Source organism: Sporolactobacillus kofuensis (assembly GCF_024125425.1).
Classification (GTDB): domain Bacteria; phylum Bacillota; class Bacilli; order Bacillales; family Sporolactobacillaceae; genus Sporolactobacillus; species Sporolactobacillus kofuensis.
In genome coordinates this window covers 1-57,671 of record NZ_JAMXWN010000007.1, presented here as the reverse complement: position 1 = coordinate 57,671, position 57,671 = coordinate 1, and the positions used below count along the sequence as shown (strand labels likewise).

General features: G+C 42.0%; 54 protein-coding genes, 1 riboswitch and 1 other annotated feature (1 of these 56 running past the window's edge). Of the genes, 21 read left to right on the top strand and 33 right to left on the bottom strand.

From position 1 onward, the window contains the following. From NIE32_RS07265 to NIE32_RS07240, 6 genes are all read right to left on the bottom strand, one after another. On the bottom strand, nt 1-351 hold the 5' portion of the coding sequence (locus tag NIE32_RS07265; RefSeq protein ID WP_253054352.1) for a DUF948 domain-containing protein. Its footprint begins 81 nt before the window's first position; 351 of the gene's 432 nt are visible here — the first part of the coding sequence; its start codon is at nt 349-351; its stop codon lies beyond the left edge, outside the window. Nucleotides 352-505: 154 nt separating this feature from the next. After that, nucleotides 506-1,828 (bottom strand): UDP-N-acetylmuramate--L-alanine ligase, encoded by a 1,323-nt coding sequence (murC, locus tag NIE32_RS07260; protein WP_253054350.1) that lies wholly within the window; start codon nt 1,826-1,828, stop codon nt 506-508. A gap of 283 nt (nt 1,829-2,111) precedes the next feature. Next, a complete protein-coding gene (locus tag NIE32_RS14235) occupies nt 2,112-4,427 on the bottom strand; it encodes a DNA translocase FtsK (protein WP_290443502.1) in 2,316 nt (771 codons plus the stop codon). Nucleotides 4,428-4,454: 27 nt separating this feature from the next. Then, nucleotides 4,455-5,084, bottom strand: coding sequence for a YtpR family tRNA-binding protein (gene ytpR, locus NIE32_RS07250; protein ID WP_253054348.1), 630 nt, complete (start codon nt 5,082-5,084; stop codon nt 4,455-4,457). A gap of 40 nt (nt 5,085-5,124) precedes the next feature. Then, complete coding sequence (locus NIE32_RS07245) at nt 5,125-5,937, bottom strand: DUF1444 family protein (protein WP_253054346.1); 813 nt, start codon at nt 5,935-5,937, stop codon at nt 5,125-5,127. A 112-nt stretch (nt 5,938-6,049) separates the two neighbouring features. Then, nucleotides 6,050-6,586, bottom strand: a complete 537-nt coding sequence (locus tag NIE32_RS07240; protein ID WP_253054344.1) for a DUF84 family protein — start codon at nt 6,584-6,586, stop codon at nt 6,050-6,052. A gap of 164 nt (nt 6,587-6,750) precedes the next feature. On the opposite strand from NIE32_RS07240, the gene NIE32_RS07235 reads away from it, so the two are divergent. Then, entirely contained in the window at nt 6,751-7,071 is a 321-nt protein-coding gene (locus NIE32_RS07235) for a hypothetical protein (RefSeq protein WP_253054342.1), read from the top strand. 75 nt (nt 7,072-7,146) lie between these two features. Here the strand turns inward: NIE32_RS07235 and trmB are convergent, their stop codons facing one another. The 4 genes from trmB to thpR all read right to left on the bottom strand — a co-directional run bounded on the left by trmB (nt 7,147) and on the right by thpR (nt 10,407). After that, nucleotides 7,147-7,788: a tRNA (guanosine(46)-N7)-methyltransferase TrmB gene (gene trmB / locus NIE32_RS07230; protein WP_253054340.1), complete on the bottom strand. Its 642-nt coding sequence runs from the start codon at nt 7,786-7,788 to the stop codon at nt 7,147-7,149. A gap of 243 nt (nt 7,789-8,031) precedes the next feature. Then, nucleotides 8,032-8,763, bottom strand: coding sequence for a phosphotransferase family protein (locus NIE32_RS07225; RefSeq protein WP_381450966.1), 732 nt, complete (start codon nt 8,761-8,763; stop codon nt 8,032-8,034). A gap of 195 nt (nt 8,764-8,958) precedes the next feature. After that, nucleotides 8,959-9,750, bottom strand: coding sequence for a hypothetical protein (locus NIE32_RS07220; protein WP_253054337.1), 792 nt, complete (start codon nt 9,748-9,750; stop codon nt 8,959-8,961). 99 nt (nt 9,751-9,849) lie between these two features. Next, nucleotides 9,850-10,407, bottom strand: a complete 558-nt coding sequence (gene thpR, locus NIE32_RS07215; protein ID WP_253054336.1) for an RNA 2',3'-cyclic phosphodiesterase — start codon at nt 10,405-10,407, stop codon at nt 9,850-9,852. A gap of 214 nt (nt 10,408-10,621) precedes the next feature. On the opposite strand from thpR, the gene cysK reads away from it, so the two are divergent. The 3 genes from cysK (at nt 10,622) to NIE32_RS07200 (ending at nt 13,354) form a co-directional block, all read left to right on the top strand. Continuing rightward, the gene (gene cysK, locus NIE32_RS07210) at nt 10,622-11,554 is read left to right on the top strand and encodes a cysteine synthase A (protein WP_253054334.1); all 933 of its coding nucleotides are present in this window, start codon (nt 10,622-10,624) and stop codon (nt 11,552-11,554) included. A 928-nt stretch (nt 11,555-12,482) separates the two neighbouring features. Then, nucleotides 12,483-12,701 (top strand): DeoR family transcriptional regulator, encoded by a 219-nt coding sequence (locus NIE32_RS07205; protein WP_253054508.1) that lies wholly within the window; start codon nt 12,483-12,485, stop codon nt 12,699-12,701. Nucleotides 12,702-12,835: 134 nt separating this feature from the next. Further along, nucleotides 12,836-13,354, top strand: a complete 519-nt coding sequence (locus NIE32_RS07200) for a hypothetical protein (protein ID WP_253054332.1) — start codon at nt 12,836-12,838, stop codon at nt 13,352-13,354. Nucleotides 13,355-13,418: 64 nt separating this feature from the next. On the opposite strand, the gene NIE32_RS07195 is transcribed toward NIE32_RS07200, so the two are convergent. Both NIE32_RS07195 and leuS read right to left on the bottom strand, forming a co-directional pair. Continuing rightward, nucleotides 13,419-15,014 (bottom strand): putative polysaccharide biosynthesis protein, encoded by a 1,596-nt coding sequence (locus tag NIE32_RS07195; RefSeq protein WP_253054330.1) that lies wholly within the window; start codon nt 15,012-15,014, stop codon nt 13,419-13,421. A 225-nt stretch (nt 15,015-15,239) separates the two neighbouring features. Further along, nucleotides 15,240-17,663, bottom strand: a complete 2,424-nt coding sequence (gene leuS, locus NIE32_RS07190; RefSeq protein WP_253054506.1) for a leucine--tRNA ligase — start codon at nt 17,661-17,663, stop codon at nt 15,240-15,242. 82 nt (nt 17,664-17,745) lie between these two features. Further along, nucleotides 17,746-17,972 (bottom strand) — a binding site (T-box leader). Between the two features lie 179 nt (nt 17,973-18,151). On the opposite strand from leuS, the gene mnmL reads away from it, so the two are divergent. Continuing rightward, nucleotides 18,152-19,120, top strand: coding sequence for a tRNA modification radical SAM protein MnmL/YtqA (gene mnmL, locus NIE32_RS07185; RefSeq protein ID WP_253054328.1), 969 nt, complete (start codon nt 18,152-18,154; stop codon nt 19,118-19,120). Here the strand turns inward: mnmL and NIE32_RS07180 are convergent. Continuing rightward, a complete protein-coding gene (locus NIE32_RS07180; RefSeq protein WP_253054327.1) occupies nt 19,117-20,184 on the bottom strand; it encodes a tetraprenyl-beta-curcumene synthase family protein in 1,068 nt (355 codons plus the stop codon). The genes mnmL and NIE32_RS07180 overlap by 4 nt on opposite strands. 240 nt (nt 20,185-20,424) lie before the next feature. Beyond that, nucleotides 20,425-21,648: a methionine adenosyltransferase gene (gene metK / locus NIE32_RS07175; protein WP_253054326.1), complete on the bottom strand. Its 1,224-nt coding sequence runs from the start codon at nt 21,646-21,648 to the stop codon at nt 20,425-20,427. Nucleotides 21,649-21,777: 129 nt separating this feature from the next. Next, a riboswitch (SAM riboswitch) is annotated at nt 21,778-21,893 on the bottom strand. Between the two features lie 216 nt (nt 21,894-22,109). Between metK and pckA the strand changes: the two genes are divergently transcribed. Further along, nucleotides 22,110-23,696: a phosphoenolpyruvate carboxykinase (ATP) gene (gene pckA, locus NIE32_RS07170; RefSeq protein WP_253054325.1), complete on the top strand. Its 1,587-nt coding sequence runs from the start codon at nt 22,110-22,112 to the stop codon at nt 23,694-23,696. A gap of 154 nt (nt 23,697-23,850) precedes the next feature. On the opposite strand, the gene ytkD is transcribed toward pckA, so the two are convergent. The 4 genes from ytkD to NIE32_RS07150 all read right to left on the bottom strand — a co-directional run bounded on the left by ytkD (nt 23,851) and on the right by NIE32_RS07150 (nt 26,840). Next, nucleotides 23,851-24,354 (bottom strand): RNA deprotection pyrophosphohydrolase, encoded by a 504-nt coding sequence (gene ytkD / locus NIE32_RS07165; RefSeq protein ID WP_290443500.1) that lies wholly within the window; start codon nt 24,352-24,354, stop codon nt 23,851-23,853. Between the two features lie 97 nt (nt 24,355-24,451). Beyond that, entirely contained in the window at nt 24,452-24,628 is a 177-nt protein-coding gene (fbpA, locus tag NIE32_RS07160) for a Fur-regulated basic protein FbpA (RefSeq protein WP_253054324.1), read from the bottom strand. Between the two features lie 567 nt (nt 24,629-25,195). Further along, entirely contained in the window at nt 25,196-25,990 is a 795-nt protein-coding gene (gene tagH / locus NIE32_RS07155; RefSeq protein ID WP_253054323.1) for a teichoic acids export ABC transporter ATP-binding subunit TagH, read from the bottom strand. A gap of 13 nt (nt 25,991-26,003) precedes the next feature. Beyond that, nucleotides 26,004-26,840 (bottom strand): ABC transporter permease, encoded by an 837-nt coding sequence (locus NIE32_RS07150; RefSeq protein ID WP_253054321.1) that lies wholly within the window; start codon nt 26,838-26,840, stop codon nt 26,004-26,006. Nucleotides 26,841-27,381: 541 nt separating this feature from the next. On the opposite strand from NIE32_RS07150, the gene NIE32_RS07145 reads away from it, so the two are divergent. The 7 genes from NIE32_RS07145 to NIE32_RS07115 all read left to right on the top strand — a co-directional run bounded on the left by NIE32_RS07145 (nt 27,382) and on the right by NIE32_RS07115 (nt 33,116). Beyond that, nucleotides 27,382-28,896, top strand: coding sequence for a spore germination protein (locus NIE32_RS07145; protein ID WP_253054320.1), 1,515 nt, complete (start codon nt 27,382-27,384; stop codon nt 28,894-28,896). 32 nt (nt 28,897-28,928) lie between these two features. Then, nucleotides 28,929-30,035 (top strand): GerAB/ArcD/ProY family transporter, encoded by a 1,107-nt coding sequence (locus tag NIE32_RS07140; protein WP_253054502.1) that lies wholly within the window; start codon nt 28,929-28,931, stop codon nt 30,033-30,035. Further along, complete coding sequence (locus NIE32_RS07135) at nt 30,032-31,147, top strand: Ger(x)C family spore germination protein (RefSeq protein ID WP_253054318.1); 1,116 nt, start codon at nt 30,032-30,034, stop codon at nt 31,145-31,147. Before NIE32_RS07140 ends, NIE32_RS07135 begins: the two co-directional genes overlap by 4 nt. Nucleotides 31,148-31,402: 255 nt before the next feature. Next, nucleotides 31,403-31,585 carry a cold-shock protein gene (locus NIE32_RS07130; RefSeq protein WP_253054316.1) on the top strand — a complete coding sequence of 61 codons (183 nt, stop codon included), beginning with the start codon at nt 31,403-31,405 and terminating at the stop codon, nt 31,583-31,585. A 301-nt stretch (nt 31,586-31,886) separates the two neighbouring features. Continuing rightward, complete coding sequence (locus NIE32_RS07125; protein ID WP_253054315.1) at nt 31,887-32,438, top strand: ribonuclease FAU-1 family protein; 552 nt, start codon at nt 31,887-31,889, stop codon at nt 32,436-32,438. Nucleotides 32,439-32,460: 22 nt separating this feature from the next. After that, nucleotides 32,461-32,925 (top strand): GNAT family N-acetyltransferase, encoded by a 465-nt coding sequence (locus NIE32_RS07120; protein ID WP_253054314.1) that lies wholly within the window; start codon nt 32,461-32,463, stop codon nt 32,923-32,925. A 53-nt stretch (nt 32,926-32,978) separates the two neighbouring features. Further along, a complete protein-coding gene (locus NIE32_RS07115) occupies nt 32,979-33,116 on the top strand; it encodes a hypothetical protein (RefSeq protein WP_253054313.1) in 138 nt (45 codons plus the stop codon). 86 nt (nt 33,117-33,202) lie between these two features. On the opposite strand, the gene NIE32_RS07110 is transcribed toward NIE32_RS07115, so the two are convergent. The 7 genes from NIE32_RS07110 to NIE32_RS07080 all read right to left on the bottom strand — a co-directional run bounded on the left by NIE32_RS07110 (nt 33,203) and on the right by NIE32_RS07080 (nt 42,566). Then, entirely contained in the window at nt 33,203-34,534 is a 1,332-nt protein-coding gene (locus NIE32_RS07110) for a (Fe-S)-binding protein (RefSeq protein ID WP_253054311.1), read from the bottom strand. Further along, complete coding sequence (locus NIE32_RS07105) at nt 34,531-35,964, bottom strand: FAD-linked oxidase C-terminal domain-containing protein (RefSeq protein ID WP_253054309.1); 1,434 nt, start codon at nt 35,962-35,964, stop codon at nt 34,531-34,533. The genes NIE32_RS07110 and NIE32_RS07105 overlap by 4 nt, the downstream gene beginning before the upstream one ends. Nucleotides 35,965-36,217: 253 nt before the next feature. Continuing rightward, a complete protein-coding gene (gene copZ, locus NIE32_RS07100) occupies nt 36,218-36,427 on the bottom strand; it encodes a copper chaperone CopZ (RefSeq protein WP_253054308.1) in 210 nt (69 codons plus the stop codon). A gap of 37 nt (nt 36,428-36,464) precedes the next feature. After that, a complete protein-coding gene (locus NIE32_RS07095; protein ID WP_253054307.1) occupies nt 36,465-38,852 on the bottom strand; it encodes a heavy metal translocating P-type ATPase in 2,388 nt (795 codons plus the stop codon). A gap of 24 nt (nt 38,853-38,876) precedes the next feature. After that, nucleotides 38,877-39,155, bottom strand: coding sequence for a metal-sensitive transcriptional regulator (locus NIE32_RS07090; protein ID WP_253054500.1), 279 nt, complete (start codon nt 39,153-39,155; stop codon nt 38,877-38,879). Between the two features lie 760 nt (nt 39,156-39,915). Then, on the bottom strand, nt 39,916-41,406 hold the full coding sequence (glpK, locus tag NIE32_RS07085) for a glycerol kinase GlpK (protein WP_253054305.1): 1,491 nt from the start codon (nt 41,404-41,406) through the stop codon (nt 39,916-39,918). A 581-nt stretch (nt 41,407-41,987) separates the two neighbouring features. Continuing rightward, nucleotides 41,988-42,566, bottom strand: a complete 579-nt coding sequence (locus tag NIE32_RS07080; protein WP_253054303.1) for a GDSL-type esterase/lipase family protein — start codon at nt 42,564-42,566, stop codon at nt 41,988-41,990. Nucleotides 42,567-42,802: 236 nt separating this feature from the next. Between NIE32_RS07080 and NIE32_RS07075 the strand changes: the two genes are divergently transcribed. The 4 genes from NIE32_RS07075 (at nt 42,803) to NIE32_RS07060 (ending at nt 46,696) form a co-directional block, all read left to right on the top strand. After that, nucleotides 42,803-43,303 carry a cation:proton antiporter regulatory subunit gene (locus NIE32_RS07075; RefSeq protein WP_253054301.1) on the top strand — a complete coding sequence of 167 codons (501 nt, stop codon included), beginning with the start codon at nt 42,803-42,805 and terminating at the stop codon, nt 43,301-43,303. After that, nucleotides 43,304-44,533: a cation:proton antiporter gene (locus NIE32_RS07070; protein WP_253054299.1), complete on the top strand. Its 1,230-nt coding sequence runs from the start codon at nt 43,304-43,306 to the stop codon at nt 44,531-44,533. It begins immediately after the preceding gene. A gap of 153 nt (nt 44,534-44,686) precedes the next feature. Then, complete coding sequence (locus NIE32_RS07065) at nt 44,687-45,682, top strand: aldo/keto reductase (RefSeq protein WP_381450972.1); 996 nt, start codon at nt 44,687-44,689, stop codon at nt 45,680-45,682. A gap of 117 nt (nt 45,683-45,799) precedes the next feature. Further along, the gene (locus tag NIE32_RS07060; protein ID WP_253054295.1) at nt 45,800-46,696 is read left to right on the top strand and encodes a YitT family protein; all 897 of its coding nucleotides are present in this window, start codon (nt 45,800-45,802) and stop codon (nt 46,694-46,696) included. Nucleotides 46,697-46,740: 44 nt separating this feature from the next. Here NIE32_RS07060 and NIE32_RS07055 read toward each other — a convergent pair whose 3' ends face one another. Beyond that, a complete protein-coding gene (locus NIE32_RS07055) occupies nt 46,741-47,970 on the bottom strand; it encodes a multidrug efflux MFS transporter (protein WP_253054293.1) in 1,230 nt (409 codons plus the stop codon). A 226-nt stretch (nt 47,971-48,196) separates the two neighbouring features. Between NIE32_RS07055 and NIE32_RS07050 the strand changes: the two genes are divergently transcribed. Continuing rightward, the gene (locus NIE32_RS07050; RefSeq protein ID WP_253054291.1) at nt 48,197-49,096 is read left to right on the top strand and encodes a LysR family transcriptional regulator; all 900 of its coding nucleotides are present in this window, start codon (nt 48,197-48,199) and stop codon (nt 49,094-49,096) included. A gap of 26 nt (nt 49,097-49,122) precedes the next feature. On the opposite strand, the gene NIE32_RS07045 is transcribed toward NIE32_RS07050, so the two are convergent. The 5 genes from NIE32_RS07045 to liaF all read right to left on the bottom strand — a co-directional run bounded on the left by NIE32_RS07045 (nt 49,123) and on the right by liaF (nt 53,429). Continuing rightward, on the bottom strand, nt 49,123-49,827 hold the full coding sequence (locus NIE32_RS07045) for a TerC family protein (RefSeq protein WP_253054289.1): 705 nt from the start codon (nt 49,825-49,827) through the stop codon (nt 49,123-49,125). 113 nt (nt 49,828-49,940) lie between these two features. Further along, entirely contained in the window at nt 49,941-50,633 is a 693-nt protein-coding gene (locus tag NIE32_RS07040; RefSeq protein WP_253054287.1) for a TerC family protein, read from the bottom strand. Nucleotides 50,634-50,920: 287 nt separating this feature from the next. After that, a complete protein-coding gene (locus NIE32_RS07035) occupies nt 50,921-51,559 on the bottom strand; it encodes a response regulator (RefSeq protein ID WP_354327197.1) in 639 nt (212 codons plus the stop codon). After that, nucleotides 51,552-52,592 (bottom strand): sensor histidine kinase, encoded by a 1,041-nt coding sequence (locus NIE32_RS07030; protein ID WP_253054286.1) that lies wholly within the window; start codon nt 52,590-52,592, stop codon nt 51,552-51,554. Before NIE32_RS07030 ends, NIE32_RS07035 begins: the two co-directional genes overlap by 8 nt. Before the next feature lie 3 nt (nt 52,593-52,595). Next, nucleotides 52,596-53,429 (bottom strand): cell wall-active antibiotics response protein LiaF, encoded by an 834-nt coding sequence (liaF, locus tag NIE32_RS07025; RefSeq protein WP_253054285.1) that lies wholly within the window; start codon nt 53,427-53,429, stop codon nt 52,596-52,598. Between the two features lie 376 nt (nt 53,430-53,805). Between liaF and NIE32_RS07020 the strand changes: the two genes are divergently transcribed. Continuing rightward, nucleotides 53,806-54,240 (top strand): ferritin-like domain-containing protein, encoded by a 435-nt coding sequence (locus NIE32_RS07020; protein WP_253054283.1) that lies wholly within the window; start codon nt 53,806-53,808, stop codon nt 54,238-54,240. An 85-nt stretch (nt 54,241-54,325) separates the two neighbouring features. On the opposite strand, the gene NIE32_RS07015 is transcribed toward NIE32_RS07020, so the two are convergent. After that, nucleotides 54,326-55,543, bottom strand: a complete 1,218-nt coding sequence (locus tag NIE32_RS07015) for an ABC transporter permease (RefSeq protein ID WP_253054281.1) — start codon at nt 55,541-55,543, stop codon at nt 54,326-54,328. Next, a complete protein-coding gene (locus NIE32_RS07010) occupies nt 55,531-56,283 on the bottom strand; it encodes an ABC transporter ATP-binding protein (protein ID WP_253054279.1) in 753 nt (250 codons plus the stop codon). Before NIE32_RS07010 ends, NIE32_RS07015 begins: the two co-directional genes overlap by 13 nt. A 236-nt stretch (nt 56,284-56,519) precedes the next feature. Between NIE32_RS07010 and NIE32_RS07005 the strand changes: the two genes are divergently transcribed. Both NIE32_RS07005 and NIE32_RS07000 read left to right on the top strand, forming a co-directional pair. After that, on the top strand, nt 56,520-56,960 hold the full coding sequence (locus NIE32_RS07005) for an HIT family protein (RefSeq protein WP_253054277.1): 441 nt from the start codon (nt 56,520-56,522) through the stop codon (nt 56,958-56,960). A 127-nt stretch (nt 56,961-57,087) separates the two neighbouring features. Beyond that, nucleotides 57,088-57,636, top strand: coding sequence for a tryptophan transporter (locus NIE32_RS07000; RefSeq protein ID WP_253054275.1), 549 nt, complete (start codon nt 57,088-57,090; stop codon nt 57,634-57,636). The last annotated feature ends 35 nt before the right edge of the window (nt 57,637-57,671 follow it).

Below are 57,671 nucleotides of genomic sequence, written 5' to 3'. Positions count from 1 at the left end.
TTGAGCAATCTTGCCCGATTGTTCTACACCTTTAGATTCAATGCTTGATGTGACTTTTTTCACTGAATCATTAACAGTATTCAGCGACTGACCGAATCCTTCAACCGCATCAAAAATACTGTTCAAACTCTTTGACTTTCTCTGTATATCTTCAGCAAGCGTGTTTGTCCGATGCAGCAGTTCTGTTGTTTCCTCACTCAAACCTTTCATCTGTTCCTGAACATCTTCTAAAGTTGAAGCAACGTCATCCATAGTCTTCTGCGCAGAACTCAAGGTCTGGGACAGATAATAGACAAGAACAGCAAAAGCAATGGCAATAACCGCAACAGCCAAATACAGGATAATGATCACCGTACTTCCTCCCTTTCAATCGATTCCGTATTAGTTTGATGATTCAGCGTAAAACTATACCTATTTCCAGAATCAAATAAAAAACCTTTGTCTACTCTATTATCTTAACATTTACAAAGAGTAAAACAAAGGCGTATGAAAATACATTAGAAAATTACATTGGTGATGAATTCAGTGCTTCTTTGTAAGCATTTTGATACTTCTGAATGTCACCTGCTCCCATGAAGAGCAGAACACTGTGTTTAAATGCTTTTAAATCGTCAATAGTGCTATTATGCAGAATATGTGAGCCATTTATTCGATCTTGAAGATCATGAATGGAGAGCTTACCGCTTTTCTCACGAGCAGATCCGAAGATATCACATAAGTATACAGAGTCAGCTGTTCCAAGTGCCTCCGCAAACTCATCCATGAACGTCATCGTTCTCGAGTAGGTGTGCGGTTGGAAGATCGCAACAATTTTGCGATCTGGATATTTTTCACGAGCAGCTTCAATGGTCACACGGATCTCCGTTGGATGATGGGCGTAGTCATCAATCATCACTTGATCATTCTGTTCAAGCCTTGTTTCAGAGAATCGCCGTTTCACACCGTGAAAGAGTGCTAACCGCTCTTGCACAAGTTCAATCGGAACATTCATATAGTTACAGAATGAGATCACACCAAGCGCATTCAATACATTATGATTGCCGTAACCGGTGATCTTAAAATGTCCATAGAAGTCATTACGCACGTAGACGTCAAATTCCGTTCCTGAATCATCATTAAGGAACTTTACATTTCTTGCTTGAAAGTCATTTTCTTCATTAAAACCGTAATAGATGATTGGTACATTCGATTTGATCATTTGTAACTGTTCATTATCTCCACATGCGAACACCGCTTTTTTCACTTTAAGCGCAAGTTCCTGAAACGCACTGAATACATCCTCAAGATCTTTATAATAATCTGAGTGATCAAACTCAATGTTCGTAATGAGACAATAATCAGGATCTGCATGCAAGAAATGACGTTTGTATTCGCAAGATTCCCAAATGAAGTATTTACTGTTATCATTTCCGGACCCTGTTCCGTCACCAATCAAATAAGAGGTTGGCGCAAAATCTTTAAAGACAAAAGATAGCAACCCTGTTGTCGATGTCTTTCCATGTGTACCTGTTACGGCAACACTGGTATATTTCTTTGCCAAGTCACCAAGAAAGTCATAGTACCTATAGACAGGAATACCCATTTCTTTAGCCTTTGCAATTTCTTCGTGCTGATCCGGAAAAGCATTCCCTGCGATGACCACTTCGTCAGATGTAATATTCTTCTCTGTAAAGGGTAAAATTTTAATTTTTTTGTCTTCTAGTGCCTTCTGAGTAAAAAAGCGTTTGTCATAATCAGATCCCTGCACGTCATGGTGCAAATCTTGAAGGATTTGAGCCAAAGCGCTCATTCCTGTTCCTTTTATGCCAACAAAATGGTATTTCGTCATACAATGACCTCCATAAATGCTTCGTACATGATCAGATCGCTGTAATTGACTAATAGTATACGTGAAAAAGGACTATTCCGTGTACTGCCGATCCGATCGTTGCCGATAACCTAACCTACAATGATCCATCTACTCGAAAATGATCTTAATCATCCATAAAGACGCGAGCAATAAATGACACTTCTCATCCATACTTTGATTCAATGCCTATAATGCCCGACACTTATTTTAACCTTAAATATCTAGGTTGTAAAAACAAAATTATCCTTTTTTCTCTTTGAAATTAGAATTCACTACGTTCCTGTTCGGTCAGCTGTTTTTCTAATTTATCTTTGGACATCAATACCTGTCGAGGCTTGCTTCCATTATTGGAAGAAATGACATTACGCTGCTCAAGTTCATCAACAAGACGCGCCGCACGATTGTAACCGACTCTGAAATGGCGTTGTATACTCGATACCGATGCCTGACCTTGTTCAACGACGAAAGACATGACTTCATCAAGTAGTTCATCGACTTGATCAGAGCGTTCATAATCGGTACGAACCATTTCCGGTGAAAATAGGTAATCCGGTTTCGGCCAGTCATGAAATGCATGAGTCACAAGATTAATTTCCTCATCCGACACATAGCATGCCTGCAGTCGGCGAAGACTACGTGATCCATTCTCCGCAAACAACAAATCGCCTCGTCCAAGCAATCTTTCGGCACCACCACAATCCAGTATTGTTCGGGAATCCGTTTGTGAAGACACACTGAAAGCAATCCGTGTCGGTATGTTTGATTTTATTAAGCCGGTAATCACATCTACTGATGGGCGCTGCGTGGCAACAAGTAAATGGATGCCTGCGGCCCGAGCTTTCTGAGCAATTCGGCATATAGACTCTTCAACATCCTGAGGAGAGACCATCATAAGATCAGCAAGTTCATCAATGATGATGACAATATTGGGGATCTTCTCGCTCTGAGTCTCACCTTCACGTACTTTATTATTGTAGCCTTTCATATCACGCACTGCGTTTTGTGCAAAGAGCCGATATCTTCGTTCCATTTCATCAACCGCCCATTTGAGTGCGGCAGCTGCTTCTTTAGGTTCTGTAATCACAGGTGCAGCTAAATGTGGTATTTCTTGGTACGGAGCCAGCTCAACGACTTTAGGGTCGATCAGCAGGAAACGAAGATCTTCCGGAGTCGTCCGGTAAATTAAGCTTAAGATTAACGAGTGAATACATACACTTTTTCCTGATCCGGTTGCACCTGCAATTAGGCCATGTGGCATTTTTGCCAAATCCGTAACCACTTGGTTGCCCGAGACATCCTGGCCGAGTGCCGCAGTCAATGGTGCTTTACTATTCTGATAGTCCGATGAGGTCAGTAATTCCTTAAGCAATACCGGCTTGCGAACCTTATTTGGAATTTCAATGCCGACAGCACTTGTTCCAGGTACAGGAGCGATTCGGATTTGCTTTGCTGCTAGACTGAGCTTAATATCCTCGTTCAAACTGAGCACTTTATTGATTTTCACACCTGGATGGAGATGTAGATCAAATCGTGTTACACTGGGGCCCTGCACAAAACCAATCACATCAGCATCTACATGAAAATTTTCAAGCGTCTCAATTAAGATCGCCTTCTTCTCTTGAATCCATGTATCACTGTCTTTCTCGGACTGCGGCGAATCCTTTAGTAGGTCAAGCGAGAGCTGTAATTGCGGACGCTCCGCTGTCGCTGATACTGTGTGAACTGGCGCCTCATGTATTGGTGCCGACTTTGATACATTTCTATCCGATTTAAACATCAATACATTAAAAGGTACTCTTGATTGAGTATCCTGACGATGTGGTGATCGGGGAAGACGACTGTTGATTTTCATCATTTGATGGTGTTGCCGAACCGGTGGTTGTTGTACCTCTGCTTGCGGGCCATCAGTATTCGGCATCTCATTAAGTGTTGGATTTACGGTTGACGTCGGTTGCTCTTGAGCATCAGTCATATTCGAGTGATCTCGTTGTTCACTTCGCTCATCGATGTGCTGCGGTGCTCGGTTGGTTTGCTCCGCATTTCTATACATTATTTTCTTGTTTTGGTCATGAAATACTTCCGCTTTTCTGCTTAGCGATGGCTGATCAATAATTTCTTTATCAACTACGTGAGCATCGGAATTCCTTTGCACTGGATTATGTAATTGTTCCTCTTTTTTCCGTTCTAAGATTTGCTGTTTTTCCTGTGCTTCCTTTTCCGCATCTAGATAATAGTCGGATTCTGGATTCCCCTGATAAAAATTTGCAGGTGGTTGACGATAGCCAAATACTGGAGAAGGGACCTTGGTTGGGCGGAATGGTGCCTTTTTTCTTTGGCGAGGTCCTCTATCCTGAATACCCTCTTCTGTTTCACGCTTTAATGGGACTTTTGGCTTCGTCAATTCATGAAGCTCTTCGCCAGGATATCGGGCAAGCATTTTCACGTCAACTTTTCGTTGTGTATCTGTAAAACGACCTACACGTGATTGAGGTTGCTGAGTTATACGATTCGCTTCTTGATCATTGTCAGCATCTTCATCATCTAAGCTGAAAAAGCGACGCCACCAGCTATCGGTCATTGCGATTCACCTCACCTTTTGTGACTCTTAATACGATTTCTGAACTTTTGATGCCACATCTAAATAAAAATCTAATCCTGTCTTCGTATCAGGAGCAAGAACAAGTATCCCGCGCTTTTGCGGTGCATTTGGCAGAGCAAGTTCACGTGCAGAGCAGATCATTCCGTCTGACGCCACGCCTCTTAAGACTGTCGGACGAATGATTAAGCCACTGGGCATTAAGGCGCCTAGTTTTGCTACAACGACTTTCTGACCTTGATCAATATTAGGTGCACCACAAACAATTTGCAATGTTTCCTGCCCGCATTCGACGCGACAAACATGCATATGGTCTGAGTCAGGGTGTTTCTCCATGGCTAGTACGTGACCGGTAACTATTAATGGTTGTAGATCATTTGGAAGCATTGTCTCTATGCCAGATTCAGTCAACTTTTGATTGAGTCGATCAATGAGTTGAAGATCCGGTTTCACTTGTCCGGAAGTAAGGCCATCAAGAAAGCTGGATACATGAAAGAAATTGATACCAAGTGTTTCCTTTGTCTCACGATCATAGATTCTTGTGACGTCACCATTACTTTGAAGTGCTTGATTTTCTCCCTCCTTCACGTACACGATTAATGTGTCTCCTATTCCCTCACGATTATAATAAAGAATCATCACTTTACTCCTTCCAGAATTGGCAATACCATGTTACATGTTACCGTTTTGATTTACCCGGCATTGGCCGTTTATTGGCCATAATGAATATAGGCTCGAGTTTCCCTTTTTCAATGATAAAGGGAAGCATGGTTATTCTAATAGTTCCTGATGTATAGAACTTCATCGTCATCTGCGCTAGAATATCATAACCTTCCGGATTCACAACATCACCGAAAATCAATACATCCTGATGTGGAATCGCAACGGTTAAATCTCCATGCGCTTTTGCCTGCATATCTGAGACCAGCTTCCGATTCAGTATTCGGCTGGCATCAAAACCATCATTCGTGTGTATAAAATAGAAAGTATTGTTCTTCACTACATCTTTTTTTATTTTTATTGGCAAGGCACTTAGGTTAAACGATGCTAATTCGATCAATGACTGCTCATCCAAACCTTCCTGATCCAGAAATTGGTCATCGATGAGCCGGCAGGCATCGCCGAGGTCTAGTGCATAAAAAATTTTCGTTTCAGCAGTATGCGCGCTTGTAATCAACCGTCGACCATCCGATGTATGGTCAGGAAAAGATGCCGAGCGAATTACCGGGAAAATTTTGCTTTCCTTTCCCTTCAAATGCGGCGCACTTGCCATGGCATGTAGTCCACGATCAATAGCAAGGATTGTCTGATTCAGTGCTTCTTCGCCATCTTCATGATAACGCCTCAGAAGTTCTGAGAGCGAAAGACTTACACCTTGTCCGCTTGTCCTCTGCTCAATACGCATGTGTTCTTTTGCTTTGTCCACATGGATCGTTCGTCCTTCGGTAGTCAATTGGCGATCAAGGATTTTTATCATTTCCGCTAAGTCCATTGTCATCAGCTCCTTTTCTTTCCAACTAGAACACCGTTCAGGCACAAGAAATTTCTTAAAACAGATATGGTATTAGTTTAGCATAGACTAGCTTGTAATTTAACAGAAACACTTAGCTTTCCAGATCTTGCAAGCTTTTCTGATGCGCATACATACCTTCAATAAGTTTCAGAATATGGAAGAACATCTCTGTTCGAGTCACTCTTCCTTCAGTTAAAATGCCAATTGTTCCGCCATGAGTGCGTACATTTTTCTGATGCGCATAGAGATCAGCAATGTCTCCGAGCTCCTGACCGGCTCGAACACCTTTGGCTAATAGTTCAGGGAGTAGAATTCTTGCACCGCCGGCACTGATCACATGTCCGGAACGGTCTGCAGCAGCTGCCCAATTACAAAGATACAGCTCTCCTTCGATATCCTCCACGCCACCTTCCATGCCAACACCGAAGGAAACTTCTTGATCATAAGCGAGTACTGCTTTTGCTCGATTTATTGAACCTTGTCGCGTTTCAAGATCAGTCATCGGCATGGCAGACACACCAGAAGGTACATCAAAACTACGAATGCTTGCATCACGGTGACTTTCTTGAATGAGCTGCCTCACTGCTTCTATTTTTGCCGGATTTTTCGTACCCACACCAATAATCATTAGTGATTTCCTTCTTTCTGCATCTGATTAACGATTTTGTTTGTCAATGAACGGAAATAAGTCTATAAATAAAAGAAAGACCTTAGCTATTTTTTAAGGTATGACTGCGACTGATTTCGGCCCAATCTCCATTGCCTAACATACTGTAGAACGGAGGAATGATCATGAGCAATCGACTCGGTGCAGCAATAGTTGTCGGCACAATTACCGGTTATCTTGCCGGGATTGCCACATGCCAATTCATTAATAAGAAAGGTTCCTTAAGTTCAGAAAACGTATTAGCACGTGTTAAAAAAGCAGTAAGCGAACAATGGCCAATAAATGGGGCATGGATATACCTTTCCCCTCAGTCATGGTCTAAAGACGATTTCACCCATTTTGTGTACAAAGGCGGTCTAACTTCTGATGAAGACGGAATCATTCACCATTTTGATTTTGTCGCTGATGCGCATACAGGATCATTATTGGAACTTAAAGCGCAATAAAGAGAAGATCAGACGTACATCCAGTGAAGAAGAACATAAAAGAACCGGCCCCTGCTATTCGCTTGGGGCCTTGTTTCATTCATTGGATATTGCCTCGCAACGATAGATGCGCTGGCCTTTTTCCGAGAATTTTTCTTCATACTCCGTGACGACATTATCATTAACCTTTGCATGATGCAGATCAAGGCTGATGTTTTGTAGCGTAAATCCATATTTGGAAAAGCTCTCAAGTGAGTATTCAAACAACCCTTGATTATCCGTTTTAAAATGTAGGATGCCACCTTTTTTTAACACATACTCATATTGAGCAAGGAATGCAGAATAGGTGAGTCTACGTTTCTCATGACGATTTTTCGGCCAAGGATCACAGAAATTGAGATAAAGTGCATCCACTTCGTCTTCAGCAAAAAACTCCGTTAATCCTCTTGCGTCTTCATTTATTAATCGGACATTATTAAGATCATCATCCAAGCATTTCTCTAGTGCACCAACAATAACACTCTCATGTAGTTCAATACCTACGAAATTGTTATTCGGGTACTTCTTAGCCATCCCTGTGATAAAACGTCCTTTTCCAGATCCAATCTCTACATGAAGCGGCGCCTCTCTATGAAATTCCTCATGCCATTCACCGTTGTAATCTCTAGGCGACTGAATCACAATATTCGAATGGCGGTCAAGTTTTCCCCTTGCCCAAGGTTTATGGCGTACTCTCATGTATAACGCTCCTTTAAGCTTAAAAATTTATCAATAAACAGAACAGTACATTTCTCTATGCTATCTGTCTGCGTTTATTATTTATTTTACCATTACAAGAACAACTTCCACAGTGCATCGGCATCGTTAAAGTGCTGCTGATCGCAAAAAAGTGCATCCCTCAGAAACAACTGAAAGATGCCCGTTCATGTCGCCCTTTATCCGGCTGTTCAGCGCATGCTGACGCCTTAATTGTCTGTACGATTAATGTACAAACTTTGCAGCATACTCATTCAACCATAGTAAATCTTTTTCGAACAAGATCATTTTCTTCATTTCAGCATGTTCCTGATGCCAAAACATGAAGCGCAAAGTCATCGCTACCATATGCCAAAGGAGCCGAAGATGAAGCATGTGATTCAACTCAATCCCGTAGAGTGCAAGCCATTTCTCCCACTGATCTTCTTCAACATACCAGTACAAGAGCATGGCAAGATCCATAGCAGGATCTGCAATAACCGCCTGATCCCAATCAACAAGATACAGATGTTGCTCATCATGACTGAGCATCCAGTTATTATGATTAATATCCGAATGGCAAACCCGTTTTATTGGATATTCTGCCATTTCTGCCGTATCTTTCAAAAAATTGATCGCTTGACAGAGTGCACGCGTCTCCTGTCGCCCCTTTGCCTGATCAACAAGGGTATTTAACATGTGTTGTGTGGTTACCGGTTTTTTCCCAAGTCTTCTCAACATTGAGAGAAGCGGTTCAGAAGAGTGAATTTTTTTCAGCAGACCAGCAACTTGCTCTGAAGACATTTCCTTAGGCGTCAACACTCTTCCGTTCATCCACTTTTGGGCAGTAAGCACATCCCCATTATCCATGCGCCTTGTCCAAAGCAATTTAGGAACGATTCCCTCTGCAGAAAGGACAGCAAGAAAAGGGGAAGAATTTCGCTTGATAAAGAGCTTATTTCCCCCGGAACTTGCCATATAGGCTTCTCCTGTTAGTCCTCCTGCCGGAGAAATATCCCAATCTTCGCCATCAAAAAAACTGATCAAAGCAGTCCACCATTGCCTTTCTAAGCCAGTCTTGTTCTCCGTCTCCAAAAAACAGACTATGCCTAAAAATATACCACTTTCCTGCTCAATCAACAATCAAAAAAATTAAGAGATTATGATTGATTCTCAGTCATCAACCCTAGATTCCGCTATGGTTTCACTGTGTTGAAGAATCATCTCAGCTGCATCCAATTGTTCTCTCTTCAATAATAGTGCATGTTGATCAAGCCACTCAAACCATTTTCTCTCATTCCGGCGATCAACAAAATCCGTCTCGTAACTGCTCATCACCTGTTCAATGTAACCATCTGGTGCATAGACCGCTGTTTTAATCACCATCTCATTCAATCCATGATTTCTCAGAAAAGCAGAAACTACAGCTTTAGATCTTCTCAACGAAATTAAAGGATTGATTAATTGTTTTGTAGCGCCGCCATTTGTAATTTCACACCACGTTCTTTGTGAAACACTTTGGAACACATGACCAGGTTCTCCAATAAGCGGATGTACGCAACAAATAAGATCGTTGCCGATGATCAAAGAATCAAGCTGAATAGAACCTGATTTTGTGAGTAGCACAGGTTGATACATAAAAAACGAGACGTCATTAATTCTGGTCAGAATTCTCCGTACCCAGTGTTCCTCTTGCAAATGCTTTGGAGACTGTGATACTTCAAATGCTGTGCGTGTCGCCCATCCCACTTGCTTTTCAAAGAACCAGTTTTCAAACTGAGCTTTTATGGATTTATTATCTTTATCGTCTCGATCTGATTGGTCTTTAATCGTTGATGTGTTTCCCCACTTTTCTTTCCACTCTTCCATACGTCTCTTCTTTAACCAAGTGAATCGATTTGCATAAGCACGCAAATCCAACTGATAACGTGATACACATTGGTTAACCTTAATGAGTTGGGCCATTTTCTGTTCACCTTCACTGTTCTAAGCCTTCACTTATGGATGTGCTCAAAGACAAATTAATTGTCAATTACCAGTATAAAACATTCAATTGAAAAGTAGTTATTTTTCCAGAAAGGGAAACTCTGCAACGGATTGATATTGAGGCAGTTGTCCTGGACATACCTTAAAGAGCGACACATGAGTGACCTTCCATGTGCCACTCAAAGCCATCAGGTTTTCTAATTGTAGCTGACTGTGCATCATCCCTTCATCCCACCGTTTCGCCAATGTGATATGTGGATGAAACGTCCGGTGGTCAATCGGAATTCCATGATCCCCCAATGGTTCCCCGAGCCGCTCTCGAATCGTCATGAGCGTTTTGGAGTGCTTAACGGACGCATAGAGAACCCGTGGCCGATTCGGATCGCCAAATCCCTCCACACGAGAAAGTGTTAATGAAAAGGGAGAGAACTGCTCTGTAATTCTCTTGATTTCATTGAGAATAGTCAATCGTTGGGCGTCGTCAAGTGCCCCGAAGAAAAACAGGGTAAGATGAAAATCACGAGAATCCGTCCAACGTTTAAAGCGCACATAAGGAGCAACCTGCTCCGAAGTTTGTTTGAGCGTAAGCGCGATCGGTTCAGGTAACGGAACAGCTAAAAAAAAATGATCGGACATATTTGTCATTCCTTTCGCAATGATCATACTGGTCTTAGAAGGTTATTACAAGATATTAAAGTATTTAATTATAGAAAATGCCCCTTTTTACTAGGAAATAATCCATCGACGGTCGACCCATGATCTATTTCTCCTGTATAATGGAAATAATAAGAGGATTGTTCGGTTCATCTTCCCATATGGAAATGAACGGAGAAGGAAAAGAGAGGTATGTATGGATAAAGTCGTCCAATCAATTAATGATCTTGTTGGAAATACGCCTATGGTACGCTTGAATCGTCTTCCCGATCCAAATGGCGCCACAATTTATGTGAAACTGGAAAATTTTAATCCCACCAAAAGCGTTAAAGACCGGGCCGCCTTATACATGATCCTTGAGGCAGAGCGGGAAGGTATTCTGAAACCGGGAGCTACTGTTATTGAACCCACTTCCGGGAATATGGGCATCGGTCTTGCAATGACCGCAGTTGCCCGTGGATATAAGGCGATCATTGTTATGCCGGATACAATGACGCAAGAGCGAATTAATTTGCTGAAGGCATTTGGAGCAGAAGTCGTACTTACTCCTGGAAAAGATAAAATGCCCGGAGCTATTAAGAAAGCAAGGGAACTTGCACAGCAACTTCCTAATAGCTATATGCCGATGCAATTTGAAAATCAGGCTAACCCTGAGGCTCATCGTAAAACAACAGCGCCTGAAATCATTGAAGACGTTCACACGCTTGGCCGACCACTTGTAGCATTCGTAGGTGCAGCGGGTACCGGAGGCACAGTAACAGGTGCCGGTACTGCTTTAAAGGAAGCTTTTCCGAATATGACCGTACATATTTGTGAGCCTGCCGGATCACCGGTATATTCTGGCGGGAAACCAGGTCGGCATAAGATTGTAGGCACGAGCCCCGGCTTTATACCGAAGACGATGGATCTTTCGATCGTTGATGAAATTATTGACGTCACGGATGAGGATGCTTATGAAATAACGCGACGTCTTGCAAGTGAGGAAGGCATTCTGTGCGGTCCTTCTTCCGGAGCCTCTGTCTATGTCGCATTGCAAGTTGCAAAACGCTTTAAGCCGGAACAATTGGTGGTATGCATAATTAACGATACCGGAGAACGTTATTTATCCGGAGATATATTTCCACACTGATTTTCAAAAGGTGTCTCAATAGTCAATTGACTGTGAGACACCTTTTTTAAATGGGTACATGAGTGATCACAGTATAAATTCGCGTGTTTCAGCGAGTCCGTTCCTGAATCAGGGACCAGCGAGACCCCGCAGACTTTTGCCTGCTCGAGGAGGCTTGCGGTACGCCCGCGGCAAGCGAGCAATCGGAGCAAAATTAATACAAAATAAGGACTGGATGTTTTTTGCCCAATTATTAAAGGTTAAGGTTTTTTCTTTAAAAATGAGCGAAGATGTGAGACGCATGCGGGACTGTTCCAGATGATCGCGTACCAGCGAGACCCCGCAGATATTTGCCTGCTCGAGGAGGCTTGCGGTGCGCCCGCGGCAAGCGAGCAATCGGAGCATAATTGATACAAAATAAGGACTGGATGTTTTTTGCCCAATTATTAAAGGTTAAGGTTTTTTCTTTAAAAATGAGCGAAGATGCGAGACGCCTGCGGGACTGTTCCAGATGATCGCGTACCAGCGAGACCCCGCAGATATTTGCCTGCTCGAGGAGGCTTGCGGTGCGCCCGCGGCAAGCGAGCAATCGGAGCATAATTGATACAAAATAAGGATTGAAAAAATTTCTTAAACAACGAACATTTTAAATAAACGAACCTAAATGAATAAAATGAAATAAAATTTCCATAAAATGTTTGACTTTTTCGATTAAAGAGTTATATTTAAATTGTTTAATTCGATAATTCAATGACATCATGACTCTGATAGGGGTTTTTGGCGTCTCACGGTTCTGTGTTGGCGACCATAGAGATGATCCATCATCTTCCTAACCCATAGCATTTGGAAGTATTTCCTTGTGAAAACTCCTCTGTTTTTACTCTTTTTTGAATATTTTGCTCAATAGAAGGCATACCTTTTATTGATAAATAATCTAGGGAGTGGTTATTTGGGTCCTTCAACTGATCGTATGCTAAATCGCGTTAGGTCCGTTTATTTGTTTATTCGCAGACAAGGTACTGTCACGACGAAAGAGCTGGTTGAAGAATTTGACATGACACAGAGAACAATGCAAAGAGACTTGAATATTCTCACTTATAATGATTTGGTCAGAAGTCCTAGAAGGGGACAATGGACCGTAACGAAGAAAAAAGTGAAAGTATCGTGAGCTGTTTAATAACAGCTCTTTTTATTTGACCTTTTCCCTCCCCTACATCAATTAAAGCGTTTATAGGCAAAATTCATTTTGGAACATAGACTATAAACGATTGTTATCCAATTATGTACAGGGAGGAAAGAAACATGTTTTCAAGCCCGAATTCCGAATCGATCCCAACAGACGCAAGCGCATTTCAACCGTCTTCAGCACCAAGAGGAATAATTAATCCGCAACCTACGTATTCCATTCAGAATGATCCAACGGCTCTTCCATTTCAATCACCATCAGAGATCGCATTTCCATTTCCACAAACGCAAGGATTCACCGAACCTTATAAGGAGAACAGCTTTGAATGGGACGGTACATCACTAGAAAACCGGCAAATGCAGCAACCGCCTCGTCCACCTCAACCGCCTTTTAATCCGCAACAAATTGAAAGGCGATTAACCCAACTTGAACGACAACAACAACAAATTCAGCGGCAGTTACGACAGGTTGAACAACAACAGCAGCAATTTGAGCGGCAATTACGCCAAGTTGAACGGCAGCAACAACAAGTTCAGCGTGAACTTCAAAGCTTAGATCGTCGTGTGCGTGCCCTTGAACAAAGACTTGGGTTTCCTATGCCGCCTATCGGTATTCCGGGATTTCCTCCAAGATAAGCAGCACATAAAAAAAGTCGAAACAATCGTTTCGACTTTTTTTATTATGCAGTTCAAGCTACAGTCATTCCGCTTGTTTCCCTCTGAAATTCCCAACCACGCGTCTTAATAAGCCCGTCCATTTCGCAAGAAGCAAATAAACGGCAGCTCCAAGAAGTACACTTAAGAGAATAACAACAATCGCCTCTCCTTTACTGCTTGGTGAATGTCCACCGAAGATTAAGAAGATGAGTTGAATCACAAGGCCCATCATGACCGTATACCCAATAATATGGATAAGCTGATTAGCAATATTTGAGTAGTGATAGTCCGTTGCCCTTTTGATTGCAATTAAATTAATCAGAATGCATAATGTATAACCTATATCTGTTGCGATCACTGGGCCAACCATACCGAAGAGTTTCATGGATACGGGGTTAAGTAATATTTTAACCAGTACTCCAGCACCAAGACTGAACAGGGTCACTCTTTGATGATTAATGCCTTGAAGAATAGAAGCGGTCACTTGGAACAGTGCAAAGAAAATCGCTGTTGGGGCATACCACATCAAAATGCGTCCGCCGATCGCTAAATCGACGGGGTCGATTTCAAAGAGTAACCCATGCACCATATACCCTAATAGAGACAAGCCAATCGATGCTGGAATCGTAAGAAATAATACCAATTCAAAAGCTTGGGTAATCTTATTGTTGACATCCTTTAGACGTCCGACAGAATACGATTGAATGATTGCAGGTACGGCACTTACGGCAAGAGACGTTGCCAGAGTTACCGGGATCATCACCATTTTCTGATCATTCATGGTTAAATCAGTAATCACCTTTTTCGTAACGTCTGCACTGTATTCAAGGTAATGATAAGCCATTACTTGGTCAATGAGCTGATAGAGCTGCATCGCAATGCCTACAGCGACAAAAGGAACAGCATATGTTACAAGCTCTTTATACATAGAGAGATATGAAATTTTAGAGCGTCTAGTCAAGGTTTGTTCCAATTTATTGAGATACGGACGTCTAGCGACCCAATATTGGAGCATAACGTAAAGACCGGCTACCGCTCCGACAAATGCCGCAAAAGTAGCGAGGGAAGCAGCCGTAACTGCTGATCCATTAAATACCTTCATGACTAGAAATGCACTAACGAGAATAAAACCAACGCGAATAATTTGCTCAACAACTTGAGAAACTGCTGTTGGTCCCATCGATTGAAACCCTTGAAAATAACCGCGTAACAGACTCATAACCGGAACAACCAATATTGCGATGCTAACCACTCGGGTAACGAGAATGACATTGGGCACCTCAGCAGAGGGAACACCATAAGTAGCGACTATATTTGGCGCTCCAAGAAACAAGATCATGAAACCGATCAAACCGGTTATAGACATTAAGACTATTCCAGATTTAAATAGACGCTTTCCCGATTCATAATCTCCAAGCGCGTTATACTTTGATACGAATTTAGAAACTGCCAGCGGTAAGCCCATCGTTGAGATACTAAGCATGATCGCATATGGCGTATAAGCATATTGGTAAAGGAAGGATCCCTCCGTACCCGTTAATGCATTATAGGGGATAACAAATAAAATACCTAACAATCTTGAAGAAAAAGCAGCAATGGTAAGAATCATCGTGCCCCGGATCATTTTTGATGCGGACATCTGTCAACGCTCCTAAACTCTCAATTGGGCAATAATGCCCACAACTCTTAGTATTTTACCATATTCATTTAATCATGCAGCATCGATATGGTAAGCTCTTCCATGAATTGTCACATTTCATCGTAAAAACGTAAAATTTATCAATGCAACAAATGATTTCTAAGTACAAAATAAAAGTCGCTTCTATGCTTTCGCATGAAAAGCGACTTTTTAGTGGGATGGCCTTTATTTAGCCACAATATTGACGAGTTTATCGGGAACTGCGATCACCTTTTTGATCGACTTTTCAGCAAGCTGTGCCTTAATTTGCTCGTCGCCAAGCGCCATCTTCTCAAGTTCGTCTCTTGATGTTCCTTTATCTACATTGAGCCGCGCACGAATCTTGCCATTAATTTGAACAATAATCTCAATTTGTTCTTCAACGAGCTTATTGGCATCGTAAACCGGCCACATTGATTTTTCAATGGACTGATCATGGCCAAGTAGCGACCAGATTTCTTCACTAATATGCGGAGCGACAGGAGAAAGAAGTTTAATGAAACCTTCCGCCATCGATGCAGGGATCTTGTCTTGTTTGTAAACTTCATTAATAAACGTCATGAGTTGTGCAATGCCCGTGTTGAAATGCATGATTTCAAAGTCTTCACTAACCTTTTTAACAGTCTGGTGATAAGCTTTTTCAAATTCCTCGCTGACTGTTGCATTCGGAGCTACAATTTCAGAAAGCTTTCCTTCGGACGTTACAAACAGTCTCCAGATACGGTCGAGGAACCGACGTGAGCCGTCAATTCCAGTCTCCGACCAAGGCTTCGCAGCATCGATTGGTCCCATAAACATTTCATAAAGGCGAAGCGTGTCGGCACCGTGAGAAGCAACGATGTCATCCGGATTGATCACGTTCCCCTTCGATTTGCTCATTTTCTCGTGATTTGTTCCAAGAATCATCCCTTGGTTGACGAGTTTTTGGAACGGTTCTTTGGTCGGTACGACGCCTAGATCATAAAGTACTTTGTGCCAGAAACGTGCATACAGCAGGTGGAGTACCGCATGCTCTGCCCCGCCAACATACAGATCAACCGACATCCAGCGTTTCAGTTTTTCCGGATCTGCCAGTTTTTCTTTGTTATGTGGATCGATATAACGAAGGAAGTACCAACTACTTCCCGCCCATTGCGGCATGGTGTTTGTTTCGCGGCGTCCCTTCATGCCCGTTTCAGGAACCGTCACTTCAATCCAGTCGGTTATGTTGGCAAGCGGTGATTCTCCCGTACCGGATGGCTTGATATTTTTTGTTTTAGGAAGACGAAGCGGCAGTTCTTCTTCTGGAACAGCTTTAAGCGACCCATCTTCCATATGGATAATCGGAATCGGTTCGCCCCAGTAACGCTGGCGACTGAACAGCCAGTCGCGGAGCCGATACGTAACTTTACGGCTGCCGACCTTGTGAGCGACGAGCCAATCAATCATTTTTGCGATCGCTTCTTGTTTTCCGAGTCCATCTAGAAAACCAGAATTGACATGTTTGCCGTCACCTGTATAGGCTTCCTTGGACAGATCGCCTCCGGCAACAACTTCAACAATCGGCAGATTAAACTTCGTTGCAAATTCATAGTCACGATCATCATGTCCAGGAACCGCCATAATGGCGCCTGATCCATAAGTAATCAAAACATAATCAGCGATCCAAATCGGTACTTTTTTACCGTTAACCGGGTTGATTGCATATGCCCCGGTAAACGCACCGGTTTTCGTTTTTGCCAGATCCGTTCGTTCCAAATCGCTTTTTGCTGCCACATCAGCGCGGTATTGATCAACAGCCGACTTCTGTTCCGGTGTGACAATCTTATCGATTAATTTATGCTCCGGTGCGAGCACCATATAGGTTGCACCGAACAGCGTATCCGGACGTGTCGTGAAAACTGTTACTTTTTCATTTTCGAATCCGTCAATGGCAAACTGCACTTCAGCCCCTACAGAGCGACCGATCCAGTTACGCTGCATCTCTTTAATGCTATCCGGCCAGTCGAGATCGTCAAGATCATCAAGCAGACGATCGGCATAGGCGGTAATTTTCAGCATCCATTGCCGCATTGGCTTGCGAATGACCGGATGCCCGCCGCGCTCGCTCTTTCCATCAATAACCTCTTCATTTGCCAGAACGGTTCCGAGTGCCGGACACCAGTTCACCGGGACTTCTGCACTATAAGCGAGCCCTTTTTTGTACAGCTGCAGGAAGATCCATTGCGTCCACTTATAGTACTCCGGATCGGTTGTGTTGAGTTCACGATCCCAATCGTAGGAAAAACCAAGCGATTTAATCTGCTTTTTGAATGTAGCAATGTTCTGTTCTGTAAAATCAGCCGGATCGTGTCCGGTATCCAGTGCGTATTGTTCCGCCGGAAGCCCAAAGGCATCCCACCCGATTGGATGCAGCACTTCGAAGCCTTGCATCCGTTTCATACGCGCCATAATATCGGTTGCAGTATAACCTTCCGGATGTCCGACATGCAGTCCTTTTCCTGACGGATATGGAAACATATCTAGTACATAATATTTAGGTTTATCCGAATCATCATGGGTCTTGAATGTTTGATGATCATCCCAATAATTTTGCCATCTTGCTTCAATTTTTCGATGGTCAAAGGCCATTGCCATGGCGTGTTCCTCCCTTTTCATAACCGGTAATCGTTCTTGCAAAAAAATTAAAAAACCTCTCATCCTTAACCTGTTAGTTAGGGACGAGAGGTTGATGACTATTAATTCCCGCGGTACCACCCAAATTAGCTTAATAAAAATTATGCTCACTTGAATCCGTAACGTGGGGAAACGACAAGGTACCTAATCAAAGGCAACCCTGTAACTCAAGAGCGAGTTCGCCTAAATTCCCATGCCGATTCACACCAAACACCGGCTCTCTGAAAGGGTTCATTAGCTAGTACTCTCCGTCATTGTGATTTCATTTATAAGGTTGTGCTTCCATTTTATTGATATTGATCAGAGATGTCAACTCGATCGGGCAAAAATCGTTCTTCAGCGACAATACGTTGATACAGATTTTCACATTCCAAAATCCTCAACTTTATGTTTTCGCCATTGTTTGCTAGAATGTGCCTTAGGTAAATGAAGGGAGCCATGACATGGCGGAACAAAAATGGCCGAAACATTTCGGCCCGGATAAACGATATTATTCTTGGAATACCTATCTAAGGCACAAGTTTGGAAGCAAAGTTTTTAAGGTGCCTCTTGATGGCGGCTTCGACTGTCCCAATCGTGATGGAAAAATAGCATGGGGTGGGTGCACCTTCTGCAGTCAGAAAGGGTCCGGGGACTTTGCAGGAAATCGTCGTGACGACCTGATCACTCAATTCAACACCATTAAAGACAAGATGAAAGCCAAATGGCCCCATGCAGACAAGTATATCGGCTACTTTCAAGCGTTCTCAAATACATATGCGCCTGTGGATGTGTTGCGCGAAAGCTATGAAGTCGTTTTAGAACAAGAAGGTGTCATTGGTCTTTCAATTGCAACGCGTCCGGACTGCCTGCCGGATGATGTCGTTGACTATTTGGCTGACTTAAATCAACGCACTTTCCTTTGGCTAGAATTAGGGCTTCAAACTGTACATGACGAAACTGGTCGTCTAATTAACCGCGCACATGATTTTGACTGCTTTGTTGAAGGTGTAGAGAAATTACGCCGCCATCATATACCGGTTTGTGTTCATATTATTGACGGACTGCCTCGAGAAACCCCGGAAATGATGCTTGAAACCGCAAAAGCAGTGGCTAAGCTTGATGTACAAGGGATTAAAATTCATCTGCTCCATTTGCTGAAAAAAACAGCAATGGTAAAACAATACGAAAAAGGTATGCTTCAATTTCTCGATTTCAAAACCTATGTCAATCTTGTCTGTGATCAACTTGAAATTCTCCCGCCTGAAATGATCATCCATAGATTAACCGGTGACGGTCCTGCCGACCTGATGATTGGTCCGATGTGGAGTCTCAACAAATGGGAAGTTCTCGACGCAATTGATGAAGAATTAGCCAGAAGAGACAGTTGGCAAGGAAAATATGCAAAATCACCCATTCATCGTTCGCTCTAAATGCTTTGCCTGATTCGACGGTACAACCAACCGTTTACAAAGAAGAACAAGCCTCTACTGCCGGATTTACGAATTAATTTTCGAGCAAGAACACGTACATTGCGTTGTCTTGCTACTTTTTGATCGGCAAGATAGATACCGAGCAGACCTCGATTAATCATTTTATGAAACTGTTTATCCGGCATGGTTTCAATAGCGCGATCTGCTTCCTCAATAAAATGTTTGAAGCGATTGATCATTTCATCATCGTTGCGATAATACGAACAGAAGTTGAGATCTCCTTCAATGCGATCTTCTTCTTGATCGATGAAATAATCCATGAGGATATGTAAACCCTGCACCCATGGAAAATAACTGTCCTTGATTTGATCAACCAGATGAACCATCTCTCTCCCTCGTGCGGCGGCGTACGACACAATACAGAAGATGCCTAGCGTTGATCCGGAACAAGCCGCAAATTCGTACCAGCTCATCTCAGGAAGATGAGCTTTATTTTTTTGGAACCAAGCAACCAGTCTTGGCACACGCTGATCTTTTTTTACATGCTTGTGTACTTGCAAATCACAATAAAATCCGGCTAATTCATGCAGTGCTGGTTGAATGATTGAGCGTGCGGAAATGTCTGCTAATACATCCTGGCAAGTGGAGACGAGCGCACACAAATAGCCGCCGTCCGCACATTCACCGCGGAATCGATAATAATCGATCATTTTAGATCCTGGTGTGAGCGCATCAATCATTGATTGGTGTAGGCAGCGAAAGTCCTCGGGATCCAGTGACACACTTCGATCGCATAAGTTGTCAAGATAATCACTGATTGTCTGATACGCAACGATAAAAGTGATAAGTTCACGCTGCTTCTGATCAGCCAGGAGACTGTATATTGCTCCGCCCTCACAATGAAAAGTTTTCGTTCTAATACTTGCCAATGCTTGCTTTCTTAATTCCAGATCTGGAATGGCGTGTGCTTTCTGTGTCCATTTATCAAGTTCTTCATGGACGGAAGGTAACACTTTTCGATAAATCTGTGCCATTAAGATTAATGGTCCCGACGGTACAGTCATCTTCACGACCTCCTTACAAATCAATCAATCATCAAAGACTAGCGGTACGAAAAACGATAAAAGTCTCATTGCCTGCAAAGATTATTATTTTTTATGACCGACTCTTCACAAGGATCCCGATGAGTTCTTATTTTTCTCATGATTAATCCTAGTATAACAAACGTTCTCTAAACTTATGTAACTGTATATCAAATAAAAATCGCTTTCCCTTAACTTGCAAGGAAAGCGATTTTGTAACGATTAGGAATGAGTTTGAGTACTTGAGAGCACTTGCTGTTTCAACAGATCCGCTTTGTCTGTTTTCTCCCATGGAAGTTCAATGTCTGTACGTCCGAAATGCCCGTATACCGAAGTCTGCCGGTAAATCGGTCGACGTAAATCCAGCATTTTAATAATCCCTGCCGGCCTCAGATCGAAATTATGACGAATGAGTTGAACGAGTTGTTCTTCAGTTGCCTTGCCGGTGCCAAATGTATCAACAGAAATTGAAACAGGTTCAGCAACACCAATGGCATAAGCAAGCTGGACTTCACACTTTTCAGCAAGTCCTGCAGCCACAATGTTTTTTGCAACATACCTTGCTGCGTATGAGGCAGAACGATCAACTTTTGTTGCATCCTTTCCTGAGAATGCACCGCCTCCATGCCGTGCATATCCGCCGTAGGTATCTACAATAATTTTACGTCCAGTGAGCCCTGCATCGCCTTGGGGTCCGCCAATGACAAAGCGACCGGTCGGATTAATAAAAAATTTCGTTTTTGAATCAATCAATTTTTCAGGAACCGTTGGACGAATAACAAATTCATGCAAATCTTTTTTTATTTGTGCTTCTGTCACATCGGGATCATGTTGTGCGGAAATGACAATGGTATCGATACGTTCCGGATGACCGTCTTCATCGTACTCAACAGTGACCTGGGTTTTACCATCCGGGCGGAGATAGCTAATGGTTTTGTCTTTTCGAACATCAGCCAAACGTTTTGCCAATTTATGTGCAAGCGCTATTGGTAAAGGCATCAGTTCCGGTGTTTCATTGACTGCGAAACCGAACATCAACCCCTGATCACCAGCTCCGATCGCTTCAATTTGATCTTCGGTCATCGTGCCTTCACGAGCTTCAAGTGCCTGATTTACACCTTGCGCAATATCTGCCGACTGCTCTTCGATTGAAGTTAGAATGGCACAGTTAGACGCATCGAACCCATATTTCGCATTATCATAGCCGATCTCCTGAATCGTCTGACGAACTACTTTAGGAATATCTACATAGGTAGATGTTGAAATTTCACCTGTAACAAGCACGAGTCCGGTATTGACCACAGTCTCACATGCAACCCTAGCATTAGGATCTCCCTTAAGGAGTTCATCAAGAATAGCATCTGAAATTTGGTCACAGATCTTATCCGGATGTCCTTCAGTAACTGATTCAGAAGTGAACAACCGTCTTGAATACTTCTTCGTCATTTTTCTTCACCCTGCCTTTCAAACATTATATACAAAATGGTGTCAACGGTACCCAATCCTTATTCTTTTGTTTTCAAGGCAAGAAAAAAGCCCACTCCAATTAAGGAAAGGCCGATTCTTATCGCGTGCCTCTTATTATCAGAAGAAAGGTTATTTTCCTTTCTCTGCAGGTTAGCACCGTACCAATTATTTGGCCGGTTGCCGGGCTTCATCGGGCCTGTCCCTCTGCCTACTCGGAATAAGAGCAGCCGTGTATAAATCACATCATAACGCAGGGAATTTAAACTGTCAACGTATGTTTTCCCTCCAAAATACTTTCTTTGTTGTTCTCTCTGTAACAAATATTTTTTCAGATTGTTTTATCATCAAAAGCTGATTAAAATATTAGTAGGTTACATTTCCATTATTGTGCTATACCGTATTGAATAGGTGAACAATTTAATGAAGAAAGGGCTGTTATCATGAATCAATTATTCTCAGAAACACCCATCTCTGAATTGCTCAAAGTCGGAAATACATTTATTAATCTGTCTGTGCCGGAACTTATTGAACATGCGGTGAAGAAAAATGAAGGCGTTTTAGCAAGTAATGGTGCACTATGTGTCACAACCGGAAAATACACCGGAAGATCTCCTAAAGACAAATTTATTGTGAAAGATGAACTGACTGAAAACATGATTGATTGGAGTCGGAATCAATCCATTAGCGACGACGTCTTCAACACTCTTTATCGGAAACTCACAAATTATTTGTGTATCAAGAAGGACAGGTATGTCTTTAGAGGGTTTGCCGGTGCAGATCCTGAACATAGCCTATCGATACAAATTATTAATGAATTCGCTTGGCAGAACCTCTTCTGCCGACAGCTGTTTATTGAACCTTCTAAAGTAAATTTAAATCAATACCATTCACCCTTTACTGTTCTTTCTGTCCCGGGATTTAAAGCCGATCCGGCTACTGATGGGACAAAATCTGAAGCATTTATTATTATTTCTATAAAACATCGTGCTGTATTAATTGGAGGTACAGAATATGCCGGTGAGATCAAGAAATCCATATTTACGGTCATGAATTACGTTCTTCCACAAAAAGGGATCATGCCGATGCATTGTTCGGCAAACCAGGGGAAAGACGGACGTGTTGCGCTATTCTTTGGGCTATCCGGGACAGGAAAGACGACGCTATCGAATACAACGGATCGCTTATTAATTGGCGATGATGAGCATGGATGGTCGGATCATGGTGTATTTAACATTGAAGGCGGCTGCTATGCCAAAACGATGCGACTGACGCAAGCAAAAGAGCCTCAAATATATGCATGTATTCAGTTTGGATCGGTGCTTGAAAATGTTGTGCTTTCAAGTGCCGATCGTACCCCAGATTACACGAATGGATCGCTTACAGAGAATACACGTGTTGCTTACTCAATGAGCACTGTAAGAAATGCATTGTCTTCGAGTCAAGGCGGACATCCGAGTACCATTATTTTCTTGACCGCAGATGCGTTCGGTGTACTTCCGCCACTAAGTATACTTACGACTGAGCAAGCAATGTATCAATTTCTTTCCGGATATACGAGTAAACTTGCAGGGACAGAGCGTGGTATTATTGATCCGGAAGCGACGTTTTCAACCTGTTTCGGCGCTCCGTTCATGCCTCTTCAAGCAACGAGCTATGCGAAACTCTTAGGCAATTTTATTAACAAATATAATGTAAACGTTTTTATGGTGAATACCGGTTGGATTGGAGGGCCTTTTGGTGTGGGAGAGCGCATCGATCTTTCCTTTACAAGAAAAATGATCCAGGGTGCATTGGACAACTGTTTAAATGAATGTGATACGGTTAACGATCCTATTTTTGGCTTGCGTATTCCAAAGTCATGTCCAGGTGTTCCTAATCATCTTCTTATGCCTTGGAATTCATGGCATAATCAAGAAGCTTATGAACGAGCATCCAAAGCGCTTGCGCATTTGTTTATACGTAATTTTGAGCGCTTCTCAAACGTTCCGGAACTAATTCGGAGTGCCGGTCCAATAAAAGGTCTATGATTCAAAAATGGATTCATAAACAGACGAAGGACTTACCATTTCTTATAGCATGAAACCAAAAAAGTGTAATAAAACACCCTCGACGTCGGCTTCTTCCCTTGCCCAACCTCGAGGGTTTCGTTCAGGCGTTGCAGTTCGCTTTTCTTTCATGGGGCTATACGCGTAACTCAGATACAGGTGTCCATTGCTGTTGGCGAATTGCTTTCATGGATTCAGCAAGAACTTGGTCCTTCATTAAGAAACTGAATTTCTTGTTGTCCTTTATCTTGATCGGCAAATGGCTATACAATCTCGGTCCATCTGTTTCCATGTAATCCTGCTTCAAAACAAGTTGATCAATCTCTGCAAAATATATATTTTTAATGATCTGCTCATTTTTGCCAACAACCTGATATTGGCCAATGTAATAGAGTTGACCAACATGTGCTCCGGTTTCCTCAAACACCTCTCTGGCTGCAGCGTCTTCTGCCTGCTCACCAGCTTCCACTTTTCCTCCTGGAAATTCTAGTCCGCGTTTTGAATGGAGTGTAAGCAGCCATTGTCGATGAAATCGGCAAATAACCCAAACATGTTTCGGTTGCTCAGAAAAAGGCGCTGAGGAAAGCGCAAGATTTACCTTATTCCCATAGAAATCACGAAACATAAAAGATTCATTCAATTGATCTTCACCTCCGCACTACGTCCGCAATCTGCGGATGATTCGTGTCTATTGTAACAAATCTTTTTGTGCTCATGCTTTATCAATTACTAAATAATTAACCAATGTCTTTTTCTTGACTCTTCTGATAGCGTCTCCATTCGTTTTCCAGTTCAGAGAGTGTCCATTCATTTAGACGATCGGATGCTTTTGTCACTAAGTTTTGTTCAAGTACTTTTATCAAATATTTTTTCCGATTCTCAACCGCTCTTCGCAACACGTTAATGTGATTCATGAATGACAGATCATCCAAAAGTAAAGTAAACGGTTACATTATTTTACTTTCTAAATGACCCTTCCTCCCTCCTAAGCATTAATAAAAAACGACGTGTCTGTTTTTACGAATAAGAATCAATATAATGATCATTTAATAGTCACTATGAACGATTATCTAAGTTTTTAAACATTATTATACAATAAAAACGCTTACATATGTATTGATTCTAAAAATCTTATTTAATGCCAGCTATTGGCGTTCAGAAGTGTTCATTAGTGAAAGACGTGAAAATCTGCAATTATGTTTAAGAAATGAATAATGTGGAATACTTACAATAACCCTAACCCCAATTCACTAGAAATCCGCAATCGTTCTGCGGATTTTTTTTTTATTGCTGGGCTCACGCGAAAAATTAGAAAAACCGCGAACAAAAAGGTCCGGTCCATGATCTTGATCAATTATGCTCCGATTGCTCGCTTGTCGCGGACGCACCGAAGGGCACCTGTTCGCGAGGCGTCTCGCATCTTTGCTCATTTTTAAGCAAAAAGTTTCTTTTCTTTTGAAAAATCCTGAGCGCTTTAACGCTCAGGATTTTATCATACGGCTCTTTTTCACTTTATTTGCAAGAGCTTTCTTCTCTTGTTTTGTCATTTTTTTGTACGCCTTGATGAATTTTTCATACTCCGGCATTACCTCTTCCATTAAACCGTATTGCTCAACATGTCCATATTGAATCCATAATGCTTTCTCACAGAACTTCTTCATCTGGCTAATGGAATGGCTAATGAAAAAGATCGTTTTCCCTTTTTCCTTAAATTCATTCATTTTATCAAGACATTTGTCAGCGAACGTTTGATCACCGACGGAAAGTGCCTCATCAATCACCAATATATCCGGATCAATATGAATAGAAATTGCGAAGCCTAGTCTTGATTTCATCCCACTTGAGTAGGTTTTTACCGGTTGATCAATAAAATCACCAATGTCGGCAAATTCAATAATCTGAGGAGTTAATTCTTTTATTTGACTTTTATTAAAGCCAAGCATGAGGCATTTGAGCTCAATGTTCTCTCTACCGGTCAGTTCTTTCTTTAACCCAGACTGAATGGCTATCAATGCCGCTTCTCCATGAGTCTCGACGGTACCTGATGTTGGCGGAATGATACCGGCAATGATGTTGGAAAGTGTTGATTTTCCTGAACCATTGACGCCAATAATACCGACCACATCACCTTTGTTCGCCTCAAAACTAATATCATTCAGGGCGTAAAATGTTTTACCATATCCCTTTGGTGAAATCAGATCGAGAATCTTCTCTGAGTTTTTCGTGTACATTTTATATTTTTTTGATACATTTTTTACCACTACTGATTTTTCCATAAATGGAGGCCCCTTACAAATAATCTACAAAATGATCCCTGAATTTCAGATGGATTGCTGATCCAAAAATCAGAGTTACGAGTACAAATCCCCAGAAGTAAGCTGTATACCAAATGTGATCGAGACCGTACCAAGATGCGCCGAGCAATGTCGAGCGGTAGCCTTGTACAAGATAATACATTGGATTAAGCAACAAAATTTTCTCAATGTAACTCGGCATACCGGCAGCCGTAAGACGCGCAGGTTCCCATAGAAACGGAGTTAAGTAAAACAACATCCGCATAATCGAAATCAGAACCTGATGTACATCACGAATAATCGTAGACAGCGTCGATGTGATCAAGGAAACAGAAAAAAGGAATGCCAATGCAGCAAACATAAAATAAGGCAGTTGAATGATATAGACACTGACGTGATACTTAGTGAATTGCAGAATAACGAAAACAATTCCTGTGATCATCAGATGCTGATAAAATTTTTCAAGAATGACGTAGCTTGGGATCGCGCTCATCGGAAAGTTCATTTTTGCGATAAAACGAATTCGTGAATAAATGGATTTTGACCCTTGGATTATCGCCGGCTGAATGAAAAACCAAACGATAATTCCCGAAATGAGCCAGATTATGTAAGGAGCAACCTGACCGTTGTCGACCGGTATTTTATTGCTTCTTCCCAAGATTTTTCCAAAAACAAGCCAGTAAATGAAGATCTGAATCAATGGGTTAATGACCACCCACGCCGTACCAAGATAATTATTCGTATTCTCACTCTTCAGTTCATAAAGGGACAGTCGCCTGATCAGATAAAAGCTGCTAATCTGTTCCTTAATCACTTTCCATGCAGATTTCATAGTAGTAATCCTTCCAATGAACATTTCTATTAGTAAATTCCGTAAAACTCACAAAGTCAACTTTACCACAGGGACTGTAGAAAAGAAAAGCGGATTCAAGAGCTCGTCATTATTTTTTCGTGATACTTACTCTTTCTGTGACCGCTCATCCTTGAATTCTAAATAACCTTTAATAAAATAGAATAATTTTTTCATTCATAGGGAAAATAACTCAAGATCTAAAGATACTCATGTGAACCGGAAGAGAAAGAGTTAATACTGAAACTAATGTTCGTGCTATTATTTGCTCACCAAAGGATGGATAGAAAATGGTTTGTATTTTTTTATTCCTAAGTTATTTTATTTTTCTCTTTCTATTCTTAGTTTTTATTTTACTTCGGTTCAATTTTTTTGCATTACTCTTCACATACATCCTCGTTTTATTTCCAAATATTATACCGTTCATTGTGCTTTATATAGAACAAAGTAAGGTAGAAAAGAAAAAAGCAAAAATTTCGGAGCACGCAAACGGTAATTAATGTAATGAAACGGAGCACATACTATGTTTTGGAAGAAGAAACGACTTGATCAAGTAGATCCGGACACACCGGTTAAAACCATAGCTGATTTAATCAATCAATTAAAATCCAACCCGGATTTCACCCATTTTAAACACAAGGGTGAAACATTTACCTGCTGGGTTTCTTTTATTCAGACAATGGTCGATGTTGATTACATCCATCGTGATATTTTCCCTGTACTTTACAGTAATCGCGTACATAATATCGCGGATGCGCAAGCAACCCTTCCGGTTGAGAAAATAATTCGAACCAAAGATATGGCCGTCATACAGTCCAAATTGCTTGAAGGATTTATTATCATCCAAGAAAATGAAAATCGACCGGACTGCCTGGTCATTCCATCAATAAAGGCACAGGGGAGGCAAGTTGACCAGCCGGAAATTGAAACAAGTATTATTGGCCCTCGTGAATCCTTTATTGAATCCATTGATGCGAATATTAATTTGGTCCGCAAACGCATTCCGATTCCTCAATTTTCAGTCGAAGAAATGCGCGTTGGCAAAATGTCGCGGACACGCGTCTGTATTCTCTATGTTGAGGGCATTGCGAACAAAGAAAATCTGAATACCATTAAGCAAAGAATTACGGACTTGGAAATCGTCAATTTGATCGATGCAACAAACCTGGCCTTGCTGATTGCCGATAATTCGAATTCCATTTTTCCTCAATTTCTCGATACAGAACGCCCAGATCGTGTAGCTGGAGCAATGTGTGAGGGGAAAATTGCTGTTGTGGTGGATGGATCACCGACCGCTTTAATTCTTCCTTCAACAATTGTCGAATTTTTCGCTGCCTATGACGATTATTTTCTTGCCTGGCCGATTGCTTCGAGTTATCGTCTACTGAGACTTTTCGCAATTGCCTTCTCCGCAGCGTCTTCAGCATTGTATGTCGCTGTTCTCACCTATCATTATCAATTAGTACCAAAAGATTTGATGGGGACGTTAATTGTTTCGAGAAGCTCGGTTCCTTACGACCCAATTATAGAAGTTTTATTGCTGGAGATTATGATTGAACTGCTCAGGGAAGCAGGGGCGCGCCTGCCAACAAAAGTGGGACAGACGATTGGTATTGTGGGTGGTATTGTTATTGGAACAGCGTCTGTCCAAGCCGGCGTGACCAGCAATATTTTATTGATCATTATTGCCATGTCGGCACTAGCTGCATTTATTACGCCCAACTATAGAATGGCGACAACGATTCGATTTATCCGATTTCCATTTATTATCTCGGCACAGATCCTTGGCTTACTTGGAGTTGCTCTATGCTTCATGGCTTTTGTTTGCCATTTGATCAAATTGACCTCGCTTGGACGGCCGTTTATTGAACCTATTTATCCCGTACGTGTCACCGATTTAAAGGATGCTTACATTCGCTTACCCTTGAATCAACAGACGATGCGTCCACTGTTTCTACGGTCAGGAGATGCTCATCGTTCAAATCAAAAACGCTTGCTTGCAAAAAAAGGAAAACATTCGCCAGACATTGATGAGTAAGCGAACGGATACCATGAGGAGATTGAGACGTGATGAAGAAAATCAATGAAACCCATACAGTCGGTCCACTAGCTGCCTTTTTTATCCCACAAGCGATGCAAATCGGCGTGGGTTTTCTTTCTTTTGCTAGTGTTGTCACAAAAGCGAGCGGGCAAGATGCATGGATTGCGGTCTTGATCAGCGGTCTTTCTACGCTTCTTGTCATGTGGTTCATTCTGCGCCTTCTTGAAAATGAACGAAAATATGGAACGCCAGATCTATTTTCCGTGCATTACCGTATCTTTGGCAAACGGATCGGCGCTATACTGAACTTTTTATCCTTCCTTTATGTCATTGGCTTTTCTGTCGCTTACTTGAGGAGCATCATTGAAATTCTTCAAGTTGAGATCTTTAATCAATTATCCACGCTTTCTTTTTCAATCTTATTTTGCCTCATTGTTTGGTACATCGTTATAGGCGGAATCCGAAATATACTTGGTGTTTGTCTGCTCAGTTTTATTTATCTTGTGCCCGTATTTTCAACAGCTATATTCGTTGTTCCGCACGCGCATTTTTCCAATCTGTTGCCGATATTTGATCACGGCCTACAGGACATTTTATCCTCTAGCTTCGTGTCCACATTTGCCTATCTTGGCTTTGAATTTCTCTTATTTGTCTATCCATTTATTAAAAGCCCAAAAGATGCAAAGAAATGGGCGTACTTTGGTCTTCTTACAACCATGTATACCTACTTGATGATTGTTCTTCTCTCCATTCTCTTTTTTGGTCAAGGAGAATTGCAGAACACGATTTGGCCCGCACTTACCTTTTGGAAGAGCGTCCGGTTTCCATTTTTGGAACACATTGACATCATTTGCGTCATTATTTTGCTCTGGAACCTTGTTCCTGTGATCAGTCTCTGTTCCTGGGTTCTTGCACGGGGCATCAAATTCACCTTTCCAAATGTGAAAATGAAATATTCATTAATTGGCATTTTAATTCTTACCATTGTGCTTACTGTACTTATTCAAAATGGTGAACAAGTCAAACAAGTAGGCGCTCTCATAAACAACTCCGGATTTATCTTTATTTATCTCTACATTCCTTTACTTCTTTTTTGCCAATGGCTAAAAAAAATTCTTTCTGGAGAATCCGCATGAAGCGAAAAATAACCCTAACTTCACTTTTTCTTTGTTTCATTTTTCTCGCAGGCTGCATTCCAACCAGTATCATCGATGATATCCTGATTATAGAAGGAGAGGGCTATGATTATATTGGAAATGGAAAAGTAATCGGAACAATTACGATGCCGAACTTTGTTCAAAGCGGCAATCAGGGGAGCCAAGGGGCAGGTATGCCTACAACCGCATCAATGATTCGTAACCTCAGCGGGAAAACCTATGATGGCAAATCGTTAGTCGATAAATTTCAATCCGAGGGTCAGAGAGTCATCCGTCCAGGCAAGATTCGATTAATACTTTATAATAAACGACTGGCAAAACACGGCTTAGCCAAGCAATTAACGTTCCGTAATCGCGATCCGGATGTACCGCGTGATCTGAATTTAGCAATTGTCGATGGCAGCTGCAAAGAGTTACTCACATCAGAGAATTATCAAACCCAAATTCCTATTGCACGCTATGTACAGGATATGATCATTCATAACAATGAACAGAATTATCCGGATAGTGATCTGTCCACCTTTTTGTATGCATACTATGGAACTTATATGGATCCCTTTATGCCTATAATTCGGAAAAAGGATGATCATATTGAAATGCGGGGACTCGCATTATTCAAACGTGATAAGTATGTGATGAGTATTTCTGAAAATAAAGCCTTTATTTTTAAAATGCTCTATCAGAATTTCAATCAAGGGGTCTATGACTTCCAATTTGCGCCGGGAAAACATATTGCCTTGCGTAATGTGCACACTTCGGTCAGTTATAACGTTCGGAACGGTAACAGCACCTCACCAGAGATCTTCGCAAAGGTTAAGATCATCGGACAAGTCCGTCAGGCATACCCTGGATCGATCAGTAAAGCAACAGCACCTAGAATGGAAAGAAAGTTGGAAAGAGATTTGGCTTATCAAGCCAAAAAACTCGTACACCAACTTCAAAAAAAAGGGATCGACCCGTTGCAATTGGGCGATCAAGTCAGAAGTTTCACGTATCATTTTGATGGGAAATCCTGGCCTGAACGTTATCGCCAAGCACATTTTCATTGCAAAATATCTGTTAAGATTCAGCAAACGGGTATCTCCAGCTGACCATGAAGTTCTTCGGAGGGGAGGTTAGAAAAGTGTAGTGCAAGACGCCTGCGGGTTATGCCTGATGATCGCGAACCAAGTGAGACCCCGCAGATCACACGCATGTATGAGAACGTCCACGGATCGCCCGCGACAAGCGCGGACCAAAAGCTCCATTACGAGAAAAGCCTGACACATGCCATAGGTGCTAAAATTTTCATCGCGTTCAATAAAATGTTATAATAGTATGATTAACAGGGAAGGGGATTTTGATCGATGGGATTTAATCGCGGTCCGCAAGAACCAATTCCAGAAGCAGAAACGGCGATCTGGACATGTACCAACGACTCATGCTCCGGGTGGATGAGGGATGCTTTTTCGTTTGATAGCCAACCCACTTGTCCGCTTTGCCATTCCGAAATGAAAAAAGAAACAAAAATGCTGCCAGTCATTGATTGACCCATTTAGATTTGTGATTTAGTTTAGCTTCGTTCATAAAGCAGGACGATTCTTCTGACTCCTCAGAATGATCGTCCTGCATTTCTTTTGATTGCATGCATTCAATTATGGATATACGTTGAGAATGGTATAGAGGAACCCTTATCACAATGAACCGCACAAATAAGGGTTCAAAACTAGGAAGATGACATAATTTGTACTAAGTGAACGTATCGGTCACCCCCACAATCAATTCGACCTAGAAATCTTCATTTCTTCGCATTTTACGATACAATAGACAGGTAGGACAGAAGGTGATCTCTTGAAATTAACGAAAATGAAAAGAAAATATGCCGATCGGCGTGGCTGGCGCCGCATCATCTCCAGCAACACAATGAAGAAGGATTTCATTTGGCCCGCTTTTCATGGTGAAGCCGTATTAATTCAGTTTAATGAAATCAAGGCCCCTCTTTCTGTGGTCTATGGTGGAATACGTACGAAAACAGTTGACCAAAATTATTCTTGGCTTCAACTCTTTCCTTCCCATGGCTCTCAATTTGTGCTCACAGCCATGTTCAATGCACAACATCAATTGGTGCAATGCTACTTCGATGTTGTTCATCAGGTTGGTAAAGACGAAAGCGGCACACCTTGGTTTGATGATCTCTACTTAGATATCATCCTCTTCCCGAATCACCGGCTCTATCTGGTTGATGAGGATGAATTAAATGAAGCACTGGATAATGGCATTATTACACCGGAAATGTATGAAAAGGCATGGAAGACTGCCCATTCTCTAATGTCCTCGATTAAGAGAGATCCTGAAAAATTTCTGAATCTTGTTCGTGACTTACATCATACATTTCCAATTTAATAAATGATGGGTGGGTTTATTTATGAGTGTACAGATTATGCCTATGCCGAAAATTGATTTTTCATCGTACTTGGCGCATTCCGTGGAGGAATACGCAAAAGAAAAACAAGTGTCCGGAGCATGGTCAGCCGATGAAGCGATTCAAAATGCACGGGCCGATATTCATCGACTACTCCCCCAAGGCTATGACACGCCGAATCATCAGTTTCTTTCATTGGTCGATCCTTCAGGGATCAAGGTCGGCATATTTTGGATCCATATCTCGCCGAGAAACCGTGAGGCTTTTATTTATGATTTTGAGATCTTTGAAGCTTATCGTAATCTTGGGCTTGGACAATCAGCCATGCAAGCACTCTTCGCCTATTGCCATCATCTTGGACTGATCAAAATCAGCCTCCATGTGTTCGCCCACAACACGCGTGCGTACCATGTTTATCAGAAGCTTGGTTTTTTGGATACGGACATCAATATGAGCAAATTATTATAGTCTCACATAAAACTCAAACAATTGCTTATGTTAAACAACAGGAGGTGGCCACCATGTCAGAGTCAAGAAGAAAAGAGTATCGGTCATCAAAAGGAGCAACCGCTTCAAGTGTTACCCCAGCCGGTCGCTCCCAAGATGACCACCAATCGCCCGTTTCCAAACTGGAAGAACGCGCCCGTAAAAACAAATAGATCATGCAAAAATCCGGAAATGAACAGCGAAATCGTTGTTCACTCCCGGATTTATTTTCTTCAGACAATATTTCCATATTATTGAATTAAATTCCTTCATCCACTGCCTCAAGCAAAAGATCTGCAATATGCACCGCACGAACCTGTCCCGTCTTCTTCGCACGCTCGATACCCAATTTCATTTCCAGTAAACAGCCTGGATTCGCAGTAACTATGGTCTGTGCATGCGTATGCTCAGCCTTCTCCATTTTGTGATCCAAAATTTGCATCGCCATGTCCGGTTGTACAATGTTATAGTCACCTGCTGATCCGCAGCATGTGTCGGCACCTTCCATTTCAACAAACTGAACACCTTCAATGGAATGAAGCAATGCTCTTGGTTCATTAAATGTCTTCATGACATTGCGCAAATGACAGGAATCCTGATAGGTAATTGTCTGATTAGGAAGGCGCAAATGATGTGTCTTCTGAAAATTTAATGCGATAAGAATCGCTGAGATGTCCTTTAGTTTTCGAACAAATTGTTTTGCGCGATCTACCCACTCCGGCTCGTCCTTTAGTAAATGATCATACTCAATAAGAAATGCACTACATCCACCTGCATTTGTTATGATGTAATCCGCTTCTGCAGATTCGAATGCTTCGATGTTTTGTTTTGCAAGTTCTTTGGACTTTTCGAGCTCACCATTATGTCCATGCAACGCACCGCAGCAAAGTTGATGTTCAGGAATCGTAACATCACAGCCAGCTTTCTGGAGCAATTTAATCGTGGCGTTATTTGTCTCAAAGAACATTGTATCCATTAAGCAACCTGCAAACAGTGCCACTGTAGCTTTTTTATCTCCTTCATGCTCAAAGAAACGCGGGCGTTCCTTCATCACACTACGCTTAGGAACGTCAGGCAGAATTTTTTCCATTGTAGCCATGTTCTCAGGGAACAAATTCATAAACCCAATTTTACGAGCAACTTTAGAAAGCCCACTGCGTTGATAAAAGCCAAGTAGTCCAGTCACTGTCTCCATTCGCTCTTGATGCGGGAACAGTTCATCAAAAATGCCTTTTCTTAGCAACTTCACACGAACCGTTTGTTTCTTATTGCGCTGTAAGATATTCCGCGCATCCTCTAAAAGGTGACCATATTGAACACCTGAAGGGCAAACCGGTTCACAAGCACGACAACCAAGGCAAAGATCAAGAGAGTGTGCAATATCATCATCTGGCTCAAGGACACCATCAGTGATCCCCTTCATTAAGGCAATTCTACCACGTGGTGAATATTTTTCCTGCCGATCGGTTTCGATATACGTCGGACATGACGGCAGACAAAAGCCGCAGCGCATACAATTCAACAGTTCATCATAATCCATTTCTTCTTTAAATTCTTTCTGAATCTTTTGCTTGATCTGTGCTGTCATCATTTCATCATCACCATCCTCTGCTTCGACTGTTCGGAGAATACTTTTCCGGGATTCATGATGCCGTTTGGATCAATGGATTGTTTTATACCTTTCATCACTTCAATGCCCGCATGCCCCAATTTCCATTCGAGATAAGGTGCTTTGGTAACCCCGACGCCATGCTCTCCTGTCAAAGTACCACCTAACTCAATGGCTTTCTCAAAGATTTCAGCGAAAGCCGCTTCTACTCGCTCCATCTCTTCTTTATCACGCGCATCCGTCAAGCAAGTGGGATGTAGATTTCCATCACCGGCATGACCGAATGTTGATATTCTAACCTTGTATTTCTTTGCAACCTCTGCAATGGCGCGTACCATTGTTGCTATTTCAGAACGAGGTACAGTGGCATCTTCAAGAATCGTTGTCGGCTTTAATCGCGCCAGTGCACTTAATGCCGAACGACGTGCGGTCGCCAGTTCTTCTGCTTCTGCATCCGAAGCAGCAAGCCGAACGTCAACCGCATGTTCCTCACGGCAAAGCTCAGCCATACGGTGAATATCACGATCAACAATTTCTTTTGGTCCATCTTGAACGATCAATAGGATCGCTTTCACATCTGTAGGCAAACCGATATGTGCGAAATCTTCAACTGCTTTTAACGTATCTTGATCGAGGAATTCCAAGGTTACAGGAATCATCTTATGGGCAATAATTGAAGAGACCGAACGACCTGCAGCCTCAATATCTTGATAGAGTGCGAGAATTGTCTTCTGAGATTCAGGCTTAGGAATTAATTTTAAGGTTGCCTCTGTAATTACCCCCAACGTTCCTTCCGATCCAACAAATAAATGGGTTAGATCATACCCTGCAACATCCTTAGTCAGCTTACCACCGGTACGTATCAGCTCACCATTTGGCAAGGCAATCTGAAGAGCCATGACATAGTCTTTCGTCACTCCATATTTCAGTCCACGAAGTCCACCTGAGTTTTCGCCAAGATTCCCGCCAATCGTTGAAATTTTCATTGAACTCGGATCCGGTGGATAGAACAACCCCTCTTGCTCAACCCGATCAGTGATTGTCTTAGTGATCGTACCCGGTTGTACGGTGATTGTGAGATTTTCCTTATCAAGTTCAAGGATCTTGTCCAGATGTTTCATAAGTAGAACGACCCCACCTTTTATTGGGCAGGTGTCCGCACAAAGGTTCGTTCCTGACCCCCGTGTGTAGAGCGGAGTTGATGTGTCACTACATAGCTTAAGGACTGCAGCAACTTCCTCAGCCGTTCGCGGTGACACCACAAAATCCGGTAGCGCTTGAAAGTTCGGCGTCGCATCATACGAGTAGGCTAATCGTCCACTCATCGTATCATCCACATTCTCTTGACCCATAATAGCGACTAATTTTTCCTTGATCGTGCTTAATTGTTTTTCGCTCTTTGATGATGGCATGTTCGATCCTCCGATTCTTGCATTAGCAAGCGCTTTCTTAATATCTATTATAAACATTTAATAAAATTAATTCTATTACAAAAATTTCGATTAGATCTAATTATGTCAAAAATTCATTCCTTTCTTCATGAAAATCTTGTGGAAACAAGTCTCACATATTCGCTGCATTTTGAAGAAAGAAGGATTATCGTTTCTTAACTAAAAAAAGCTGATCGGATCGCTCCGCTCAGCTTCATCACATCATCTTATTCTTTTATTTTACAACATCGTAGCCTTGATCTTCAATTGCATCTTTCATTTGTGCAAAATCAACTTTTGCTTCATCATACGTAACATCCACTTTTCCACGAGCAAGATCAACATCCACTTCAGAAACACCATCCAGGTCTTTTAGGGCACCGGATACTGCCATTTTACAGTGTCCACAGCTCATACCGCTCACTTCTAATGTACGTTCTGTCATGTTATCACCTCCTTAAATGGATTAAATTCCATCGACTTCATAGTTTCATTCGTTTCAAGCGCAAACTATTTGCGACGACGGAAACTGAACTGAATGCCATCGCAGCACCTGCAACCCACGGTGCAAGTAAACCCAGCGCAGCGATTGGAATGCCAACTGCGTTATAAATGAGTGCCCAAAATAAGTTTTGACGAATGTTATGCATCGTTTTCTTACTTACGTCCAGCGCTTTGGCAACATGTGTCAGTTCTCCACCGACTAATGTGATATCCGCGGCTTCAATCGCGACATCGGTCCCAGTGCCAATCGCCATACCGATATCTGCAACTGCCAATGCGGGCGCATCATTAATCCCATCGCCAACCATTGCTACGCTCAAACCTTGTGCTTGAAGTTCACGTATCTTTTGTGCTTTTTCCTCCGGAAGTACTTCGGCTAAGACGTGATCAATACCCGCCTTCTCCGCAATGGCGTCTGCTGTGCGTGTATTATCACCAGTCAACATGTATACGCCAATTCCTCGTGCTTTTAGCGCTTTTATTGCAGCGATTGACGAATCTTTAATTGTATCTGCAACCGCAATGAGCGCCTGGAATTGACCGTCTATCGCGACAAACATCACTGTTTTTCCAGCAGACTCCAAACGAGATGCCTCATGAATTGCCATCTGAATATTAATCGACTCTTGTTTCATCAGTCTTCGTGTTCCAATGGCTAATCTGTGATTCGCCACGGATGCGCTGATACCAGCACCAGTTTGCGCGTGAAAGTCATAGACCGCCGGTAAGTCATCATGCTCTGAAGATGCGACAATTGCTTTTGCCAAAGGATGCTCGCTCGCTTGTTCTGCTGCTGCCGTGAGGCGAAGGACCTCGTCTCGTTGTAAATTTCCATAGAGCAAGAAGTCTGTTACTTCAGGCTTACCTTTAGTAATTGTTCCTGTTTTATCGAATACGATCGATTGCAGATTTTGTGTTGTTTCGAGGAACTCCCCACCTTTGAACAAGATCCCGTTCTCCGCAGCTTTGCCGGTTCCAACCATAATTGATGTAGGAGTTGCAAGCCCAAGCGCGCAAGGACAAGCAATAACCAGCACACTTATCGCTGCGGAAAGTGCCGTACCCCACTCTCCTGGGTGAATAGCAGCAATCCAAATTGTGAAAACAAAAACTGCAATGACAATCACAATCGGTACAAAAATACCGGAAATTACATCAGCCAAACGCTGAATTGGGGCTTTTGATCCCTGAGCTTCCTCTACAATGCGAACAATGCCTGCGAGTGCCGTATCTTTTCCGACTTTCTCAGCGCGCATTGAGAAGGCACCTGTCGTGTTCATCGTCGCACCAATCAGTTCATCTCCTGTACGCTTAACGACCGGTAACGACTCACCTGTAATCATCGATTCATCAACTGTAGATTCACCTTCAACAAGCATGCCGTCCACAGGAATTTTTTCACCCGGACGTACTCTGAGTAAATCTCCAACTTGAACCTCATGAATCGGTACACGTTCTTCTCGCCCATTCACCATTCTTGTGGCTTCTTTTGCTTGAAGACCCATCAGCTCTGTTATTGCTGTTGTCGTCTGCCGTTTCGCTCTTGCTTCCATATATTTTCCAAGTAATACAAGTGTAATTAGAACCGCACTGGTCTCAAAATAAAGTTCTGGATGATGAAACCCATAAAATTGATAACGAATCGTTTCAAAAACACTGTAAAAGTATGCAGCACTGGTTCCGAGCGCAACCAAGACATCCATATTGGCACTCTTATTAAGTAGTGCACGGAACCCTCCATGGTAAAAAGACCAGCCAATATAAAATTGAACGATGCTCGCAAGAACGAGTTGCACCCATGGATTCATCAAGATCATCGGCTGTGGTCCATAATAAAACGGAAGATGTGTCACCATCGTTAAGAGGAGCGGCAGAGCGAGTACTGAAGATAAAATGAGTTTATTACGTTTTTTTCTCAGTTCTCTATGCTTCACTTCACCTTGTTCATCCGCTTTAAGACGTGCCGTATAGCCGAGTTTGGACACTTTTTCAATAATTGCAGATTGATCTGTGAATCCAGGCTGATAGCGCACAGACGCGGATTCCGTTGCCAAGTTAACGACTGCATCGGTCACGCCGGGCATTCTGACTAGTCCTTTTTCAATCCGTGTCGCACACGCCGCGCAAGTCATACCGCTAATGTCTAAATCCACTTTTTCTTTGGAAACGCCGTAGCCAAGCTTTTCAATCTTTCCAGTAATTTCACTTGCTTTTACCACATGATCATCATAGTCAACTTTTGCTTTTTCAAGTGCCAAATTGACGTTTGCAGAGACGCCTTCCAGTTTATTTAATCCACGCTCGATACGATTGGCACATGCAGCACAGGTCATACCAGTAATGCCGATTTGCACGGTATTCTTCATCTTAATACCCTTCCTTCTCAGTACCTACTTAAACTGTTTGAATACCTGTAACAGTTCATTAATTTGTTCTTCGCCATGTCCCTCATCGATCGCTTTGGTCACGCATGATTTGGTGTGGCGCTCAAGGATTGAAAAGCCAAATTTTTCAAGAGCTGCCTTAACCGCTGATACTTGAATTAATATGTCAACACAATAACGATCGTCTTCAACCATTTTTGTAATCCCACGAATTTGTCCTTCAATGCGTTTTAACCGGTTCATGATCTTGCGTTTCTCATCAGAGGTACGCGGCACGAGCGGCATTCGATGTGTCGACTCTATGGACAAGTGTTCTGTTCCTTCTGCACATGTGCATGATTTCTTTTCTTGATCCATAAGATCACCCCCTCATCATTAATTATACCCATAGGGGGTATAATATTCAATGATTTACACTTCGATTAACTATGAAAAACTGAAACCACCTATTTATTACTTTGCATCAATTGCACTTCGATTGCTCGCTTTGCGCGGGCGCACCGCAAGCCTCCTCGAACAGGCATAAGTCTGCGGGGTCTCGCTGGTACGCTGATCCCGCTGGCGTCTCGCATCTTCGCTGTATTTTTAATCAAAAAAGTCTTCAACTTTAATAATTGGGCAAAAAACATCCAGTTCTTATTTTGTATCAGTTATGCTCCGATTGCTCGCTTGCCGCGGGCGCACCGCAAGCCTCCTCGAACAGGCATAAGTCTGCGGGGTCTCGCTGGTACGCTGATCACGCTGGCGTCTCGCATCTTCGCTGTATTTTTAATCAAAAAAGTCTTCAACTTTCATTTTGAGAAAAAATGGACAAAAACACACTGCTCTTATCTTGTATCCATTGCACTTCGATTGCTCGCTTTGCGCGGGCGCACCGCGAGCTTCCTCGAACAGGCATAAGTCTGTGGGGTCTTGCTGGTACCTGATCACGCTGGCGTCTCGCATCTTCGCTGTATTTTTGTGCGAAAAACGTTATCTTGTTTTTAGAAAAGGTCCGGCAGATTACCGGACCTTTTTGTGCTCGTTTGCCTGAGCATCTATTGATTTAATTGAATGTTCGTGCTGCTTTTACTGCTTTCTTCCAACCATTGTACAGGCGGTTACGAGAATTGTCTCCCATTGACACGTCAAATTTTCTTCCGATCTTCCAAATTGCTGATAACTCATTTTTATTCTTCCACAGACCAACTGCGAGACCAGCAAGGAAGGCTGCACCTAATGCTGTCGTTTCACTACTTGTCGGCCTTTCGACTTCTACCCCTAAGAGATCGCTTTGAAATTGCATAAGAAAATTATTCATTGAAGCCCCGCCATCAACACGCAATTTCTTCAACGTTAGCTCTGAATCTTCCTCCATAACACTTAAGACATCTTTTGTTTGGTACGCTAACGATTCAAGCGTTGCCCGAATAAAATGTTCCTTCGTCGTGCCTCTTGTAATACCGAAAACAGCACCACGAACATCCGGATCCCAATACGGAGTGCCGAGTCCGACGAAGGCAGGTACAACATAGACCCCTTCAGTTGAGGAAACTTTTTGTGCATAGGTCTCACTCTCCTTTGAATCGTGGAACAACTGCATGCCATCACGCAACCATTGAATGGCTGAACCGGCAACGAAGATGCTCCCTTCCAAAGCATAGGTTAGTTCACCATTCACTCCCCATGCAATCGTTGTTAACAATCCTTGCTTTGAATTGACCGCTTGGTTGCCTGTATTCATTAACATAAAACAACCGGTTCCATACGTATTTTTCACCATGCCCTGCTCGAAACAGGCTTGTCCGAACAGCGCTGCTTGCTGATCACCAGCTATACCTGAAATAGGAATCTGCGCACTGAAGAAGTGGTCATCCATTGTTTTTGCATAGATCTCAGATGATGAGCGTACCTCAGGCATCATCGTCATTGGGATATCAAGAATCTCAAGTAATTCTTCATCCCACTTCAATTCACGGATGTTATACAAAAGTGTCCGCGAAGCGTTAGAGTAATCCGTAACATGTGCGGTTCCACCAGACAATTTCCAGACCAGCCACGTATCAATCGTTCCAAAAAGCAATTCACCTTTTCGAGCCTTCTCTCGCGCACCTTCCACATGATCCAAAATCCACTTAATTTTAGTTCCGGAAAAATAAGGATCTAATACCAATCCTGTTTTTGACCGAAAGAGATCTTCATAACCTGCGTTCTTTAATCCATTACAAATTGTTGCTGTCTGTCTTGATTGCCAAACAATGGCGTTATAAATGGGCCGACCCGTAAATCGATCCCAAATCACTGTGGTCTCTCTCTGATTCGCAATGCCAATTGCTGCAACATCTTTTGAATCAACAGTGCCGGCAAGTAAGGATTCGGTTATTACCGATATGCTCGATTCCAAAATCTCATTGGCATCTTGTTCTACCCAGCCCGGCTGCGGAAAAATCTGAGTAATCGTCTTCTGCGCACTATGTACGATCTTGCCGTATTCATCGAAAATCATTGAACGAACACTGGTTGTTCCTTCGTCCAATGCCAAAATATATCTCCCCATAACACAATCCTCTCTCATTAGATAATGCAGCAGACATAAACATATATTATACATCAATCACTAATTGATCCTAGAATAATTTGAAAAATACTTGGTTCATGAACAATAATCGTTAACTAGATTTTTTCCAATGCAAAAAAGCAGCAATAATCGCTGCTTTTTGCCGGATAAAGGAGGATGGAAGAGGGTTAGTCGCCATTATACCGGTTTGGCTTATTATCCATTTGATACGGAGAGCGAATAAGCAAAGACACAGGCTCAAGCCCTTTAATACCGAAAATCACCAGTTTAGCGGTTGGTATCCATTCGTTAATGAACTCATCATCTTTAACGGGTCAATTGTTGGTGTACATTGACAGCGTTATTTAACTTTAAAAGATTGAGTTAATATGGTCCAACACAAGAAATACCTGAGATCTCTCATTCTGAGCCTGAATCCTGATCTGCTTTATCGCTCCCCGTAAAATGATCATAACCCGATCCTTGCTGAATTGCAAAAAGGAATTTTTCATAATATAACGCTTACATCGAAGTGACCATTAATAATAGCCCTACAAAGAATTAGATTTTACTCAATTTTTTCACATTTTGTCCTTTTTTGTTTTTTTTTCAAATTGCTTCACCTGATTGATAAGAAGCAATGCGAACAAGTCATAGCCGCTCGATGAAAGATGAAGACCATCTTCTAGAAGAAGCTGCGAGAGATTATTGTGTTCACTCATTTGTCGATTAAGATCGACAAGCGCTACATTCATTGACCTAGCGATTTTGCGAACACTCGTTGCGTACTGATTAATGCATGTATTTTTTCTTTTCCCCTCTTGTTTCATTTCGATCACCGGCGGTGGCGTAACCAAAAGGCAACGATTGGGGTGAATTCGCTCGATAAAAGTAATTAAATTCTCCTGAAATTCCTCCACGGGAATGCCTTTATGGAATGAGGCATCGTTTGACCCAAATAAAATGATGGTCATCCTCGAGGATGCAATCGGTAATTTTTGAAGACGATGACGTGCCTGTCGTGTCGTCTCACCAGGAACTCCTGCATTAACGACCCGACAATTCAGTCCTTGTTCCAAACGCTCGGTCAATGCTCGTGTTTCCTGGGTACCGTTCCACCCTGCTGTTATACTATCACCGAAACAAATGATTTGCTGCATGAAAAAAGGCATCTCCTTAATTATTTGGCCATGAACGTTATTTATCAAAAGGGATCAGCGTTGACCTTTGCTTATCTATTTCGATACACTTGGAGTAGTAGCTACTCTTACTTATCACATAAACCCTTATGGCTTCATTTCCAGTCTACTGCGCATACTTAGATACAGAGGATAATGAAGCTCATTTTGTAACCCTTTTCTTCTCTCAATAATAGTACCACGAAAGGAGCAAATAAATGAATATCAAGGAAACGGATTTGCCTGGAATCGGTAAAAAATTCGTGTTAACAACGCGTGATGATGAGCAAGTAGTCGTCATTATTCACGACGACGGACGGAGAGATGTCTATCATTATGACATGAGTGATCCGGATGAATGCATCTCATCCGTTAGTTTTACCGACTCAGAAGCTCGTCAATTCGCATCCATACTCGGTGGGCTGACTTATAAACCGAAAGCAATGGAAAGTGTGGAAGTTGCATTAAATGACTTAATCATTGACTGGTATAAAGTACTCACGGATACACCTATTGTCGGGAAAACCATTGGTGAAGTCGGCATGCGACAAAATTATAAGATTAATGTCATTGGCATCATTCGTAAAGACCAAACCAAACAATTAAATCCAGGTGTCGATTCCAAGTTTCTCGTTGGCGATACAATTGTTGTTTCCGGTGAACGTGTCCATTTAAAACGTGCATTCAGCGAACTTTTTTCACGGGGAAAGGAGGAATAAATGGATCATCTCGTCTTTGAAGTTGGTACCGCTCTTGTCCTTGTTGCACTTGCGGCATTGATCGCAAATAGACTCAATTTTTCAATTATTCCATTTCTCATCCTCGTCGGAATGATTGTCGGTCCCCATGCACCACAATTTGGCGTCATTAACCTTAAATTTATCCACAGTGCTGAGCTGATTCATTTTCTCGGACGGATCGGCATTTTGTTTTTACTTTTCTACCTTGGTCTTGAATTTTCAACGAGCAAATTGATTCGCTCCGGAAAATCAATACTGGTCGGCGGTTCCATTTATATCGGTATTAACTTAACGATTGGCCTTCTCTATCCCATTCTCCTTGGTTTTCCAATAAAGGAAACATTAATCATTGCGGGCATCATTACCGTTTCTTCAAGTGCGATTGTTGCCAAAGTTCTTGTTGATCTTAGGCGAACCGGAAATGCCGAAACTGAGTTGATCCTGGGCATTATCATGTTCGAAGATATTTTTCTCGCTGTCTATCTTTCCGCGGTATCCGGATTTGTCCTGGGTAAGGCACAGTCACTCATCGGTACACTGCTCTCGATTGCACTCTCTCTTGGCTATATGTTACTTTTTTTCATTATTGCACGAAAAGCAGCACCAATCTTGAACAAATTGTTGAAAATCAAGTCCGATGAAGTATTTATCATTGTCATTTTCGCAACACTCTTCTTCATCGCCGGTTTTTCTGAAACCATTCACGTTGCAGAAGCTATTGGCGCATTGCTCTTGGGTCTAGTCTTTTCTGAAACGGATCAAGCAGAACGGATGGAGCATTTGGTCATTCCCTTTAGAAATTTCTTTGGTGCCATTTTCTTTTTCAGTTTCGGCTTAAGTATCGACCCAACGAAGCTTGGTGGTGCCTTATGGATGACCTTAGGTGCTGTACTTGTCACCATCATTGGAAATTTCGTTGCAGGTCTTGTTGCCGGAAAGTTCGCCGGTCTCTCCTATAAATCATCAACGAATATCGGATTGACGATCGTTTCACGCGGTGAGTTTTCGATCATTATGGCAAATTTGGGGATAGCCGGCGGTCTGATGCCGATATTACAGCCTTTCTCTGCACTGTACGTGCTGATCCTTGCTATACTTGGCCCAATTTTAACCAAAGAATCCAAGCGTATTTTTCAAATCTTAAATAGTCTTTTTAAGTGGCAAAAAGATACATCGACCATCGGACGCCAAACAAAGTCCCGCCGCTAACAGACAACGCTATTTACTCTGCCTTCACAAAAAGATGTTGACAACCATTGTTCTCTTTTATTCAAACACGCTCATGCCGAATCTTTTGATTCTTCTCGTTTATTTTATTTATAATAAATAAGAATAAGAATTCATTCAGAGAGGCGATCTATGTTGGAAAGAACAAAAATTCAAGGTCTGACGATACAACCAACTCGAGTAGCTCTCGGCACATGGGCAATTGGAGGCTGGATGTGGGGAGGATCCAATGATCAAGAATCGATACGTACGATTCACGAAGCGCTTGATCAGGGGATCAATACCATTGATACTGCCCCAGCCTATGGACAGGGACATGCCGAATCCATCGTTGGCGAAGCGCTTAAACAATATGGACACAGAGATCAAGTTGTTCTCGCAACAAAAGTAGGTCTCGACTGGATCGGCCAAGATGTGTTTCGTAATGGTTCAAAGCAACGAATCATTAAGGAAGTGGACGATTCACTGAAACGACTTCAAACGGATTATATTGATATTTATCAAGTACATTGGCCTGATCCACTGGTGCCTATCGAAGAAACTGCTGAAGCAATGGGCACCTTGTATAAGCAAGGGAAAATCAAAGCAATTGGTGTCAGCAATTTCACTGTCCAACAGTTGAAAGACTTTATCCGAGTTGCGCCTATTCATACCGTACAGCCTCCTTATAATCTCTTTGAACGTGACATTGAGGACGATCTATTACCCTTTGCAAAAGAACATCATATCGTTGCACTTTGTTACGGCAGCCTTTGTCGTGGTCTTCTTGGTGGTACGATGACCGCCGACCGCAAATTTACTGGTGACGATCTGCGCTTATCGGATCCAAAGTTTCAAGCACCACATTTTTCACATTATCTTGCTGCAGTTCAAGAATTGGAGAAACTTGCGAAGGAACGTTATGGTAAATCAATTCGCGCCTTGGCCGTACGCTGGATCCTTGACAAAACAGAAAACGGAATAGCCTTGTGGGGCGCTCGTCATCCAGCTCAGATTTCAGATGTATCAGAAATTGACGGTTTTCATCTTGACCAACAGACATTATCAGAAATTGATCACTTATTGTTAAGGCATATTCCTCACTCAATTGGTACTGAATTCATGGCGCCGCCGGTACGTGATCATGCATAACGTTTATCCTAGTTAACCTATTTCCTAATGTATTATCCGGCGTTCTTCTTATACAGTTGCCGGACTACATATAGTCTGACTATGTACGAGTAGAACACATAAAGAGGTGGCTCCACATTGGAATCAACAGAACAAATAGATCTTCTTAATAAGCAAAAGCACAAAGGATTAAAAGTTTATCAATACGTCATTCGCGCGTTACTCATCGCAATTGGCGTCACATTTGAAGCGATCGCACTTGAAACTTTTCTCGTGCCAAATAAGATCATCGATGGTGGGGTCGTTGGTGTTTCAATTATGATGGCGCATCTTTCAGGTTTCCCGATCGGTATTTTTCTCATTATCATTAATATCCCCTTCTTTATTATTGGGTACAAACAAATGGGGAAAACGTTCACGATTACATCTGCCTGCGGTGTTACGCTTCTAGCCTTCCTGACTAGTCTCTTCACACCGATTCCACGTTTCACTGATGACCTTCTTCTAGCAGCCGTCTTCGGAGGCATTATCATGGGGATTGGCGTTGGCTTGGTTATTCGTAATGGTGGATCCTCAGATGGCACAGAAATTCTAGCAGTACTCTTCAATCAGAAAACACCGTTCTCCGTGGGAGAAATTGTATTATTCGTGAATATATTCATTCTCGGATCCGCAGGATTTGTCTTCGGATGGAACTACGCGATGTATTCGTTAATTGCCTATTTCGTTGCTTTTAAAATGATTGATATAACGAGTGAAGGACTCGAATCTTCAAAGGCAGTATGGATCATCAGCGATCAGCATGAAGAGATTGGCGATGCGCTAAATGATCGGTTGGGACGTGGTGTCACCTATTTGAATGGTGAAGGGGCTTATACCGGAAATAATAAGAATGTTATTTTCACGGTCATTAGCCGTCTAGAAGAGGCAAAAGTGAAGAATATTGTTGATTCAATTGATAAAAGTGCTTTTCTAGCTATTAGTGATATTCATGATGTTAAAGGCGGACGATTCAAAAAAAGAAGCATCCACTAATTACAGCAGATGCACTCATTCCGTTACATTCAATTTTTCTAAGATTATCGAAGTCCACTGCGTGCGGCTTCGATTTTTCTTTCTCTTTTTTTCACTAAAATCTCCGAAGCGACTACCCAACCGGCATTCAGGAAGAGTAACAAACTTGTCGAGAAGAACACATAGTGGATACCAAACGTTGCCGCCACATGTGCGCCAAGCAATGAACCGCCTAATGTACCAAGAAACTGCGCCGATTGATTGTATCCAAACAGTTGACCGGTTATGGAAGCAGGTGCCATTTTCTTGACAATTGTGTTGATCGCCGGCAGTATTCCCGCTGTTGCAAGTCCCAACATAAAGCGAAGAACTGTCAGTTGCCAAGCATTGGTAACAAAAGCCTGCGGTATAAATACAACACCAGTAAAAATTAATGAGTAGATTAAAATGCGTCGTGGTCCGATCTTATCTGATAGTTTTCCAAGGAATGGTGCAGAAAGAACACTTGCAAGACCTGCGGCAGCCACGACAATGCCCGACATCAATTCAAGATGTGCGGAACTTTGCGAGAGCATCTTAACATAAACGGTAATAATCGGTTGAATCGACATATTTGCGAGTTGAACCATAAAAGTTGTAAGAAACATCGCCAGAAATAAACCTACATGTGGTGTCATTTCCCAGACCTGCTTCAAAGACGGTGCTTTCTTCTTGGTAACGACTACTTTTTCATTGACAAAGAAGTAGGATGCCAGAAATGCGCAAAGCAGCAAAATACTCGTATCAATAAAAACGAAACGCATGCCCATGTATTCGGCAAGCATTCCACCAATTAAAGGGCCAACAAGCGAACCGCTGATTCCCCCTGTTGAAAGCATACCAAGAGCCCATCCTGAATGTGTCTTTGGTGTTTGTGTTGCAACGAGAATGATCGAGGCCGGAATATATCCGGACACAATGCCCATAATCAGACGAAGGCCAAAGAGCTGGTAAACGTTCTGAGCGAATGCCATTGCAAGTATTATGAGACTCATGCCTAGACTCGCACGAAGTAACATCGGTTTTCGTCCGTATTTATCAGCGAGTCGCCCCCAAAGCGGAGAAACGATTGCGGACACCAGAAATGTGCCTCCGAAAACCAGACCTGCCCAGCTCTCAATTTGTGCCGTATCTGTGATTCCCAGTTTTTCAATATAGAGCGGCAGGAACGGTATAATCTGACTCATTCCTGCTGCTGTTGCGAAAGATCCGAACCAGACAACATATAAATTTTTCTTCCAAAGTGGTAAAGTCAACGAACACACCTTACTTTTCAATAAATACATTCCGATAGAAAAAGCGCCAATTCCAAGGCGCTCTCTTTCCATACTCTATATTAGTCGGTATTGCTCATTAAAACCAATATCTATATTATTATAAATGAATAGCTTCAAAACTATGAGAGATCATCTTACACCGAAACCATATAGCCTTATTCCAATACAGCTGTTGGTTGATCAAACATCTTAGGAGGCTTCCCTCATGGAATTGCTTCAGCTCCAATATTTTCAGACTGTTGCCCGATTTGAACACATGACTAAGGCTGCGGAAGAGTTATCGATCGCACAGCCATCCCTAAGCCAAACCATTAAGCGACTGGAAGATGAACTTGGCGTTCCTTTGTTTGATCGTAAAGGTCGTAGAATTAAACTGAACCGCTACGGACGGATCTTTCTGGAGAAAGTAGAGCTCGCTTTCTCTGTCATCCAGGAAGGAAAGCAAGAAGTTATTGATCTTGCAAAACTAAATGAAGACAGTATTTCAATGGCTGTTATGCGAACGCCCATTGTTCCTGATTTACTAGGTAGTTTCCGTAAAAAACATCCATTTGTACGGTTTAGAGTCAAGCAAATTTCAAGAACGACAATCCAGCACCAATTGGAGAATGGAGAGATTGATCTATGCATTACCCCTTATCCATTGGAACAATTGAGACCGATCCGTTCCCGCCTATTGATGAACGACGAGATCTACCTGGTTGTCCCAAAAAACCATGCACTGGCATCAAGAAAGTCAGTTGATCTCCAAGATATTGCACATGAACCCTTTGTACTTAAGGCAAATGGTGCATTCAGAGAAATGACGGATCACTTCTGCCAAATGTCAGGTTTCCAACCAGACATTGCTTTTGAAGTTGACGATTCATTATCGATCCGCGGACTGGTTTCAGAAGGTCTGGGTGTAGCATTCTTTTCTTCGCTAACCTTAAGAACCGTAAAAGATACATCAATTGTTCCGCTCCAGATCAGTCATCCAAACTGCCACCGAACCATCAGTCTGGTCTGGAATGAAGATCGCTACCATTCGACCATCGTCGAAGATTTTTATCGTTTCATCATTCATTACTTTGACCAGCTTAATCATGATGAGCGCAGTATTTGATCATGTAAAGGCAAAGTCAGAATAAGTTATACTGCCTGATTTTGGTGATGCTGCTTTATATATTTTCTTTGGCTCAACCGTCCAAGATAGAGTACGGCAACCATAATAATGATGACCACCGGCCACTCTGTCCAAGTCGTCAACTCGCCAAGCCAATTCTTTACAAGGGGTTCTGCAAACAGCATCTTTCCTGCAGTCATCGCCAGAATAGCAGAACCTACATAGATTAGCCAAGAATAACGATCCATCAGTTTCAGGATAATTGCACTTCCGCCCATTAATAATGGAATACTGATGAACAGTCCGAAAATAACAAGCAGCGGATCATTTTGAGCAGCACCAGCAACAGCAAGTACGTTATCCAATCCCATCAAAGCGTCTGCAACAACGATCGTCTGCACTGCAGCCCATAGACTCGTTTGCGCCTTAACCTCTTTTTTCTCTGCATCTGATTGAGATGGACGAAGCAAACGGTATGCAATCCAAATAAGTAAAAGACCGCCTATAAAATGAAGTCCTGGCACCATCAATAAATAAACCACAAGAATCGTGCATAGTGCACGCAAGAGTACTGCGCCGATGGTACCATAAAGAATAGCTCGTCCACGTTGATTTTCGGGTAAGCGACGAGCAGCCATTGCAATAACCACCGCATTATCTCCTGCCAAAAACAAATCAATGCCGACAATGATTACAAGTGATGACCAAAAGGCCATAGTAAAAAGTTCCATAAAATGATAAACCTCCTATGAAATTCAACAACTCTATCAGTAATAAGAAAAAGCCGGTAACGACCGGCATCAATAGCGCGTTCTTATGCGCGATTCAATCGCAAAAAAATGGATTAGTCACCCATGACTGTATTCCTTGTCTCATTGACTTGATGTTGTGACTTCCAGCCAAAGAACAGTACGCCAACAATAATTAATGCAATACATGGCCATTTTATCCAAGCAAATCCCGCCACAAAGTCATATATTAAATGATCAGCAAAGACCATTTTTCCAGCGGTGAATGCGAGAATTCCTGAACCTGCATGAGTGATCCAATGATAACGGTCAACCAGTTTCAAAAATAATGTGCTACCGCCCATAACAAGCGGAATACTAATCAACAGACCGAGAATAACGAGTAAATAGTTACCTGATGCTGCCCCACCTATTGCCAAAACATTATCAAGGCCCATCAATGCATCAGCAGTGATAATTGTGCGAATTGCAGCACCCAAGCTTGTTTTTGCTGCAATATGCTTACTCTCTTTATGATCTTTGAGCAATTTATAGGCAATCCAAATCAGCAATAAACCACCAATCAAATGCAGTCCAGGTACTTTAAGCAACCAGACAACCGCAAGTGTCGCCACCGCACGAATCACAACCGCTCCAAGTGTTCCGTACAAGACCGCACGCTTTCGCTGTTTCTCCTCGAGTCGCGCCGCCGCAAGCGCAATGACAATCGCGTTATCCCCCGCAAGAATCAGGTCAATACCCACGATAATAAGCAACGAGGTCAAGAAATCAAGCGATAAGAACTCCATTCAATCATCCTCCTCAGTATTGATCTTCATTTTTTGCACCCTTCATGCCAACAAAAAACAGCCCTCCCGACGTTAATCAGAAAGGCTGCGTGTACTAAAAAAACCTTTGCCCTTTTGATCCGTCCAAGGCAAAGGTCTCGCCAACAGCTTAAAAGCTGCCAGAGAAGCCGGGGATCTCTCCCGTAGTGACGACTTTACTCTGATGGCTACTCCCCTTTTACGAGGCTAATTCACTTGTTACTCATATTATATTATTAGACTATTATTCTGTCAATGTCAGCGAATCATTATTCGTTAAATAAATGATTTTGATAAGCATAGATCGCCGCCTGAGTACGATCTGCAACCTCTAGCTTGCTTAAAATGCTACTCACATGTGTTTTCACCGTTTTAATTCCTATGAATAATGTAGTTGCGATCTCAGAATTATTTTTCCCTTCAGCAATCAGTTTCAATACTTCTTTTTCGCGGACTGTCAGACGATCAAACGGTTCCGGATGTTTATGCAACCCTGCCACTAATTTTTGTGCGACTTTACCATCAATAACCGTCTTTCCATAATGCGCTTTTTGTATCGCTCGTATGATTTCTTCTGAAGATGCGGTCTTCAGTAAATAACTCATTGCACCCGATTCAAGCGCAGGGAAAACTTGTTCATCGTCATAAAAACTGGTAAGTATAATAATTTTCTTACTCGGATCTTTGCTAAGAATCTGCTTTGTCGCATCAATTCCATCGCCATCCTCCATAATGAGATCCATCAGAATGACTTCTGGTTTGAGCGTCTCAAATACACGAACGGCTTCATTGCCACTCGATGCTTCTCCAACAATTTCAATTTCACTTTCAGTAGAAAGATAGGCCGTTAATCCCTTCCTGACCATATCATGGTCATCAACAATCATCACTTTAATGTTCTCATTCACGTTCATCCGCCTCCAGATTAATGGGTACGCGTATATGCACAGAAGTGCCTTCACCCTCATGAGTCGTCAGCATAAAGTGCCCGCCCATCTCTTCTGCGCGTTCCTTCATCGTTTTTAATCCATAGGATGCGACTTTTTCTTGTTTTGGATCGAATCCTTGTCCATTATCGAAAATAGTGAGCGATACAAGTTGATCTTTGACATGCAAAGAAAGCGTAACTTTTGTCGCTTCTGAATGTCTAAGTGCATTGGAAAGTGCCTCCTGGCTGAGCCGAAACAAATGGTTTTCAATGCCCTTTGAAAGTCCGGAGATCGGATCGATTGATGCCTCAAAATGGATCATTGTCTTGCCGTCCAATTCTCGGATCAATCGTGCAAGTCCTTTATCGAGCGATTCATTATTCAAACGAACCGGACGCAAATGCAAGAGCAAAGCGCGCATCTCTCCCTGTGCTTTTCGAGCGATATCTGAAACATCAGCGATATTTTCAGCCGCAATTTCAGGATGCGTGTGAATCGTTTTTTCTGCTGCTGATGCCAACATTGAGAGCGCAAACAGTTGCTGACTGACCGCATCATGCAGATCTCTAGCTAACCGCTGCCTTTCCTCTGTTACTGCTTCATTCTTAATTTTTACATTCATCTGCGTATTTTCATCGACAAGTCTCTGGAGCGACTTAACTTGGGTATCAATTTTGTCTGCCAATTCATTCAAAGACTGTTCGACTCGACCGATCGCCCCGACGTTCGCTAGGTTCATTCTTGCTGATAATTTACCAGAAGACAAAGTCTTGATGAACAAATCAATGGTGTCTAAGTGATCAATCAACATTCGGTAATCCTTGATCAACGCATTTGTCTCGATGACAAATTGAATCAGAAAACTGAATACGAATACAAGACTGCTTAACAAAAGCGCATGATCGGACGGTACAAACAAAAAGTAAATCTGAAGCAAGGCAAAGAGCAACAATGCTGAGAAAAAACTATGTCGCAGCTGAAATCTCGCTGTATTGATTCGATAGTTATGCATCGATCACACCTGCACAATTCTTAAATCAATAACTTGAAAGTCAAAATCAAAATCAATTCTGCGTGTAGCTTCGTCATAATTTGACGTTTGGTAGTCCACATGTTTCAAAAGGCCGTTCTGGTTATTCTGTCTAATTTTCACATCACCGACTTTTGCTCTAACCGATACACGATACGCAAGATCTTCAGGCATGGTAATTTTAATATTGCCCACCCAACCCGAGAGCGTGATCGGAATTGTCTCTTCCGGGATAAATGCTTTCGTAAAGTCAAAAGTATAATCACCGATTCGCACCCGCTCGTTCAGCGGTTTCACCATCCAGTTTTCATGCTTGTAGGTTGAATCACTTACAAAGGAATAGCTTTCATTTTTCTCATGATCCTGTTCGTTCCCCTCTTGATCGTTCCAAACAAAATCCACACGAGCCTTTCTATGCTTTCGATGCCTTTCATGCGAACGTTGCATTCGAGATCCGATGTCACTGGTTACGGAAACATACGAATGATTTCCAAAGAGCATACCAAATCCAAAGTAGATAATCAGATAGGGCCATAGTTTCCAAAAATCTGGCCAACCAAAATCAATAATGCTTGCCTGTCCCGCCAACAACAAACCTCCATAAATTAAAAAAAACAGTCCCCAAAAGAAGTGTGGCTTTTTTCGATCAATAAGCGGCGCAATAATGAGCAGAAAACCAAATAACAGTACAAAAAAAGACAAATACCCGCTAAAAATCGACATTATTCCCTGGGAAATAAGATTAAGACTATCGAGTAACCAATAAACACCAAGTATGACGATTGCTAAAGCAACAAAGATTTTGCCCAAGCGCATCATTCTCATCCTTTCTATCATAAAAAAACTTTACGTAGTTAATCATTGTATATTTTTACTATACAGAGAGACTGCGTTCATTACCATAGACTAGAATCGGTTTTTAGCTCCGCCTCAAGTCGGAGCTATTTGTGTACGAATTATAAAAAACGCATGACGTGAAGGCTTCTGATGCACACTTTTTGCTCCTTAGGTTTAAAATAAAAACTGTAAGGGTACCTTTATATTAAAGTTGCCTGCGGAGAAATCTCGGTGGTTTAACAGCGAGATGCATTCGTACGCTCGGCAACCTTATTTATTGACGAAGGCGATCATACGTTCTACAATTAGTATGAAAACAAGAGCTCACGATGCTATGTCTTTTGAAAGGGTGGTTCACATGGATAAAAAAGTCCAAGCATTAATTGACGGGTTAAACAAAGATCTTGCAGGAGAATACTCTGCTGTCATTCAGTACAATTATTATGCAACAACGGTATCCGGCTTGAATTACCAAATTCTCAAACCGTTCTTTGAAGAAGAAATACCTGACGAATTAAGTCATGCGGCTTATCTTTCTGAAAAAATTGCAAACCTTGGCGGTGAACCAACAACGATTCCGGCACCTGTTGCCAAAGTCACTGATGCAAAGGCAATGCTCGAAGGTGCACGTCAGGCTGAAGCCGATACGCTGGAAAATTATCAAGAACGGCGCAGCCAGGCCCAAGAACTTGGAATGATTGAACTGGTTGTTAAACTTGAAGATATGATCGCTGATGAACAAAATCATCTAGAAAAACTAACCAAGACTCTGAAGGACCCGGTTTTCGCATAAGAGAAATCGATTGATACACACAAAAGTTTCTAAGTACAATAAAATCCGAAGTGAAGGTAACCTCTTCGCTTCGGATTTTTTGCTTTTATTTTTCAACTGTAATTCGTCTTTTTGTATAGACCCGAGCAAAAAGCCAACTTACTGCACTACTTAAGGCGAAAAAAAACACAAAGCTCGTCAGTGATCGGGCCCCTAGTGCCGCAGCAAAACTAAGAACGAGACTCTGACCTAATAAGAGGTTAAAGATTATCGCAACAAATGGTTGCCGTTTATTGGATTCTTGAATCGGATAGAGTCCAGTTAAAGCTTGTGGAAACGGGTGATCCCATAATGGTAACAGTTGCAATCCGGTGAGATAAATAATCGAGATGACCACGAATACAGAGGCATAGCCGATGTTCAGAAAGTACCCAATCAGCGCACCAATTACGGATAGACGGACATACATTCCCAAGTAGTCATCTGAACGAATGAATGTTTTGATGAAGAGTTGTGCGAACACTTCATCTTCATCAAAGCGGCGAATCGGAAATAAACGGCTAACTAAGCGATGCGGATGCATCTGCCTTCTCAAACGCGGCACATCTGTGAACAAGTTAGCAAATCGAAGAAATTGCATCGCTTGACGATCATCACTTTCCAGAACACGATACCAGTTAAGGAGCGAATGCCCAGCTTGTCTATAAAATAAGAACACCGTTGCCAGCAGCATCACAAGGATACAAACGATCATGACCAACCAAGATTGATGACTAAGCACAAAGTAAATAAAAAAGAAGGTTAACCCAGTCCGCAGCAGCTGAACCGGAAGAATATCTTCAATAAATTGTTCCTGCCAAGAGCAATTAATATTCCAAGCTTTCACTGCAATGAGTGCAGCTGTTTCCACGATGAAGGCATCAGCTCCAGAACCGGTGGATTGAAGATACAGAGGATAACTGATCATCCATATGAGGAACAAGAACACGCTTTGCACCATGAAGCTATATACCCGGCTTTTTCTAAAATAGCTCTTTAACTCTGATTCAATTGGAAGCAGAAATACTGAATCTGCCCGCTGAAAGAAAGTACGAATTGGTGCATGCGCGCAAAACAAGGTCAGCACCACACTGATTATCAGTACTCCCGGAAAATGTGAAGGAAGCACGTCCAGCCATTTTTTATAATAAAATCCACCAATAAGGATCATCGCGTAAATAAAGAACATTAACCCACTATTTCTGCCAATCAGATTCCAATAACGAAGCTGCATCTGAAAATTGTCATGAAATCTTTTCTGCCAAAGTTTGTTTAACTCAACCATTTGGTTTCGCCCCTAGCCACTGCAACATAAATTTCATGAAGGCTGGCTTTTGAATCGCCAAATCTACTCCGAATCTTGTCCAGTGTTCCCTCAATAGCAATACGTCCTTCATGCAAGATAATAAATCGATCACAATACTGTTCCGCAGTCGCCAGTACATGTGTGGACATCAAAATGGATGCCCCTGATTTTTTCATCTCTGTCATCAAATCAAGAAGAGACTGAATGCCGATCGGATCCAGTCCAACAAACGGTTCATCAACAATATACAAGTCAGGGCGAACCAGGAACGCACACATGATCATGACTTTCTGGCGCATACCTTTTGAGAAATGGATCGGAAACCACCGCCTCTTCTTCTCTAAATGAAAAAGCTGGAGAAGACGCTCGCTGCGTTCTTCATACGTCTTTTTATCCAGATGATAAGCCATTGCAGTCATTTGCAAATGTTCATCGAGTGTCAGCTGTTCATAGAGTTCCGGTAATTCCGGTACATAAGCAATTTTCTGTCGGTATGAAATCTTATCCTCCTGAATCGTTTTTTCCCTAAGCCGAATCTCTCCTGAAAAAGGTGTTAATAACCCGAGAATCTGTTTAATTGTCGTACTTTTCCCTGCTCCATTTAATCCGACTAAACCAACAAGTTCCCCTTCTTTAATTTCAAAAGAAACATCATGAAGAACCGGTCGCTGACGTGAATAGCCGCCGTTCAATTGTTTTACAGATAAAACTGTATCCATAATCATTTCCTCTTTCATCTTTTACTCGTTGCAATGCCTTACATACGTACTTTGATTTTTCTCACGTACTCTTTTACTTCAAGATAAACAATTTCTACCTATCCCTTTATTTTACTGAATCTGATCTTGGAAAGCCAATAACGAAGCCATGAATGCGAATAAAATGAATCCTTTATGAAACCGTTACATTTTATGCTAAAATAAGACAAAAACGTATAGAGGAAGGATGACCATACATGTGTGAAGCAACGGATTGCATTTTCTGCAAAATCATTAATGGCGAAATACCAAGTGCGAAAATTTATGAAGATGATGATGTGTTCGCCTTTCTCGATCTGAGTCAGGTAACAAAAGGCCACACGCTCGTAATACCGAAGGTGCATCAAAAGGATATTTTTAATCTTAAGCCGGAAATTGCTGAGAAATTATTTAGTAAAGTTCCGATGATCGCCAAGGCGATTCAGAATGCCTTCCATCCAGTGGGTATGAACTTATTAAATAACAACAGTGAATTAGCTGGGCAAAGTGTCTTCCACTACCATCTTCATCTTATTCCGCGCTATGGTAAGGAGGATACCTTTTCATTCAGTTTCCAATCACATGCAGATGACTATTCAAATGAATCACGGGCCGAAATAGCCAAAGCAATCGCTGATGAACTCAACTCAAAAAAATAATTAATCAAAAGTTTCAATAATAAGAATTGCATTTTCTTCATAACGCGTGTATATTATGAATACACCTTGCAGCAGGCCACTGGGGCACTGTTGGAGGTACTATTAGCTTAGATGAGGAGAGATCAGTGTGAAACTTAAGAATTTGATTGTTGTTGCTCTATTACTTGCAATTGGGACCGTGCTCCATGCATTGTTTCCAGGAATTATTTTTGGAATGAAATCTGATTTATCACTGGTTATGCTATTCTTAGCGCTTTACTTTTTTGCTGACATTAAGACATTTCTTGTCATTGGACTTGTCGATGGGATTCTCGCAGGATTAACAACGACACTTCCTGGTGGATTTATTCCAAATGTCGTTGATAAATTAGTGACCTCAACAGTTGTGTTCTTTGTCTTTTACTTATTTGCTCATTACTTCTCCACAAAAGGAAAGTATATTTTCGGCGTAGTATTAGCAGGTCTTGGCACTGTACTGAGTGGAACGATCTTTTTAACTGTGGCAATAATGGTAACTAATTTACCAGCAGCAATGTTTGTCACAATGTTTGTGAGCATGGTGTTACCAACTGCACTCGTCAATGCGATCTTACTTGCGGTTCTCTATCCGATCATTGTTAAAATTGGTGAACGGAGTGGCTTCATTAAAATCGCTCCCAAACCTTCAATTCATTAATTGCACAGTACAAAACCCTCGTTTCAAAACTGAAA

What these genes read in the sequence shown, in the direction of transcription:
- murC (WP_253054350.1), bottom strand. Translation starts at nt 1,828, where the DNA reads ATGACGAAATACCATTTTGTTGGCATAAAAGGAACAGGAATGAGCGCT.
- NIE32_RS14235 (WP_290443502.1), bottom strand. Translation starts at nt 4,427, where the DNA reads ATGACCGATAGCTGGTGGCGTCGCTTTTTCAGCTTAGATGATGAAGAT.
- ytpR (WP_253054348.1), bottom strand. Translation starts at nt 5,084, where the DNA reads ATGATTCTTTATTATAATCGTGAGGGAATAGGAGACACATTAATCGTG.
- NIE32_RS07245 (WP_253054346.1), bottom strand. Translation starts at nt 5,937, where the DNA reads ATGGACTTAGCGGAAATGATAAAAATCCTTGATCGCCAATTGACTACC.
- NIE32_RS07240 (WP_253054344.1), bottom strand. Translation starts at nt 6,586, where the DNA reads ATGATTATTGGTGTGGGTACGAAAAATCCGGCAAAAATAGAAGCAGTG.
- NIE32_RS07235 (WP_253054342.1), top strand. Translation starts at nt 6,751, where the DNA reads ATGAGCAATCGACTCGGTGCAGCAATAGTTGTCGGCACAATTACCGGT.
- trmB (WP_253054340.1), bottom strand. Translation starts at nt 7,788, where the DNA reads ATGAGAGTACGCCATAAACCTTGGGCAAGGGGAAAACTTGACCGCCAT.
- NIE32_RS07225 (WP_381450966.1), bottom strand. Translation starts at nt 8,763, where the DNA reads ATGGCAAGTTCCGGGGGAAATAAGCTCTTTATCAAGCGAAATTCTTCC.
- NIE32_RS07220 (WP_253054337.1), bottom strand. Translation starts at nt 9,750, where the DNA reads ATGGCCCAACTCATTAAGGTTAACCAATGTGTATCACGTTATCAGTTG.
- thpR (WP_253054336.1), bottom strand. Translation starts at nt 10,407, where the DNA reads ATGTCCGATCATTTTTTTTTAGCTGTTCCGTTACCTGAACCGATCGCG.
- cysK (WP_253054334.1), top strand. Translation starts at nt 10,622, where the DNA reads ATGGATAAAGTCGTCCAATCAATTAATGATCTTGTTGGAAATACGCCT.
- NIE32_RS07200 (WP_253054332.1), top strand. Translation starts at nt 12,836, where the DNA reads ATGTTTTCAAGCCCGAATTCCGAATCGATCCCAACAGACGCAAGCGCA.
- NIE32_RS07195 (WP_253054330.1), bottom strand. Translation starts at nt 15,014, where the DNA reads ATGTCCGCATCAAAAATGATCCGGGGCACGATGATTCTTACCATTGCT.
- leuS (WP_253054506.1), bottom strand. Translation starts at nt 17,663, where the DNA reads ATGGCCTTTGACCATCGAAAAATTGAAGCAAGATGGCAAAATTATTGG.
- mnmL (WP_253054328.1), top strand. Translation starts at nt 18,152, where the DNA reads ATGGCGGAACAAAAATGGCCGAAACATTTCGGCCCGGATAAACGATAT.
- NIE32_RS07180 (WP_253054327.1), bottom strand. Translation starts at nt 20,184, where the DNA reads ATGACTGTACCGTCGGGACCATTAATCTTAATGGCACAGATTTATCGA.
- metK (WP_253054326.1), bottom strand. Translation starts at nt 21,648, where the DNA reads ATGACGAAGAAGTATTCAAGACGGTTGTTCACTTCTGAATCAGTTACT.
- pckA (WP_253054325.1), top strand. Translation starts at nt 22,110, where the DNA reads ATGAATCAATTATTCTCAGAAACACCCATCTCTGAATTGCTCAAAGTC.
- fbpA (WP_253054324.1), bottom strand. Translation starts at nt 24,628, where the DNA reads ATGAATCACATTAACGTGTTGCGAAGAGCGGTTGAGAATCGGAAAAAA.
- tagH (WP_253054323.1), bottom strand. Translation starts at nt 25,990, where the DNA reads ATGGAAAAATCAGTAGTGGTAAAAAATGTATCAAAAAAATATAAAATG.
- NIE32_RS07150 (WP_253054321.1), bottom strand. Translation starts at nt 26,840, where the DNA reads ATGAAATCTGCATGGAAAGTGATTAAGGAACAGATTAGCAGCTTTTAT.
- NIE32_RS07145 (WP_253054320.1), top strand. Translation starts at nt 27,382, where the DNA reads ATGTTTTGGAAGAAGAAACGACTTGATCAAGTAGATCCGGACACACCG.
- NIE32_RS07140 (WP_253054502.1), top strand. Translation starts at nt 28,929, where the DNA reads ATGAAGAAAATCAATGAAACCCATACAGTCGGTCCACTAGCTGCCTTT.
- NIE32_RS07135 (WP_253054318.1), top strand. Translation starts at nt 30,032, where the DNA reads ATGAAGCGAAAAATAACCCTAACTTCACTTTTTCTTTGTTTCATTTTT.
- NIE32_RS07130 (WP_253054316.1), top strand. Translation starts at nt 31,403, where the DNA reads ATGGGATTTAATCGCGGTCCGCAAGAACCAATTCCAGAAGCAGAAACG.
- NIE32_RS07120 (WP_253054314.1), top strand. Translation starts at nt 32,461, where the DNA reads ATGAGTGTACAGATTATGCCTATGCCGAAAATTGATTTTTCATCGTAC.
- NIE32_RS07115 (WP_253054313.1), top strand. Translation starts at nt 32,979, where the DNA reads ATGTCAGAGTCAAGAAGAAAAGAGTATCGGTCATCAAAAGGAGCAACC.
- NIE32_RS07110 (WP_253054311.1), bottom strand. Translation starts at nt 34,534, where the DNA reads ATGATGACAGCACAGATCAAGCAAAAGATTCAGAAAGAATTTAAAGAA.
- NIE32_RS07105 (WP_253054309.1), bottom strand. Translation starts at nt 35,964, where the DNA reads ATGCCATCATCAAAGAGCGAAAAACAATTAAGCACGATCAAGGAAAAA.
- copZ (WP_253054308.1), bottom strand. Translation starts at nt 36,427, where the DNA reads ATGACAGAACGTACATTAGAAGTGAGCGGTATGAGCTGTGGACACTGT.
- NIE32_RS07095 (WP_253054307.1), bottom strand. Translation starts at nt 38,852, where the DNA reads ATGAAGAATACCGTGCAAATCGGCATTACTGGTATGACCTGTGCTGCA.
- NIE32_RS07090 (WP_253054500.1), bottom strand. Translation starts at nt 39,155, where the DNA reads ATGCCGCTCGTGCCGCGTACCTCTGATGAGAAACGCAAGATCATGAAC.
- glpK (WP_253054305.1), bottom strand. Translation starts at nt 41,406, where the DNA reads ATGGGGAGATATATTTTGGCATTGGACGAAGGAACAACCAGTGTTCGT.
- NIE32_RS07080 (WP_253054303.1), bottom strand. Translation starts at nt 42,566, where the DNA reads ATGCAGCAAATCATTTGTTTCGGTGATAGTATAACAGCAGGGTGGAAC.
- NIE32_RS07075 (WP_253054301.1), top strand. Translation starts at nt 42,803, where the DNA reads ATGAATATCAAGGAAACGGATTTGCCTGGAATCGGTAAAAAATTCGTG.
- NIE32_RS07070 (WP_253054299.1), top strand. Translation starts at nt 43,304, where the DNA reads ATGGATCATCTCGTCTTTGAAGTTGGTACCGCTCTTGTCCTTGTTGCA.
- NIE32_RS07050 (WP_253054291.1), top strand. Translation starts at nt 48,197, where the DNA reads ATGGAATTGCTTCAGCTCCAATATTTTCAGACTGTTGCCCGATTTGAA.
- NIE32_RS07045 (WP_253054289.1), bottom strand. Translation starts at nt 49,827, where the DNA reads ATGGAACTTTTTACTATGGCCTTTTGGTCATCACTTGTAATCATTGTC.
- NIE32_RS07040 (WP_253054287.1), bottom strand. Translation starts at nt 50,633, where the DNA reads ATGGAGTTCTTATCGCTTGATTTCTTGACCTCGTTGCTTATTATCGTG.
- NIE32_RS07030 (WP_253054286.1), bottom strand. Translation starts at nt 52,592, where the DNA reads ATGCATAACTATCGAATCAATACAGCGAGATTTCAGCTGCGACATAGT.
- liaF (WP_253054285.1), bottom strand. Translation starts at nt 53,429, where the DNA reads ATGATGCGCTTGGGCAAAATCTTTGTTGCTTTAGCAATCGTCATACTT.
- NIE32_RS07020 (WP_253054283.1), top strand. Translation starts at nt 53,806, where the DNA reads ATGGATAAAAAAGTCCAAGCATTAATTGACGGGTTAAACAAAGATCTT.
- NIE32_RS07015 (WP_253054281.1), bottom strand. Translation starts at nt 55,543, where the DNA reads ATGGTTGAGTTAAACAAACTTTGGCAGAAAAGATTTCATGACAATTTT.
- NIE32_RS07010 (WP_253054279.1), bottom strand. Translation starts at nt 56,283, where the DNA reads ATGGATACAGTTTTATCTGTAAAACAATTGAACGGCGGCTATTCACGT.
- NIE32_RS07005 (WP_253054277.1), top strand. Translation starts at nt 56,520, where the DNA reads ATGTGTGAAGCAACGGATTGCATTTTCTGCAAAATCATTAATGGCGAA.